This is a genomic window from Acinetobacter sp. YH12227 (assembly GCF_013417785.1).
Classification (GTDB): Bacteria; Pseudomonadota; Gammaproteobacteria; order Pseudomonadales; family Moraxellaceae; genus Acinetobacter; species Acinetobacter gandensis.
In genome coordinates this window covers 1-44,928 of record NZ_VPDH01000031.1, presented here as the reverse complement: position 1 = coordinate 44,928, position 44,928 = coordinate 1, and the positions used below count along the sequence as shown (strand labels likewise).

The 44,928-nt window shown below is 41.3% G+C and carries 46 protein-coding genes and 1 pseudogene; 22 read left to right on the top strand and 25 right to left on the bottom strand.

Going from position 1 to position 44,928, the window contains the following annotated elements; translation table 11 throughout:
* Positions 1 to 157: 157 nt before the first annotated feature.
* Together FTV09_RS08680 and gshA are read right to left on the bottom strand one after the other, a co-directional pair.
* Entirely contained in the window at positions 158 to 685 is a 528-nt protein-coding gene (locus FTV09_RS08680) for a disulfide bond formation protein B (RefSeq protein ID WP_180058001.1), read from the bottom strand.
* A gap of 18 nt (positions 686 to 703) precedes the next feature.
* Positions 704 to 2,281 carry a glutamate--cysteine ligase gene (gene gshA / locus FTV09_RS08675; RefSeq protein ID WP_067761686.1) on the bottom strand — a complete coding sequence of 526 codons (1,578 nt, stop codon included), beginning with the start codon at positions 2,279 to 2,281 and terminating at the stop codon, positions 704 to 706.
* A gap of 210 nt (positions 2,282 to 2,491) precedes the next feature.
* Here gshA and FTV09_RS08670 point away from each other — a divergent pair, with 210 nt between their 5' ends.
* From FTV09_RS08670 to FTV09_RS08655, 4 genes are all read left to right on the top strand, one after another.
* On the top strand, positions 2,492 to 3,031 hold the full coding sequence (locus FTV09_RS08670) for a DUF924 family protein (RefSeq protein WP_180057999.1): 540 nt from the start codon (positions 2,492 to 2,494) through the stop codon (positions 3,029 to 3,031).
* A gap of 58 nt (positions 3,032 to 3,089) precedes the next feature.
* Positions 3,090 to 3,647, top strand: a complete 558-nt coding sequence (locus FTV09_RS08665) for a hypothetical protein (RefSeq protein ID WP_067761690.1) — start codon at positions 3,090 to 3,092, stop codon at positions 3,645 to 3,647.
* A 25-nt stretch (positions 3,648 to 3,672) separates the two neighbouring features.
* Positions 3,673 to 4,989 (top strand): DUF445 domain-containing protein, encoded by a 1,317-nt coding sequence (locus FTV09_RS08660; RefSeq protein ID WP_180057998.1) that lies wholly within the window; start codon positions 3,673 to 3,675, stop codon positions 4,987 to 4,989.
* A 99-nt stretch (positions 4,990 to 5,088) separates the two neighbouring features.
* Positions 5,089 to 5,682, top strand: coding sequence for a hypothetical protein (locus FTV09_RS08655; RefSeq protein ID WP_180057996.1), 594 nt, complete (start codon positions 5,089 to 5,091; stop codon positions 5,680 to 5,682).
* Positions 5,683 to 5,776: 94 nt separating this feature from the next.
* Here the strand turns inward: FTV09_RS08655 and FTV09_RS08650 are convergent, their stop codons facing one another.
* Entirely contained in the window at positions 5,777 to 6,064 is a 288-nt protein-coding gene (locus FTV09_RS08650) for a DUF2798 domain-containing protein (RefSeq protein ID WP_067761696.1), read from the bottom strand.
* Positions 6,065 to 6,242: 178 nt separating this feature from the next.
* Here FTV09_RS08650 and argS point away from each other — a divergent pair, with 178 nt between their 5' ends.
* Together argS and FTV09_RS08640 are read left to right on the top strand one after the other, a co-directional pair.
* Positions 6,243 to 8,033: an arginine--tRNA ligase gene (gene argS, locus FTV09_RS08645; protein ID WP_067761698.1), complete on the top strand. Its 1,791-nt coding sequence runs from the start codon at positions 6,243 to 6,245 to the stop codon at positions 8,031 to 8,033.
* Between the two features lie 302 nt (positions 8,034 to 8,335).
* A complete protein-coding gene (locus tag FTV09_RS08640; RefSeq protein WP_067761700.1) occupies positions 8,336 to 8,935 on the top strand; it encodes an SPOR domain-containing protein in 600 nt (199 codons plus the stop codon).
* A gap of 143 nt (positions 8,936 to 9,078) precedes the next feature.
* On the opposite strand, the gene asd is transcribed toward FTV09_RS08640, so the two are convergent.
* From asd to FTV09_RS08615, 5 genes are all read right to left on the bottom strand, one after another.
* Positions 9,079 to 9,930 (bottom strand): archaetidylserine decarboxylase, encoded by an 852-nt coding sequence (gene asd / locus FTV09_RS08635; RefSeq protein WP_067761702.1) that lies wholly within the window; start codon positions 9,928 to 9,930, stop codon positions 9,079 to 9,081.
* The gene (locus FTV09_RS08630; protein ID WP_067761834.1) at positions 9,927 to 10,775 is read right to left on the bottom strand and encodes a sulfurtransferase; all 849 of its coding nucleotides are present in this window, start codon (positions 10,773 to 10,775) and stop codon (positions 9,927 to 9,929) included. Before FTV09_RS08630 ends, asd begins: the two co-directional genes overlap by 4 nt.
* A 152-nt stretch (positions 10,776 to 10,927) precedes the next feature.
* Positions 10,928 to 12,136, bottom strand: a complete 1,209-nt coding sequence (gene pncB, locus FTV09_RS08625; RefSeq protein ID WP_067761704.1) for a nicotinate phosphoribosyltransferase — start codon at positions 12,134 to 12,136, stop codon at positions 10,928 to 10,930.
* A gap of 146 nt (positions 12,137 to 12,282) precedes the next feature.
* The gene (locus FTV09_RS08620; RefSeq protein WP_180057994.1) at positions 12,283 to 12,783 is read right to left on the bottom strand and encodes an ankyrin repeat domain-containing protein; all 501 of its coding nucleotides are present in this window, start codon (positions 12,781 to 12,783) and stop codon (positions 12,283 to 12,285) included.
* Between the two features lie 176 nt (positions 12,784 to 12,959).
* Positions 12,960 to 14,477: a catalase gene (locus FTV09_RS08615; protein ID WP_180057992.1), complete on the bottom strand. Its 1,518-nt coding sequence runs from the start codon at positions 14,475 to 14,477 to the stop codon at positions 12,960 to 12,962.
* Between the two features lie 229 nt (positions 14,478 to 14,706).
* Here FTV09_RS08615 and dtd point away from each other — a divergent pair, with 229 nt between their 5' ends.
* A complete protein-coding gene (gene dtd / locus FTV09_RS08610; protein WP_067761711.1) occupies positions 14,707 to 15,147 on the top strand; it encodes a D-aminoacyl-tRNA deacylase in 441 nt (146 codons plus the stop codon).
* Positions 15,148 to 15,211: 64 nt separating this feature from the next.
* On the opposite strand, the gene FTV09_RS08605 is transcribed toward dtd, so the two are convergent.
* From FTV09_RS08605 to serB, 4 genes are all read right to left on the bottom strand, one after another.
* Entirely contained in the window at positions 15,212 to 15,721 is a 510-nt protein-coding gene (locus FTV09_RS08605; protein WP_180057990.1) for a hypothetical protein, read from the bottom strand.
* 67 nt (positions 15,722 to 15,788) lie between these two features.
* Positions 15,789 to 16,268 (bottom strand): SCP2 sterol-binding domain-containing protein, encoded by a 480-nt coding sequence (locus FTV09_RS08600; protein WP_067761713.1) that lies wholly within the window; start codon positions 16,266 to 16,268, stop codon positions 15,789 to 15,791.
* A gap of 151 nt (positions 16,269 to 16,419) precedes the next feature.
* Positions 16,420 to 16,752: a ciprofloxacin tolerance protein AciT gene (gene aciT / locus FTV09_RS08595; protein ID WP_067761836.1), complete on the bottom strand. Its 333-nt coding sequence runs from the start codon at positions 16,750 to 16,752 to the stop codon at positions 16,420 to 16,422.
* A 415-nt stretch (positions 16,753 to 17,167) separates the two neighbouring features.
* Complete coding sequence (gene serB, locus FTV09_RS08590) at positions 17,168 to 18,388, bottom strand: phosphoserine phosphatase SerB (RefSeq protein WP_180057988.1); 1,221 nt, start codon at positions 18,386 to 18,388, stop codon at positions 17,168 to 17,170.
* 77 nt (positions 18,389 to 18,465) lie between these two features.
* Here serB and FTV09_RS08585 point away from each other — a divergent pair, with 77 nt between their 5' ends.
* Complete coding sequence (locus tag FTV09_RS08585; protein ID WP_067761718.1) at positions 18,466 to 19,719, top strand: hypothetical protein; 1,254 nt, start codon at positions 18,466 to 18,468, stop codon at positions 19,717 to 19,719.
* Positions 19,720 to 19,772: 53 nt separating this feature from the next.
* Here the strand turns inward: FTV09_RS08585 and ppk1 are convergent, their stop codons facing one another.
* The 5 genes from ppk1 to mhpT form a co-directional block, all read right to left on the bottom strand.
* Entirely contained in the window at positions 19,773 to 21,836 is a 2,064-nt protein-coding gene (gene ppk1, locus FTV09_RS08580; RefSeq protein WP_180057986.1) for a polyphosphate kinase 1, read from the bottom strand.
* Between the two features lie 192 nt (positions 21,837 to 22,028).
* On the bottom strand, positions 22,029 to 22,997 hold the full coding sequence (locus tag FTV09_RS08575; protein WP_067761723.1) for a bile acid:sodium symporter family protein: 969 nt from the start codon (positions 22,995 to 22,997) through the stop codon (positions 22,029 to 22,031).
* A 75-nt stretch (positions 22,998 to 23,072) separates the two neighbouring features.
* Positions 23,073 to 23,723: a bifunctional nicotinamidase/pyrazinamidase gene (gene pncA / locus FTV09_RS08570; RefSeq protein WP_180057984.1), complete on the bottom strand. Its 651-nt coding sequence runs from the start codon at positions 23,721 to 23,723 to the stop codon at positions 23,073 to 23,075.
* Positions 23,724 to 23,795: 72 nt separating this feature from the next.
* Positions 23,796 to 24,185 (bottom strand): hypothetical protein, encoded by a 390-nt coding sequence (locus FTV09_RS08565; protein WP_180057982.1) that lies wholly within the window; start codon positions 24,183 to 24,185, stop codon positions 23,796 to 23,798.
* Positions 24,186 to 24,351: 166 nt separating this feature from the next.
* Complete coding sequence (mhpT, locus tag FTV09_RS08560) at positions 24,352 to 25,557, bottom strand: 3-(3-hydroxy-phenyl)propionate transporter MhpT (RefSeq protein WP_067761729.1); 1,206 nt, start codon at positions 25,555 to 25,557, stop codon at positions 24,352 to 24,354.
* 722 nt (positions 25,558 to 26,279) lie between these two features.
* Here mhpT and dapA point away from each other — a divergent pair.
* Genes dapA through purC form a run of 3 tightly spaced genes read left to right on the top strand, consistent with a single transcriptional unit; the run spans position 26,280 to position 28,557 of the window.
* The gene (gene dapA / locus FTV09_RS08555; RefSeq protein WP_067761731.1) at positions 26,280 to 27,179 is read left to right on the top strand and encodes a 4-hydroxy-tetrahydrodipicolinate synthase; all 900 of its coding nucleotides are present in this window, start codon (positions 26,280 to 26,282) and stop codon (positions 27,177 to 27,179) included.
* Positions 27,180 to 27,195: 16 nt separating this feature from the next.
* Entirely contained in the window at positions 27,196 to 27,801 is a 606-nt protein-coding gene (locus FTV09_RS08550; RefSeq protein ID WP_180058002.1) for a lipoprotein-34 precursor (NlpB), read from the top strand.
* A 36-nt stretch (positions 27,802 to 27,837) separates the two neighbouring features.
* Positions 27,838 to 28,557 (top strand): phosphoribosylaminoimidazolesuccinocarboxamide synthase, encoded by a 720-nt coding sequence (gene purC / locus FTV09_RS08545; RefSeq protein ID WP_067761735.1) that lies wholly within the window; start codon positions 27,838 to 27,840, stop codon positions 28,555 to 28,557.
* 327 nt (positions 28,558 to 28,884) lie between these two features.
* Here the strand turns inward: purC and FTV09_RS08540 are convergent, their stop codons facing one another.
* Positions 28,885 to 30,159, bottom strand: coding sequence for a replication-associated recombination protein A (locus tag FTV09_RS08540; protein WP_067761737.1), 1,275 nt, complete (start codon positions 30,157 to 30,159; stop codon positions 28,885 to 28,887).
* Positions 30,160 to 30,424: 265 nt separating this feature from the next.
* Between FTV09_RS08540 and FTV09_RS08535 the strand changes: the two genes are divergently transcribed.
* Positions 30,425 to 32,557, top strand: a complete 2,133-nt coding sequence (locus FTV09_RS08535; protein WP_180057980.1) for an EAL domain-containing protein — start codon at positions 30,425 to 30,427, stop codon at positions 32,555 to 32,557.
* A 20-nt stretch (positions 32,558 to 32,577) separates the two neighbouring features.
* Entirely contained in the window at positions 32,578 to 33,054 is a 477-nt protein-coding gene (locus FTV09_RS08530; protein ID WP_180057978.1) for a DUF523 domain-containing protein, read from the top strand.
* A 20-nt stretch (positions 33,055 to 33,074) separates the two neighbouring features.
* On the opposite strand, the gene FTV09_RS08525 is transcribed toward FTV09_RS08530, so the two are convergent.
* Positions 33,075 to 33,527 carry a YcgN family cysteine cluster protein gene (locus tag FTV09_RS08525; protein ID WP_180057976.1) on the bottom strand — a complete coding sequence of 151 codons (453 nt, stop codon included), beginning with the start codon at positions 33,525 to 33,527 and terminating at the stop codon, positions 33,075 to 33,077.
* Positions 33,528 to 33,694: 167 nt separating this feature from the next.
* On the opposite strand from FTV09_RS08525, the gene FTV09_RS08520 reads away from it, so the two are divergent.
* Entirely contained in the window at positions 33,695 to 33,853 is a 159-nt protein-coding gene (locus tag FTV09_RS08520) for a DUF1328 domain-containing protein (protein WP_005006601.1), read from the top strand.
* A gap of 200 nt (positions 33,854 to 34,053) precedes the next feature.
* On the opposite strand, the gene murJ is transcribed toward FTV09_RS08520, so the two are convergent.
* Positions 34,054 to 35,595 (bottom strand): murein biosynthesis integral membrane protein MurJ, encoded by a 1,542-nt coding sequence (murJ, locus tag FTV09_RS08515; RefSeq protein ID WP_067761743.1) that lies wholly within the window; start codon positions 35,593 to 35,595, stop codon positions 34,054 to 34,056.
* 86 nt (positions 35,596 to 35,681) lie between these two features.
* Positions 35,682 to 36,254: a 1,6-anhydro-N-acetylmuramyl-L-alanine amidase AmpD gene (gene ampD, locus FTV09_RS08510; protein WP_067761745.1), complete on the bottom strand. Its 573-nt coding sequence runs from the start codon at positions 36,252 to 36,254 to the stop codon at positions 35,682 to 35,684.
* 185 nt (positions 36,255 to 36,439) lie between these two features.
* Between ampD and nadC the strand changes: the two genes are divergently transcribed.
* Positions 36,440 to 37,285, top strand: coding sequence for a carboxylating nicotinate-nucleotide diphosphorylase (gene nadC / locus FTV09_RS08505; protein WP_180057975.1), 846 nt, complete (start codon positions 36,440 to 36,442; stop codon positions 37,283 to 37,285).
* A 67-nt stretch (positions 37,286 to 37,352) separates the two neighbouring features.
* Here nadC and FTV09_RS08500 read toward each other — a convergent pair whose 3' ends face one another.
* Both FTV09_RS08500 and rph read right to left on the bottom strand, forming a co-directional pair.
* The gene (locus FTV09_RS08500) at positions 37,353 to 37,568 is read right to left on the bottom strand and encodes a hypothetical protein (protein ID WP_067761747.1); all 216 of its coding nucleotides are present in this window, start codon (positions 37,566 to 37,568) and stop codon (positions 37,353 to 37,355) included.
* A gap of 158 nt (positions 37,569 to 37,726) precedes the next feature.
* The gene (gene rph / locus FTV09_RS08495; protein ID WP_067761749.1) at positions 37,727 to 38,443 is read right to left on the bottom strand and encodes a ribonuclease PH; all 717 of its coding nucleotides are present in this window, start codon (positions 38,441 to 38,443) and stop codon (positions 37,727 to 37,729) included.
* A gap of 191 nt (positions 38,444 to 38,634) precedes the next feature.
* Here rph and FTV09_RS08490 point away from each other — a divergent pair, with 191 nt between their 5' ends.
* Complete coding sequence (locus FTV09_RS08490) at positions 38,635 to 39,300, top strand: TetR family transcriptional regulator (protein ID WP_180057973.1); 666 nt, start codon at positions 38,635 to 38,637, stop codon at positions 39,298 to 39,300.
* An 87-nt stretch (positions 39,301 to 39,387) separates the two neighbouring features.
* On the opposite strand, the gene FTV09_RS08485 is transcribed toward FTV09_RS08490, so the two are convergent.
* Positions 39,388 to 40,005, bottom strand: a complete 618-nt coding sequence (locus tag FTV09_RS08485) for a thiol:disulfide interchange protein DsbA/DsbL (protein ID WP_180057971.1) — start codon at positions 40,003 to 40,005, stop codon at positions 39,388 to 39,390.
* Between the two features lie 183 nt (positions 40,006 to 40,188).
* Here FTV09_RS08485 and ubiG point away from each other — a divergent pair, with 183 nt between their 5' ends.
* The 6 genes from ubiG (at position 40,189) to FTV09_RS08455 (ending at position 44,102) form a co-directional block, all read left to right on the top strand.
* Entirely contained in the window at positions 40,189 to 40,902 is a 714-nt protein-coding gene (gene ubiG, locus FTV09_RS08480; protein ID WP_067761757.1) for a bifunctional 2-polyprenyl-6-hydroxyphenol methylase/3-demethylubiquinol 3-O-methyltransferase UbiG, read from the top strand.
* Complete coding sequence (locus tag FTV09_RS08475; protein WP_180057969.1) at positions 40,902 to 41,600, top strand: HAD family hydrolase; 699 nt, start codon at positions 40,902 to 40,904, stop codon at positions 41,598 to 41,600. Before ubiG ends, FTV09_RS08475 begins: the two co-directional genes overlap by 1 nt.
* Before the next feature lie 37 nt (positions 41,601 to 41,637).
* A complete protein-coding gene (locus FTV09_RS08470) occupies positions 41,638 to 42,384 on the top strand; it encodes a YciK family oxidoreductase (protein WP_067761760.1) in 747 nt (248 codons plus the stop codon).
* Positions 42,385 to 42,578: 194 nt separating this feature from the next.
* Positions 42,579 to 42,998 (top strand): hypothetical protein, encoded by a 420-nt coding sequence (locus FTV09_RS08465; protein ID WP_180057967.1) that lies wholly within the window; start codon positions 42,579 to 42,581, stop codon positions 42,996 to 42,998.
* 222 nt (positions 42,999 to 43,220) lie between these two features.
* Positions 43,221 to 43,376, top strand: coding sequence for a hypothetical protein (locus FTV09_RS08460; RefSeq protein ID WP_167348713.1), 156 nt, complete (start codon positions 43,221 to 43,223; stop codon positions 43,374 to 43,376).
* A gap of 315 nt (positions 43,377 to 43,691) precedes the next feature.
* Complete coding sequence (locus tag FTV09_RS08455; protein WP_067761763.1) at positions 43,692 to 44,102, top strand: RcnB family protein; 411 nt, start codon at positions 43,692 to 43,694, stop codon at positions 44,100 to 44,102.
* Between the two features lie 66 nt (positions 44,103 to 44,168).
* Here the strand turns inward: FTV09_RS08455 and FTV09_RS08450 are convergent.
* Positions 44,169 to 44,928, bottom strand: a pseudogene (locus FTV09_RS08450) (RNA-guided endonuclease InsQ/TnpB family protein); the annotation flags it as partial.

Below are 44,928 nucleotides of genomic sequence, written 5' to 3'. Positions count from 1 at the left end.
ATTTGAACAATCTAAAATATTTGTATTACCTGAAAAAAGGCAAAGGCAATGTCCGCGAGTAGTGAAAATTAAAGCACAAAAATATCCAAGAAAATGCCAGTCAATTTCTTAACTGACTGGCATTACTCAGATGAGGGCTTTTTTATGCAGCGAAAAATTAGTATTTATCGCGTAGACGTTTCACAGGTGCCGTTTGATATTTACGCAATAACTGCCACAAACTGATTAAGGCCAACACAGCAAAGAATACAAATGACCATACTGGTAGTGACTGCCCCAAGAAGGTCCAATCCACTTTGGCACATTCACCTGAACCGGTCAGCACTTGTTCGAACACAGCCTTCATCGGCAAGGTTTCAACCCAATAGTCCAATCCCGGCCCACAGCTTGGTACTTTATCCGGTGGTAAGTTTTGCAGCCAAATATGACGGGCTGCAACACCAGCTGACCATAAAATAGAGAGGCTTCCCAATAACGCATAAATACGCTTGCCAAAGTTTGACGCTGGGTTATGTAAGAAAGCAATCAAAGAAATGATCCCTAACCCAATCAGTCCCACACGTTGAAAAACACAAAGCGGACAAGGTTCTAAGCCTTGCACATGCTCCAAGAACAGTGCAAATGACATCCCAATAACGCTAGCAACAAACAACAAACCACTGACGAAGCGAAAACTCCATTTCATGGTACATCCTCTTCATTATTATCTAAAGTTTTTCAAATATTCTTCAAAGCTGATGCTGCTGTCTTGCTCAAGCTGCGCTTGTTTTTGCAAAGACTGTTCAGCTGCTTCAGCAAAATATGCGGCTGTTTCAGCACTTAATTGATGTTGTTCATACACATCTGCATGTTGCTGCGCCATAAAGCTACCAAAGCTCCATGTGCCCCCATGTTCTAAGGTATCTTCAATCATACGAGCGGACAAGGTTTCATCAACTTCATCGATGCGTGATTGCATCACATGCATGGCCTTGCTGTAAATATCTGTATTGTATGAATCATCAAGCAATTGAGCCAATGGCTGTAACTGGCTCAAATACTGTTGGCACCATTCTTCAATCGCAATTGATTGACCATTTTGCAAAATTGCAGCATTCGGCGCACGACCACGGTTCACCACTTCAGCTTGATTGAGTTCAATTTCGTTTTGTTCAGCATCCAATAAAGCAGGGCTGTCTTGCAATAAACAATATAAAGCAACCACTTCTAGCAAGCCTGCAGTATGTTCATCAATACCAATTGGGCTGTACGGGTTCACATCGACCGCACGCAATTCAACATAGCCCACACCACGATTTTGCAGCGCTTCTGATGGCGTTTCACCCGCTTCAGGCACTTGTTTAGGACGGACTAAACTGTAGTACTCATTTTCTATTTGTAGCACATGGTCATTAATCTGAATCGGTTCGCCTTGCTCATCATTTAGACCTAAATGACTAAAGGCCGCATACGGGGTATGTACCGCTTTTTGTAGACCTTCTAAATAACCTTGAATATCGTTGTAGTGGATACCGAGTTGCTTTTGAGCAGAATTTTGATAGCCGAAATTGCCCATACGTAGAGCAGTGGAATATGGTAAAAATAACGTGCCTTTCATCAAAGGCAGCAATTGGTGGTCACGCCCTGTCATAAAGCATTTACACACAGATGGACTCGCCCCCACCAAGAACATAACCAATGGCGTTAGACGAATAAAGTTACGAATCAAAGCAAAATAACGATGGCTACGATAATCCTGCAAACTTAGTGCTTTTAAGTTGTCATCCGTTTCATGCTTTTGCAAAGCTTCGAAGAAATGATCAGGGAATGAAAGATTGTAATGAACCCCTGAAATGGTTTGCATGCGGCGGCCATAGCGCACCCCTAAGCCACGGCGATACAGGGTTTTAAAACGCCCAATATTGGATGTACCATATTGTGCCAAACGAATGCTGTCTTCTTCTTTATCCAGCATACATGGCATAGAAAGTGGCCATAACTTTTCGCCATTTTCCAAATGCGCATGGGTGACGGCATGAATATCTTTCAGATAGTTTAACGCTTCTGAAATTGTTTCTTTTGGCGGAGTAATAAACTCCATTAAGGCTTCAGAATAGTCTGTCGTAATATGCGGATGCGTCAATGCCGAACCCAAGGCTTTCGGGTGATCTGCTTGCGACAAAAACCCATTGCTTTGCATGCGCAGGCTTTCACGTTCAATGCCGCGCAACATCCCTTTAATCAGCGAAGAATCCACCCAAGTCGGTAAAATATCTTGAGAGGTCGATTCGGGTTGACTCATTGCTATCTCGCTTAATGGAAGAAACTACTAAAATAAAATCATCAGTTTATATCAGTATAACGCGATTTGTAGACAGCTTCTGACGCGCTGTATAGTTAAAGTACAAACCTAGATTTTATTTTTGGCAATTTTTTATCACAAACTAACTCTATATGACATTTTAAATTTGTGATTTTATGAACAAATAAATACAAACTATGTGTAAAACTTATGAATTATCAAGATATTCTCGATTTTTGGTTTGCAGCGGAGAACCACCCGAACTGGTTCGCCAAAAGCAATAATTTTGATGTTTTAATCGAAAAAAAGTTTAAAGCACTGCATCAACAAGCTGCTCAAGCAGAGCTTTGGTCATGGCGTAACAATGCTGAAGGACGTTTGGCTGAAATTATCGTTCTCGACCAATTTTCTCGAAATTTATACCGTGATTCTCCGCTTGCTTTTGCCCAAGATGCATTGGCTTTAGCACTGGCACAGGAAACAATTAGTTTAGGACTAGATGAACATTTAACACCGGAGCAGCGCTCATTTTTATATATGCCTTTTATGCACAGTGAATCCGCAAAAATTCACCAAAGCGCGTTAGAATTATTTGAGAAGCTAGGCAATCCAATTAATTTAGATTTTGAAAAAAAACATAAAGTGATTATTGATCGTTTTGGACGTTACCCTCATCGCAATGCCGTGTTGGGGCGTAACTCAACCACCGAAGAATTGGAATTTTTAACCCAACCCAATTCAAGTTTTTAACGCTCGGCTTTTCGCCTTAGTTTCTCCCTTTGCGATGAACCGATATCAGGAGATGAACATGAATAAAATGATCATTGCCGCAGCCTTAACCACAGCACTCGGTTTGACTGGCTGTGCCACAACCCCATCAAAACCTTTGACCTTTGAACAACTCGGTCAATATTCTGCGACACCATTAAATGCGCAAAGCTACCGTATTAGCTTTCAAGCTCGCCCCAATATGAGCTATGGCACAGCAGAAGAAATTACTTTGGTCAAAGCTGCGCAAACCACACTACAAAATGGTTTCCAATATTTTAAAGTGATGGATGACCCAAGTAACCGTAGTCAAAAACCGCCAAGACAAGCGGTAATTTATCCTGACCCGATGCCTTATCCTTATGGTTATTACCGTCGCCACCCCGGATTTTGGCCAACACCGTTCTATGATGTACCACAAGTGGTGACGTTAGACCCAACCCAAGTGTCCTACAGTATCACCTGCTATAAAGATCGCGCCAAAGCACCACAAGATGCTTTTGATGCCCGTTTGATTTTGCAATCGCTCGGTGCTAAATATGGTCTAGACAGCCAAGGACATCCTTTGCCTGTTACAACTACGCCAACACAAAAATAATCAGACTGAAGAGACTTAAATATTGATGACGCCAACAGACCAGCCAAACGTTTCGCCGAGTCTACAACGCAGTAAACGCTTCGCTACGATTGCATTAGTGGTCGCAGTGCTCGCGTGGATTGCGTTGATGATCGCAGCCAAGCTTTTACCTGACTATGTTTGGCTGATTCATATTTTAATGCTTTCAGCTGAGGCTGGTGTGGTCGGTGGTTTAGCGGACTGGTATGCCATTACGGTACTGTTTCGTAATCCATTTGGTCGGATTCCAATTCCTAAATTTTTACGTGATCACACCGAAATTATTCCACGTAACAAAGCCCGAATTGCTGAATCGATGGGACGTTTCGTTCAAGAAAACTTTCTATCTCCTCAAGTGGTTCAAAAAAGTTTAAGTGAAACAGATCTATCTTTAGCTGTCGGGAAATGGCTGGCCAACCCGCACAACAATGCTCAAGTGACCCAAGTCATTCAGCAAACTGTACCGAAAATTTTTGAATTTGTCGGTCAAGAGCAAATTGGTCGTTTTATTCAAAACAACAGTGTGCAATGGGTACGAAATACTCAGGTCAATCATTTGGCCAGTGAGATGTTACGTGCTGTTTTAGAAAATGATTTCCATCAAGATGTGTTACAGCGTGGGCTCGATTTAGCCCATGATTGGGTCACACAGCATCCAGAACAAACCCGTGACCTTTCACGCCAATTGTTTAAAGAACTTGGGGTATGGAAGTTAGCTAAAGGGGCGAGTTGGATTGGCATTGATGTACAACAACGCACCATTGATTCATTGGTGAGCCGTGTCGAATCTATGTTGGCCGATCCAGAACATCCTTGGCGTCGAAAAATTGAAGAAATGGCACAGCAACTCATGCATGAGTTGGCAGACAATAAAAGTGTGGCCAGCCAACGCTTGAATAGCACCAAGGACGCTTTATTAGACAGCCCACAAATGCTTAACTTTTTAAGCGGCGCTGTTGTGATTTTATGTGATGCGATTAAATCTGATCTGCAAAAGCCGGACTCAGGTATTGCACAAAATTTAAGAGTCGCGATTCAACAAGTCGGGGAAAATATCATTTCCAATGTGGCGGTACGTCAGTTATTGAATGAAAAAATGAGCGATATTGCGGTCAATTTATCAGATCAATACAGCGAAAAAGTCATCCGTTTTATCAGTGAACGCATCCACGAATGGGATTCACGTGAAATGATTGATAAAATTGAAAATGAAGTTGGTGGTGACTTGCACATGATCCGTGTCAACGGTGTTGTGGTGGGTGGCTTCATCGGTTTAGCACTAGGGATTATTCGTGCCTGTGTGGAATGGTTACCTCTCGGATAAAACACACCTACAAGGTAAACGTGGTTCTCCGTCAATTTGAGCTTTCTACTGAGAACCGCTAGAATTAAGCTTCCAACATGTATTAGAACAATAAAAGCTATGTCCCTTCGTCCCCTTTCAGCCCTCACTTGTATTGTAATTTGCAGCAGCTTGATTGGTTGCCAAACCATTTCTAAAACCAGTAATCAAGTCAGTGACAAAGTCATGGGCATTTTTGGTAAAGAAAAAATGCCTGAAATCGACAAAAAAGGTACGGTGGATATCAGTAAAACTACGCAACAACAGCTGGAAACTTTGCTCAACACGATGACCAAAAATCAGTGGGTACTGATTGAAAATGATCAACAAGGCACCTCAACACTTAAGAATAAATCGACTGATCAATTTACGTTAAGTCTTAAACTCAACTGTAATGTAGCCAATCAACGTCCAACCTTCAACCTCACCAACGCAGAGGGACAAGTAATTTTAAAAGCCCATGACAGCAACAGCGGACAAATTCAATTCTTACTCGACAATAAAAATTACGGCAATCCTTTCGACATCAGCAATAGTACTAAATTTCAGAGCTTTAAAACTGCCATCGGACAAGCCAAAGTCATCAAGATATTTAATGCTTCTAAGCTTTATACTTTTCAAAATAATAAAGCTGAATTACTCACCAAAGCCGTTAGCTGTCGTGACACGCTTTAATCCGCAAAAAAGTCTTAATACCACAGTCCTTCAATGCAACTCGGCTAAGCCTCGCATATGTACTTCAGGCTTAGCCATTCAATCAATTGGGTTGCTATTTCTTAGGGGGAATTTGCCCTGACATATCTACCCAAAGACCCGTAAATTTACGCACAAATGGCAGGAGGGTCACCACAATAGGAAAAGCGATGGCCCAAGAAATCATCCAATTGTGAAACCATAAGGCCAAAAAGCCCTCAAACCACCCCAAATTGCGCAGCATATTAATAAATGAAATAATGCCGCTCATCAGACAAGAAAGAATAAAAGGCACAATAATCAATGCCCAACGCGCTGAGAGCTTGGGAACATTACCAAATATTTTAGGGGTTTCGTGTTGCATGCCCTCTCACCTCACATGGAAGCTTTATGCTTGAAATTCACTTATATCGGTATTTTTCGATATAAGCAATCCCCGACTTTTATCGAATATTTTTTCTTCACATAAAATGCATTCACCTAAAGGGTGTGAAATTTGCTATATTTAACGTTTTTCTGCGACGTTTATTTTTCGACTGATTATGAATACGGCAATACAAGCAGCGCTCGATCATGCAGTGCAATCCCTTCAAGCTGAAGGTGTACTCCCATCTGACTGGAACAACTCAAGCAATTTGACTCGAACTAAAGACCGAAGCCATGGTGACTTTGCGTCGAACATTGCTATGATTGCCTCTAAAGCTGCGGGTATGAAGCCACGCGATTTAGCCGAAAAAATTCTCGCAAATCTTCCTGAAGTCGCAGATATCAGCAAAGCAGAAATTGCAGGTCCTGGCTTTATCAATTTCTTTTTAAATGCAGACCAACGCTTTGCTGTGTTAGACCAAATTCAGGCTCAGAAAGATCAATTCGGTCGTACCCAAGCCAATGCTGAAAAACGCGTTCAAGTTGAATTCGTTTCTGCAAACCCAACTTCTAGCCTACACGTGGGTCATGGTCGTGGCGCAGCATACGGTATGACGGTTGCTAATCTACTTGAAGCAACGGGTGCTAAAGTTGACCGTGAATATTATGTAAACGATGCTGGCCGTCAAATGGATATTTTGGCGACTTCAACCTATTTACGTTATTTAGAATTAACAGGTCAGGAATTGGTATTCCCTAAAAATGCATACCAAGGCGACTACGTTAAAGAAATCGCGCAAAGTATTATTGATCAAGACGGCGATGCACATGTACGTCCAGTTGCGGACATCTATAAAGATGTACCAGAAGACGTTCAATATGCAGCTGAGCTTGATGCCGAAGGCAACAAAGTGGTGCTTTCTGGCGACAAAGAAAAGCATATTGATGGTTTGATTCATAATTCTCAAAACCATTTGGCTGCAGGCTACCGTGTATTCCATCAAGCTGCGCTGAAAGCCATTCTTGATGATATTAAAGATGACCTTGGTGAGTTTGGTGTGACCTTCAACCAATGGTTCAGCGAAGCAACTTTGACTGAAAAAATCGATGAAGCATTACAAATGCTGGATCAACGTGGCTTCCTTTATGAAAAAGATGGCAACATTTGGTTTAAATCGACTGAATTTGGCGATGAAAAAGACCGTGTTGTTAAACGTCGTAACGGTCAAACCACTTATTTTGCCTCAGACATCGCATATCACCTGAATAAATTACAACGTGGCTATACAGACATCATCGATATTTGGGGTTCTGACCACCACGGTTATATCGCACGTGTAAAAGCAGCCATTGATGCTCTAGGTTATGACTCTAAAAAATTAACTGTACTATTAGTTCAGTTCGTGAGCTTGTGGCGTGGCGGCGAGATGGTACAAATGTCATCTCGTTCAGGTCAGTTCGTAACTTTACGCGACCTTCGTAAAGAAGTCGGTAACGATGCTGCTCGTTTCTACTACGTGATGCGTAAATCAGAACAACACATTGACTTCGACTTAGACCTAGCTGTGTCACAAAGTAAAGACAATGCGGTGTACTACATTCAATATGCGCATGCACGTATCTGCCGTATGTTAGAAAAAGCAGTGGCAACCAATGTTCAATTCTCTGCTGAAAATGCTCGCCAGTTCGCTGCAAAACTTGAGCTTGAAGCTGAAACAGAAGTATTGGCTAAACTTGCTGCTTATCCTGAAATTGTCGTTCGTGCTGCAAACAGCTATGAACCACACCAAGTGGGTAACTACTTAAAAGAACTTGCTGCGCTGTTCCACGGTTGGTACAACGAAAATAAAGTATTGGGTGATGATGCTGAATTAACACAAGCGCGCCTATTACTTTCTGTTAACGTGCAACAAGTACTGCGCAACGGTCTTGAATTACTTGGTGTGAGTGCTCCTGAAAGCATGTAAGCAACCATTTATGTTGCGAGCACAATAGAAATTCATCGGGATCGCCCATGCACAAACACAGCGCATGGGTTTAAGCGGCATCAATTTGTATTGCGCTAAAAGAATCCTTTTTAATACAGGCTCGAAATGAGCCTGTATTTCGTTTATATTCAGCAATATGTCAGTGTCATCTTGGCTGTGCTGAAATTGTGAAAATTAAACAAATTCCTGATGACACTCATGTAATATATAACAATCAAGAATTGCTACTTTGGGCTGCCCCAAAGTGGTTCGTGACAATTAAAATTAAATGAGGTTTCCACGTGTTTGGAAAAACGCAGCGCGGTGTATCTGATCGGCCAAATAAGCCTAAAAAACCATTGATTCCAGCATGGCTAGGTACACTTGTCATCATTTTAATCGTGTTGAGTTTCTTAGTTGCGCTCATGCTTTGGAAACCTTGGGAGCCTGTGAAACCAAAAGGTCAAATTACGTCTGAACATTATCAGGAAGAAACCAATAAAGACTATCGTTTCTACGACCTGTTGCCTCAGCAACAAGTGACGCCAATTCCTGAACAAGCTGTTCCAGAAACTGAAAATAAAGAAACGGTGGTGATTGTTGATGCACCAGAACAAAAGCCAGTTGAAACCACAGAGCCTGGAATAGAAGCCACAGAAACTGCACCTGTTGCTGCAAGTTATATTCTGCAAGTGCGCAGTTATGATGATCCTGATCAAGCCGATGCACGACGTGCCGAAATTATTTTGAATGGTTTATCTGCCGATGTGATTCAAAGTAATGAAAACGGTAAAATTTGGTACCGTGTCGTGTCTGGCCCTTATGATTCACAAGAAGCCGCTGTGATTGCACAACAGACTTTACGTCATAGCAGCATCGACTCCATTGTCGTAAAACGCTAAGTGACTGAATTAAAAAAGCGCCAAATGGCGCTTTTTTTATCTCTTGTGTTTCCTACCTATTCGGAGAGGGGGCACTGCTTTTCAATGGAAAGGTCTCGAATACCTTCGTCCTAACCCTCTCAAAAGAAATAGAAATATTTATCTTACAAAGTATGCCCTAAAGCCTCACCCATCACCACCGTTGAATTGGCTTTGAAAGCCGCATCCCACTGCATTTTATTTTCTTCAAATAAAACCACAGCAGTTGAACCCAAGTAGAAACGACCAAGTTCGGCACCTTTTTCCAAGAATAAATCGTGTTGATTTAACTCTAAGCGACCTGTTGGCTTTACCTTCCCTGTTGCAACAGTTTCAATCCCTGCAACGATCATCGCGCCCACGAGTACCACAGCCATACGACCGACTTCAGTATCAAATAAGCAAACCATACGCTCATTGCGCGCAAATAAACCCTGAATGTTTTCCGCAGTGGTTTGGTTCACTGAGAACAACTCACCTGGCACATATAGAGTTTCAGTTAAGGTCCCTGCAAATGGCATATGTACGCGGTGATAATCTTTTGGTGATAGATACACAGTTGCAAATTGACCATTTTTAAAGGGTTCAGCCAATTGTGGATCTGCAATCAAATTTTCAACCGTAAATTTCTGACCTTTGGCCTGAAACACATCACCATTTTCAATTTTACCCAGTTGAGAAATTGCACCATCTGCGGGTGAAACAACACTATTGGCATTGCTGTCAATTTCACGTACACCCTCTTTTAAAGAGCGCGTGAAAAACTCATTGAATGACTTAAATTTTAAGGCATTGCTTTGTTCAGCAATCGACATATCGATGCCATACTGCGCTTTAAATGCAGTAATTACGGCATTTTTCACTACAGGATTTTCACTTGCTGCAAGCTTACCGACAATACGTGATAATTTATGCTGCGGAACAACACGCTGTGCTTGAATAAAAATTTGTTTTTTTAACTGAGATGTAAGGCTCAAGACGGCAACTCTCCGGTGATCACAGGACTATCGAGTCGGTTGCCCCACTCGCTCCACGCACCATCATAAGCTTGAATGTTCCAACCGAGTAAACGTCCCAATATATAAGCCAAGCCTGAACGATGATGAGACTGACAGTACACCACGACAGGTTCGTTTAAATTGAATCCCAATTGTTCTAAGCGTTGTTGTGTGCGTTCTAAAGGATGCAATTTTAAATGATTTTGTCGGTTTAGGGCAGTACTCCATTCGAAATGACGTGCACCTGGAATGTGACCGCCGCGTCGCGCGGCTAAACGTAGTCCGGTATATTCATCTTCGGTACGGCAATCCCATACTTGTACCTGTTGCTGCTGTACCTGTTCCAGCAGCGTCTCGTAAGTCGTTTGGTACTGTTCACGTGCTTGCACATCGACAGTCACCAATGGAGATACTGGTGCAAACTGCTCAACGTCTGATGAGGTTGGCAAGCCCGCACCTAACCACGCATGAATACCACCGTTCAGTAAACTGGTATTTTCAAAACCGAGGCAATGTAAGTTCCAAATTAAACGCCCTGCCCATGCCCCCCCTTCATCGTCATACACCACCACATGATGTTCTGGTGTGATATTCAGGTAAGCAATCAGCTGTTCTAAACCGGCCTGATCAGGCAATAGCCCCATCGCTTGTTCATCTTGGCGTACCAATAGTTTAGGTTGTACATGTAAGGCATGCGGGATATGTAATTGGTCATACACCGAACGACGACTGAGGTCAATAATCCGTAGTTTTTCGTTGCCCAAATGAGGCACTAAATCTTCTGCTTCAATCAGCAGACCAAAATTAAATGTAGATGCAGTCATCGTTTTCGTGTTGTACTTTGCCCGATTGAATTTGATCTTAGCATAAGTCATTTTCACTATTATTCTGAATTTTTGCATTCCTTTAGCAATATTTTAGATATAAAAAAGCCGAATCATTGATTCGGCTTTTTAAGTTTTATCTAAAACTGTGCTTAAGCGCTCACTTCAGAGATGTCAAAAACCTGACGTAAATAAGCCAAGAAGGTGTCGTTATCCGTCATGGTTTTACCCGGACTGTCGGAAATTTTTGCCACAGATTGACCATTACATTCAACCAACTTCAACACGATATTCAGTGCAGTTTGCCCCATATCATTGGTCAAGTTGGTGCCAATACCAAAACTCACTTGGAAACGGTCTTTAAAGTAATTGTGTAAATCCCAAGCTTTTTCAATGTTCAAGCCATCACTGAAAGTCAGCATTTTGGTTTTACTGTCAATTTTAAGCTTTTTATAGTGTGCATATGCTTTGTCACCCCATTCATATGGGTCACCACTATCATGGCGTAAACCATCAAACAATTTGGCAAAGTACAGGTCGAAATCACGTAAGAATGCATCCATTCCAACCACATCGGTCAAGGCAATACCTAAATCACCGCGGTATTCCTGTACCCATGTTTCTAGCGCAGACTTTTGGAAGTTACGTAGACGAACATCAAGCGCTTGGAACGCTTGTAGGAACTCATGCGCCATGGTACCAATTGGAGTAATGTTCAAGTCTTTGGCAATCAGAACATTACTGGTACCACGGAAAATATACGGCGAAGCCTGATTAAATTCTTCAATTACATGCTTTTGCCATGCATAACTATAACGACGACGCGTACCAAAATCAGACACCAAGAATGGTGGATCGTTTGGATTTTGCTGTGCTTCATACTGTTTCAGTAAGGCAATTTTATGCTGTAAACGGCGCTCACCTTCGGCTAAAACTTCAGGTGTACGAATACGTTGGAAATATAGTTCATTGACGATGGCTAAAACAAAGATTTCGAACATCATCGCTTGAACCATTGGGCCTTCTACCCAAATATCGAGGCGACCTTCATCATCAATACCCGCTTTAATAAAACGGCGTTTTAATTGGAATAATTCGAGATAATCAACAAAGTCACTTTTAATAAAACGTAAGCTACGTAAATAAGTCAGTTCATCTTCTTTGAATTTTAACTGGCAAAGCATGTCGAGTTGGCTGTTCAAATCATCCAAAATCTCAACCAGCGGATAAACTGTGTCGTCCAAATTACGGCAACGGAAATGATAAACGCTGTGGGTTTGAGGAAATTTGTGCAACACCACCTGAAGCATGGTGAATTTATATAGATCTGTGTCTAATAAAGAGTGAATGATTGGAGACATAAAGACTTTCAGTTTTTATCAACTCATTGCATTAAAGCATACTTTATTTGAAAAAAGCCGATTGATTTGGTTGAATTCAGTATTAATTCACTCAAATCATCGGCTTTTTCAGTATTTTTCAGCAGGATGAAAAACTTATTTTGCGGTTATTTTTTCAATAATTGCTGATATTTCTCTTCCTGACCAAACTCACGTGCAAACTGCTCTGCTGTTTTCTGCCCAGTTTGTTGCGCATTCATATCACAGTCAACTTGGCGCAATTGTTTGGCAATCGCCCACTCCAGTTTAAACATTGCACCCATCAGCGCAGTGTTGCCTTTATTGTCACGTGCGCAGCGATCTGCTCCATAGGCTAACAATGTCGTCACAATAGGTTGGTGACCATAGTAAGTCGCCATCATCAAGGGTGTGAAGCCTGAGCCATTACGTACATCCACAGGAAAGCCATTTTTTAAGAACTCATCTATCACTTCTTGATTGCCTATTTTCGCAGCCGCAAAGAATAAATTGATTAGTTCTTGTTGTGAGGCCACCTGATGACTTTCAGACGCCTGAGTCGGGGAGATATCTGCAGCAACTGTAGCCGTTGCGAATGCCGTACTCGCTGCAAAAAGACTCATAAATATTGCGTGCTTCAAAGCTTTCATGATGAACTCCAACAAGAATCAAAATTACAAAGGTGTAAAACAACGGTTTTGAAAAAACATTCAGAAAAGAGTGCCTGTAAAACTCCCCTAGGGTTGCAGGAAAGGATTTGAGTTTTACAGGACTTCTCGGTGGTGACTCCTATACCCTAGTCACCGATTTGATTGACGAATCGAAATTAGTCTTTCAATTGAGCTGCTTTCGCTTTAACAGTCGCGATATTACCGTTTACAGCCTTCGTCATACGTGTACCGTAGTCAGCATCTGCTTTGTAGAAGTAAGACAACATGATGTGTTTCGTTTCTGAATCTTTAACGTTGCCTAAGTCAGCTGCTAAATTCATGATTAAGTTGTCTTTTTCTTTAGCAGTGTATGAACGGTAAAGTTCACCCGCTTGCTTGAAGTTTTGCTCTTTCACAGCACGTTGTTGAACTGTGCCAGAAAGTGGAGTTTCTACCGCACGTGCTTTAGCAGTCGCAGGTTTTGGCTCAATACGGCTTGGTTCGTAGTTCACGTTAGATGAAGTACCGCCAACGTTCATGTAGCCATCTTGGTTGTTGTTGTTCACATTAACCACTGGACGGTTTACAGGAATTTGTTGGTGGTTCGCACCCAAACGGTACATTTGAGTATCTGAGTAAGAGAAGATACGACCTTGTAATAGACGGTCTTCTGATGGCTCGATACCTGGTACTAAGTTACCTGGAGCCAATGCCACTTGTTCCGTTTCTTGGAAGAAGTTTTTCGGCATACGGTTAAGTGTCAACGTACCCACTTTAGTTTCTGGAACTAGGTTAGTTGGCCAGATTTTAGTTGGATCTAGTGGATCGAAGTCAAACTTACCAAGGTCTTTAGGATCCATAACTTGGATGTAAAGATCCCATTTAGGGAAGTTACCCGCGTTGATGTTTTTGTACAAATCGTTAGTCAAGTGGTTGAAGTCTTTACCTTGTAACTCACCCGCTTCTTTAACGTTCAGACCTTTCACGCCTTGTTTAGAGCGGAAGTTGAACTTCACGTATTTGTATTCGCCTTTATCGTTGTACAGTTTGAATGCGTGTACACCGAAGCCGTCTTGTTCACGGTAGCTAGTTGGAACACCTAGGTTACCATACACATAAGTCAACATGTTGGTTGCCCATGGTTGGCTAGACAAAAAGTCAAATACGCGGTTCGCGTCTTGAACGTTGTCAATTGGGCTTGGCTTCATTGCGTGAATGAAGTCAGGGAATTTGATTGCATCACGGATGAAGAATACTGGAGTTTGGTTACCCACTAAATCCCAGTTACCTTCTTGAGTGTAGAACTTGATCGCGAAACCGTGCGGGTCACGTAGAGTTTCTGGCGAATGTTTACCGTGAATTACTGTAGAGAAACGTAGGAATACAGGAGTTTTAGTCCCTGCTTTGAACAATGAAGCTACTGTTAGATCAGATAAATCTTTAGTTGCTACGAACTCACCGTAAGCACCTGTACCACGTGCGTGTACAACACGCTCAGGAATACGCTCACGACCAAAACGCTGTAATTTTTGTACTAATTGCACATCTTGAAGCAATACAGAACCGTTAGGACCTGCTGTAATTGAGTTTTGGTTGTCACCTACAGGTGCACCGTTGTCTTTAGTTAACGCCGCAGCTTGAGTCGCAGCTGTAGCTGTTGCAAGCATTGCAACCAGCAAAGAACGCTTAAACATGGTCTATCTCTCTAAATTAAATACCTTTCCTGCACCGCTAAAGATACGGATATTCTTTATAGAGATAAAACAGATAATATTCATTATTTCAATCGCATATTCAGATTATTAAATATTAACCATTTATTTTTCAATTAATTAAGATCAAAAAAACATCAGTTCTGATTAAACAAAAGCTGAGCTTTGCTACAATCATTGTCCTCTTTATCTGAACTATTTGGACCTATATATGCGTGCCTTGTTACAACGAGTTCTTGAAGCCAAAGTCGTGGTCGATGGTCAAGTGACCGGTGAAATCAATCACGGTATTTTGGTTTTTTTGGGACTTGGTAAAGATGATAATTTTGAGAAAGGCAAAAAGCTGATTGATAAGATTTTGAAATATCGTTTTTTTGATGATGAACAAGGCAAAATGGGATGGAATGTGAGCCAAGCAGATGGTGGCTTGTTATTGGTTTCTCAATTTACGCTCATGGCACAGACGCAAAAAGGTTTACGTCCTGATTTTGGCCCAGCTATGCCGCCAAGCGAAGCAAAAGCCCTCTATGAACAATTGGTCGACTATGCAAAATCACAATTTAAAAATGTACAGACAGGCATTTTTGCAGCGGATATGAAAGTACATTTAGTTAATGATGGGCCGGTCACTTTTAATTTAGAAATTGAATAAAAACGAAGTAATAAAAAAGCCCTCAGTTGAGGGCTTTTTTATTACTTAAATTAAATCTCAGCTTTTACAGCGTTGTAATTAATTTTGCGCGTTGCATCATATCTACTGGAATATCTTTCACAAGCATAACTGTTAATGATTGCTCATTTTTCTGTGCAGCAGTTGTTTGATTCGCATCTAATACCGCATTTACATCAGACGGATTCAATGTATACATTGCACCCGTTGCTGGATCAACAATTAACAAACCAATAAGTCCGCCAAAAATAATATTAGCGACATACCAACCATTTACCGTTCCTGTTACCTGTACAGTCTTTGTTTGATAGCCATCTTTTTTAAATGTCACCTCATAAGCTGCAGGTTTAAAGTATCCAGTGCCACGTTTTAAAGTAACAGTTGCAGGTGTGATGCCAGTATGTACTTTTTCTCCAGCTTTATTTGTAATCGAAATCGATGCTTCATCTGGCACTGACTTAAACGTTAAAGTTTGAGTTGACCCCGAAATAATGCTTGCACAACCTGTCATTGTTAATGATGCGGCAATTAAACCCGATGTAATTAATTTTTTCATAAAAATACCCCCTAAAAAGCGGAGGTATTCTTACCAAAAAAGCTTTAAATTTCAATGAAAATTAAATTTATTTACCGGTTTTCTCTTTAATAAATGCACGTGCCAGTTTGATTTTTTCTTTCACTGGTTTTGGCAGCTTAGGTGGAATCAATTTGGCAACTTGGTTAAACCAAACCAATAGGCCAAAATCACCTTCCATTTTAATACTGCCATTTTGCATACCTGTCATAAATGCAGTTGGATCGCCTTTCATTAGCGTTTTCACACCCTGCTCACTGTCTGCAAACTGTAAAACGAAATCAGCCTTTTCCGCATCACCAGCAACCGTGTCAATCTGACCATTATTTACAATAATTTGACGTGCTAGCCCCAAGTCCGTACCAATTTGTATACGGAACTGACGTTCATGCACCAATTCAATAAATTTTGGGCTAGTACGTGCTAACTGTTTCATACGAAGAGCCAGACCTGCCACGAGTAAGTCTAATGGATCTGTACTGACATCAACCAAAGGAAGTTTTACGACAGGAATGGATGATAGTTTCATGACTTGAAGCCTATTGTAATTGTTGGAAAATTGACTGGCTTCATCCTACCATAACTTCGGTTTTCAGAAGTAAGCCTTTGTATCTCTATACTCACTGATGAGTTCATAAAAAATGCGCCCTTGGGCGCATTTTGTTTTGTTATTTTTTAAATTAACGACTAGAGCACTGCTGTTCTTCATCATAGACCGGTGTATGTTCAATACATTGGCGTTTTGCTAATGCGCGTTCAGCACGACGATCTTCACGTAATAACACCAAAGTGAAGACCACCATAGCTGCCATTAGCGCTGTTAAATAACTATAGGTCACAGGCAATTCGAACATGGTTTGTGTGCCATAACGAATCACTTCAATCAGCCCCCACACCAGCATCCCCGCTAGCATAAAACCCAACCAGCGACGATAAGGCGAGAAGAAAACAGCAATCACAGCAGCCGATACCAAGCTCAGGCCAACGATGGTTGCTAAATTCGCTGTTAACATAAAAACCTCCGTCATGTGACAGGTGACATCTCTTGTTGTGACAGGATGCTGACCTGTCTCACTACTGTGTATTCAGTAAATAGATTTGGTCGATCTCAATCTCTTGCAAGCATTATGCTGAGTTTTTTGCATAAAAAAAGTCTGTATTTTTGTCCTTGCGACACACCTTGTCGCAACATTATTTTGTCATTACATTTTTTCTTTTTAGATAATTTCTGGAACAATGATGACATCTCGTCTCGCGTGTCATTACAAAAAAAATCATGCTTTTTTGCCTAAATAAATTAATTTTTCGAATGCTGTTAATCGTTGTTTTTATCAACAATTTTTATTTACCACTCATCGGACAGCGACTTGAATTGGCATAAAAAAACGCAGCAAGAATGCTGCGTTTAAAATATCAAACCAAACTTATTTAAGCACGGTTTAAATCTTTATCATGTACACCCAATAGGTAAAGCACCCCATCTAAGCCAACACTTGAAATGGCTTGATTGGCATTTTGGCGTACCAATGGCTTAGCACGGAACGCCACGCCAAGACCTGCCAATGACAACATTGGTAAGTCATTGGCACCATCACCCACAGCAATGGCTTGCTCCAGTGAAATTCCCATTTCTTCAGCAATTTGAGTCAATAAAAATGCTTTACGTGCACCATCCACAATGTGGCCTTTTACTTCACCTGTCACCACACCATCTTGCACATCAAGCACATTGGCGTGCACTTCATCAATGCCGAGTTTAGCTTGAAGATATTCAGCAAAATATTGGAAGCCACCCGACAAAATGGCGGTGCGGTAACCCAATGCTTTCAAAGTTGAAATTAAGCGTTCAGCACCTTCGGTCACGGTTAGACGTTCAGCAATTTTTGGCAGTACAGATGCATCCATACCTTTAAGTAACGCCACACGTGCACGGAAGCTGGCTTGGAAGTCCAATTCACCTTGCATTGCACGCTCAGTGATTTCAGCCACTTGCGCACCCACGCCTGCTTCAATGGCAAGTTCATCAATGACTTCTTGCTCAATTAAGGTAGAGTCCATGTCGAAACAAACCAAACGGCGGTTACGACGGTAAGCATTGTCTTCCTGAACTGCTACGTCTACGCCCAATTCAGTAGACAGACGTAAGCAAGCAGCACGCATTGCGGTTGCATCTAACATTTGCCCTTTCAGACCAAACTGAACACAGGCACGTTTCGGCCCCTCAACAGCTCCCTCTAACTCAGGACGACCCGATAAACGGGTCACAGTTTCAATATTGAAGCCTTGGCTCGACACAATATTTGTAACTGCCTGTAAATGAGAAGCCTGCAATTCTGGCGCAAGTGCCGTCACAATATAGCGTGTACGGCCTCCCTCATTTACCCATTGTTGATATTCTGTTGTAGAGATTGGTTTAAAGCGCACTGTTAAGCCAATATCATGTGCTAAAATCAACATTTCCTTCATGGCTAATGCTGTCGCAGTCTGATCTTCCGACGAAACAACAATACCTAAAGTCAGCTGATTATGGATGACTGCTTGTCCAACATCTAAAATCTGTAAGGAATGAGCGGACAGAACCTGCATTAATCGTGTAAATTGATTAGGTTGGTCAGGTCCTAAAAATGATATAAGAATGATTTCTCGCATGAATTGACTCGGGTCTGAGCTACAACTATTGTAAGAATCATAATCGAAATTGAATAGAATTGCCTTGGAAGTTTACGTTGAATGCGCCTAGACAAGGGCTATTTGCTAGCCTATTAGTAGTTTGTTTCGCTTTACATACCTTTTTATTGGTATTGGCAACAACCCACCAACTGAACGAAAACCGTGCCAGTCAGGGACAGCTCATGACCACTCAATTGGTCACAGACAGTTTATCTGAGTTGGAACCTGCCAATACTGTGTCTTTAGCATTATTGGCTGATCGCTATGCGACAAATCCGAGTGTTGCATCTATTCGGATCTTAAATGCCAACAATCAAGTATTAGCAACCGGTGGTTTGACCAAAACCCGTGATGGCGAAATATTTGTTCGTGATGCTCTACAAAATGAGAAAAAAGTCGGCACCGTTGAAATTACCCTGATTAAACCAAGCATTGGTGAGATTCTACGTACCCAATGGGCAGCGATTCTATTTTCATTGTTCTTACACGGTTTATTATGGTTAGCCTATCGTGCTATTGCCCGTCCAAGCCGTACAGAATATTTGGCGCGCATTAACAACGTATCTCGTTTGAAACATGAAATTCAAACATTGACCCAAGCATTAGAGCAAGAAAAGCATAATGCTGCCGTTGCGATTGCGCAGGCGCAGCAAAATGCGCAAGCCAAGGCCAAACATAAAGAAATTAAACCTGTGGTACTCGATAGCAATAGCTTGGCATTGAATATTCAATTTTATGATCCGAAACAATTGCTCGATACGGTCAATAAAACTGTTTCTGTGCCATATTTTAATTTGTGTCAAATTTTCTTAAATAAAGCCACCGAACTGTGTTTGCAACACTACAAACTTAACAGTTCAGACATTAGCACCGTGCACAAATTTGATGAGCATGGCGCAACCATCAGCATGACCGCTGATACACCTGATGCGTTACGTTGCTTGACGATGATCAGTGCTGTGTTCCAATTATTGTCTGATGTTTTATATAAGCGCTACCGTGAAGAAAAGCGTTTCGTACTGCAAACTCGCAGTGCAATTTCAAGCTCAGTGGAGGCGATGCAGCTTTCTTCTGTTCAAGCGGCCGAGCGTTTGGTACAACAATTATCTGCTAAAGAAAGTGCGATGCATGTGCCAACCACATTATTAAAAGACATTGCCGATCACTTCCAGTTGGTCAGCTTGCCAAATCCAACTAATGTACTCACTCGACACGCCTTTATTATCAATGGTATGGACAGTGATGCAGCCGAATTGGCACAAAGTTTCCGTACTGAAATTTTAAAGTCGAAGCAATCGAAAGCTTCTTAATTCTACTGAATAAAAAAATCCCGCCTAAGGCGGGATTTTTTTATTCAACGGGCTTAAACCGTTGAAGCTTTTTGTTCTATCAAATAACGCTGCGCACTGTGCACCGCTTCATTTTCAACACCATTTACTTTGAACCACTGCCCGTCCGATTGTAATTCCCAAGCATTTTGATTGTCTTGTAAATAATTCAACAAACCATCTTTAATAATGCGTTTTTTCAAACGACCGTCCACAATTGGAAAACACGTTTCTACCCGAGAAAATAGGTTACGCCCCATCCAGTCCGCACTAGCACAGTACAAACGCTTTTCTCCACCCTGCTCAAAATAATACACCCGCGTATGTTCTAAGAAACGCCCTACCACTGAACGAACATGAATATTTTCAGATAAATCCTTAACCTGTGGGATCAAGCAACAAATTGAACGTACGATTAAATCGACCTGCACACCTGCTTGAGAAGCACGATATAAAGCAGCGATCAATTGTGGCTCAGTCAAAGCATTGACCTTAATGATAATTCGCGCAGATTGACCCACTTTGGCACAGTCAATTTCCTGTTCAATTAACTTGAGCAATTCGATGTGTAAAGTAAAAGGTGCGTGTAACAAGGCTTTTAATTTGGCCATTTTGCCCATGCCCGTCAGCTCTTGGAACATTCGGTGTACGTCTTCACAAATATCTGGCTGCGTGGTCATCAAGCCATAATCCGTGTACATGCGAGCATTGCCAGCATGATAGTTTCCAGTGCCTAAATGGACATAGCGTAGTAGCTGATTATTTTCTCGGCGAACGATTAAAATCATTTTGGCGTGGGTCTTATATCCCACTATGCCATATACCACGACAGCACCAGCTTCTTGCAGAATATTCGCCACGGTAATATTTGATTCTTCATCGAAACGCGCACGCAGTTCAATGACAGCCGTTACTTCCTTACCATTACGAGCCGCTTCGGCAAGCACTTGTACAATTTCAGAATCAGGGCCACTGCGGTATAAAGTTTGTTTAATCGCCAAAACTTTTGGATCTTTCGCCGCTTCACGCAATAAATTAATCACAGGCTGAAATGAATCAAAAGGATGATGCAAAAGCACATCTTGCGACTTGAGCACATCAAACATACCAGTTTGCTTACGTAAAACTTTGGGTATCACTGGCGTATAGATTGGATATTTTAGCTCTGGGCGTTTAAAACTAGTGCTTAAACGCGATAAATTAATTGGACCATCAATGCGATAAAGTTCGTTGGGGGTCAAATCAAATTCATTCAGCAAATAATCAATAATAGTTTGTGGGCAATCATCTTCAATTTCGAGGCGCACAGCGCGACCAAAGCGTCGTGACGATAATTCATCTTTCAATGCCACGGCTAAATCATCGACATCTTCAGCCAAAACCAAATCGGCATTCCGCGTCACACGAAAGGCATAACAGCCTTTGGCTTTCATACCCGGAAATAGTTCATTGATATGCTGTTGAATAATTGCAGTCAAAAAGATTTGCGTATCGGTATTTCCCGCAACATCAGCCGGCATGTGAATGAGTCGGGGCAAGGAACGCGGTGCTGGCACAATCGCCATCTCAATTGCACGGCCAAAGGCATCTTTGCCTTCAAGACTGACAATAAAATTTAAGCTTTTATTAACTAACCGAGGAAATGGATGCGATGGATCTAAGCTGATTGGCGTCAGGACAGGCTGCACTTCTTTACTAAAATACTGACTAATCCATGGCTTATGCTTTTCTAATATATCTTGGAACTGAATAAAGCGAATGCCTTGTGCTTGCAGAGCTGGAAGAATCGCATGATTTAGCACATTGTATTGCTGCTGTACTGTTTGATGGATGATCTCAGACAATTCATCCAAAATCACTTCAGTTGGGATTGCATCTGGTGTACGCGCTATGGCATTCAAATCACGTTGTTTCATCAATCCTGCAATACGAATTTCAAAAAATTCATCCAAATTTCGTGAAAAAATAATGAGAAAATTCAACCGTTCTAATAAAGGTAATTGATCATCTAATGCTTGTGCCAAAACCCGACGATGAAAGGCCAAAAGCGATAATTCACGATTAAAATAGGTTTCAGATGAATGCTGAAAATGTTCCATACCCTCTCAATGCTGCTTAAAACAGTCTATATAAAGTGTTTAGCCGGCATGTTAGGCAGCAGTTATGACATTTATGTTACAAAGCTTAGGATTAGGCTAAAAACCTTTAGATTGATTGTTTTACTCCATTCATCTTCATATAAAAAAATAAAAAAGGAGAGCGATGCTCTCCTTTTCATTTTGAAATACGTTTTAACGTGAATCTGTCGGTTGAGAGGTTTTAGATGGCTCTTCGCTACGACTGGCCCAATAGGTTGCCAAAGCAGGCCCTGAAATATTATGCCATAGGCTGAAAATCGCACTTGGAACTGCGGTCAAAGGTGATGCAGCAAAATGGGTCGCAGCCAAAGCCACACCCAAACCTGAGTTTTGCATACCGACTTCAATCGATACGGCTTTACAGTCAGCATAAGGCAATTTAAACAAGCGGCTGGCCCAAAAGCCCAATAAATAACCCAAACCGTTATGCAAAGCCACCACAGCTAAAATCAATAGACCAGACTCTAAAATCTGCACCCGACTGCCAGCAATAATCGCAGCCACAATCGCAACGATCGCCACCACTGAAATTAAAGGCATGACCTGAATATAGGCTTCAACTTTGCTTTTAAAAATGGTGCGAATAATTAAACCAACAATGATCGGGAACAACACCACTTGTAAAATTGATACCAACATCGACATGGCATTAATTTCAATCCACTGACTCGCCAACAGGTAAAAAATAGCAGGGGTCAAAATCGGAGCAAGTAATGTTGAAACTGACGTACATGCCACCGAAAGCGCCGTATTGCCCTTCGCCATATAAGTGATGACATTAGAAGCCGTTCCCCCAGGGCAACATCCCACCAAAATCACCCCAATCGCAATCTCCGTCGGTAATTGCAATAATTTACACAGTGCAAAAGCTAAACCTGGCATCACGATGAATTGTGCTAATACCCCTATCACCACTGCTTTCGGGCTTTGTAATACACTTTTAAAATCACCTAGCGTCATGGTCATGCCCATACCAAGCATGATGATACCTAACATCCATGGAATATAGGCTTTTAGCCATACAAATAAGTCTGGTAGCAACATGGCTATGCCAGCAAACAACAAGACCCACAGCGCAAAAGTCTTTTGAATAAATTGTGTGAATTTTAAGAAAGCCGACATTGTCATCTTCCATTGGTAGGGGAAATTAAAAAAGGCACCTCATTGTGCCTTTTCTTAGAATATTACTGGAACACCTTAGGTCAAAGATACGGCCTGAGCATGTTGCTGCGCAATATCTTTCAGGTAAATACGTTTTACCCCTTTGGCTAACATCTCCTGCCAAGCGTGTTGTAATGAACCTTGCAAATCAATACCTTTGGTTAAGTCAGCAATGACATAAGTTTCAAAACCTAATTTACATGCATCCATCGCCGTCCACGCTACACAAAAGTCTGTTGCAATACCGACTACAAAAACTGTGTCGATACCGCGCTCACGTAAATATCCGGCCAGTCCTGTTGAGGTCTGTTGATCAGCTTCCATAAATGCAGAATAGCTATCAATGTGTTGATGAAAACCTTTTCGAATGACCAATTGTGCACTCGGTAAATTTAAATCTGGATGTAGCTCTGCATCTTTTGTGCCTTGTACACAATGTGCTGGCCAAAGCACCTGTGTGCCATAGCTCAGCTCAATACTGTCATAAGGTGCATGACCCTGATGATTTTCAGCAAAGGAAATATGATCGGCTGGATGCCAGTCCTGCGTTAATACAATATTCTTGAAATACTGCCCGAGCTGATTAATCCCCGGAATAATTTGGTCTGCATGTGCAACCGCCAAATTCCCCCCGGGGGTAAAACCATTTTGTACATCGACAACAATCAGTGCGGTATTTTTCTGCATAATTTCAATCCATTCCAATGCATAAAATGCGTAAAGCCAAGCTGGCTGTATTCAAAATTTAAGTTGTAGTATTTAGTCTAACGCATAAAAATAAAATGACTGCCCATCCTGACAATAACGATACTTCGGCAAATGTTGTATTAATTGCCGCGCAAATCGTGGGTAAATTCGGGCTTTACGTGCAGTCGAAGCATGAAAATAAAAATAGCGAGGTTGCTGACGCTGAATATAATTGACTAAATGCTCGCGTGTCTGCTGCATCACCGCAAAAGCATTTATATTTTCCGACACATCTTCATAAGTTGGCTCATCAGCAAAGGCGAGCCATGCGTTACGCTGTGGTTGTTGCGTACTGCGCTTAAATACTTGTTTGAGTTCGAGTGTAAATTCATATTGATATAGCTTTAAACTAAATTCACGTTGATCCACTTTAAATTGTGCAACCAATTTCTTTTCAAACATAGCACCTCAATTTTATTTATTCGTCTTCTTTTTTCGACTTATTATTTCATTTTTTAAAACTGTTTTATCAATGAGTTTGCTTTATCAGGTCTTAAATTGTCGCAATAAAAAAACCCGCTTAGTAGCGGGTTCTTTATGGACTTATCGGTTTAACCGAAAGTTGATCTTATGCTGGAATTCGACGTACCAATACCAACATGAAGATTGCAGAGATAATAATACAAGGAATTGCTGCTGAAATTACACCCGCTGCGCCAAAGCCTGCTGCTAGTAATTGACCTGCAATCGCTGGGCCCATCATTGCGCCAACACGACCAACAGCTGAAGCAACACCTACACCTGTACCACGTAATTGTGTTGGGTAAACAATACCACCAAACGCATACAGTACACCTTGACAGCCAATTACGAATGCACCAACCAATGCTGCGGCCATGTACATTTGCGTTAATGAACCCGCACCATTTAAAGCAAATAGACCACCTAAAATACCGCCGTACATCAACAAAATAACATAGGCTTTTTTCCAACGGTCAGTCAGCATACCCAGAATCACTGTACCCACTGTCGCGCTCATCATGAAGTAGAACTGCGCAGTCGCACCATCTTTACGTGTGAAACCAAGCTCAGTAAACAATGATGGTAACCAGCTCAACATGATGTAAACCACCATCAATGTAAAGAAGTAACTTGTCCATAAGCACAGCGTGCGTAAACGGTTTTCAGCATCAAATAGGTTCTTAAATGCGCCTTGTTGTACTGGTGTTTCAGCTTGTTGTGCTTGATCTTTAGCTTTCAAGAATTCACGTGATTCAGGCAAGAAGAAAATCATTAACGGAATAACGATAATTGGTAATAAACCGCCTAAATAGAAAATATTTTTCCAGTTCGCACCAAACTCAGTCATCGCAACCAGTGACAAAATTGCTGCACCGACAGGCATACCGCAATACATCAAACCTACGGCACGACCACGATTTTGTGGACTTACAGCTTCTGATGCCAAAGTAATTAGAATTGGCATAGCTGCACCTAAACCTGCACCTGCAAGGAAACGCACAGCTAAAAGGCTATGGAAACTATTTACCCATACAGTACATAGGGTAAAAATAGCAAACATTGCCGTTGACCAAATCAGTACTTTTTTACGACCAATACGATCGGCAATTCGGCCACCCACGAGTGCCCCTGGCAATAGACCTAAAATACCCGCACTAAAGAAGACACCGAGCTGCGAGCTATCCAGCCCGAAATATTCACGAATCCCTGCAGCTGCAATTCCGGCAGCTTGAATATCTAGACCTTCGATTACGGCAATGAGGAAACAGATCGCTACCGTGACAATCGCGTGCTTGTTATCTGACTTTTCCATTGGAGAATCCTTGTTGTCATCAGCTTAAATAAAGGCGCATCATGGCTGAGCGCTATAGATGACATAACTACCAATAAGTTGAAGCTTTTTGTCGGAATTCCAATTACGTGCAAGTTCTAATAGTTTTGTACTTTAATTTACAAAGTCGTAAAAACAATTACAGCGCGGTAAAAAATATGCAGAGTTGATATTTTCAATAGTTATAACAAGAAAAGATTTCAACCATTTAGAAAAGAACGCATATTTCTATTAGATAAAAAAAAGATTATTACCCAAGTTTTTAACAATGATTTCAGATAACTCAATACACCATAAATATAGCTTTTAAATCTTTAGTCATTGTTTTTTAATCTTAAATCTTGAGCAAAAAACACGGATTAGTCGCAAATACAGGCTTTGCACAAAAATAAATCAAACTAAGTGTTCAAAAAATCGTGTCATACCAAGCAAATTAATGCACATCAGATAATGCTCGACTGAAAGCTTAGTTCGCTGCAAAAAAACCCAAATTTTACACTTGATTGTTTTAAGTTTGATTTGTATAAAGAATTTTATGCCTTTGACCAAAGCATATTGTTCTTATGCGTTTGATCAGTCATAATTTGCGTAAGCATTATTCAATTTGGACCAATCCAGTTGAATAAGCTACAAATCAAAAATACGAAACCATCCAGAAACCCAAATTCGTCTCTTCGGATGGACAAATAGGATAGCTTTTCAAAATGACTCAGCAAGCTCAGACCATTCAAGGTTCAATTGTCGCAATCGTCACCCCAATGTTTGAAGATGGCAGCGTAGATTGGAAGAGCCTCGAAAAGCTGGTTGAGTGGCATATAAAACAGGGCACCAACAGTATCGTCGCTGTTGGTACAACTGGCGAAGCATCTACCCTAAGCATGGCTGAACACACGCAAGTGATCAAAGAAATCATTCGTGTTGCCAACAAACGCATTCCAATTATTGCGGGTACAGGTGCAAACTCTACCCATGAAGCAATCCAACTGACCAAAGAAGCAAAAGAACTTGGTGCAGATGCTGCTTTACTAGTAACACCTTACTACAACAAACCAACACAAGAAGGTTTATACCAACATTACAAAGCAATTGCTGAAGCAGTTGACCTTCCACAAATCTTGTACAACGTACCAGGCCGTACTGGTGTGGACATGCACAATGATACAGTGATTCGCCTTGCTGATATTCCACAAATTGTCGGCATTAAAGACGCAACTGGTGATGTGCCACGTGGTCAAGAATTAATTGAAGGCCTAAAAGGCAAAGAAATGGTGGTTTACTCAGGTGATGACGCGACTGCTTATCAATTGATGGGACATGGCGCTCAAGGTAACATTTCAGTAACTGCAAACGTTGCACCGAAAGAAATGAGTGAGATTTGCGCCACTGCGTTAGCAGGTGATGCTGAAAAAGCAGAACAGCAAAACAATGCTGTTGCAAATCTACACCAAATTTTATTTTGCGAATCAAACCCAATTCCTGTGAAATGGGCACTTCATGAAATGAACCTCATTGAAACTGGTATTCGCTTACCATTAACACCCCTTGCAGAACAATATCGCACTCCGCTTCGTGAAGCACTAATCACTGCGGGCGTTATCAAATAAAGAAGAGCAAAACATGATGCAATTACGTTTAGGACTAAGCCTGGCACTTTCAGTATTTACATTAGCCGGTTGTAGTTCACTTGCCTTTAATAATGGCACGCTGGACTATAAAAAAACCACCGATGTTGAAACACTGAAATACCCTGAGGGGTCAATGGTTCGTCCAGCAACGCCGTTGTATCCTGCGCCATCGGTTGACCCGCTTGCAATTGAGCATGCACCAAATCTTGAAAACAAGCGCGGCAACCGCTTCGCCCTTCCTCGTCCAAATGAGGAAAAAAATGATTCAGTTACAGAAACTTCAGCTGACAGTACAAATATTGCTCGACCTCAATTATTGGTCGATGGAAATCAAAATCCGCTGCTCAAAGTTGAAGGAAATTCTGCTACAATTTGGCAATACACACTTGCTACCCTCAGCAGCCTTAACCATACCATTGTTGGTCAAAGCAAAAACCGTTACGAAGTAACTGTCAAGGTCGATCAACAGACCTATGTTTTAAGACTTTCTTCTGTAGGTTCAAGCAATAACATCGCTGTGTTCAATGCCGATAATAGTTTTGCAGACAAAGAAAAAGCTGCAGATCTGTTAGCTCAGATTTACCAAAATTGGCCAGCCTAGTCGTACTAGGCATTTTTTCTCGAAAAAGGTTCCCTCATGTTAAAACAAACCTTGCTCTATACTGGTAAAGCGAAATCTGTTTATGAAACAGATAGTTCAGACCACCTCATCCTAGTTTTCCGTGACGATGCTTCTGCATTCAACGGCGAAAAAATCGAACAGCTGGATCGTAAAGGTAAGGTGAACAACCGTTTTAACGCCTTCATCATGGAAAAATTGGCTGCGGCTGGCATCGAAACTCACTTCGAAAAACTTCTTTCTCCAACTGAAGTTTTAGTGAAAAAATTAACTATGGTTCCTGTAGAGTGCGTAATCCGTAACTATGCAGCGGGTTCACTATGCCGTCGTTTAGGTGTAGAAGAAGGTAAAGAGCTAACTCCACCAACTTTCGAATTGTTCTTTAAAGACGATGCGTTAGGCGACCCAATGGTAAACGAGTCACAAGCGATTGCTTTAGGCTGGGCAACTGCTGACCAACTTGCTCAAATGAAAGAATTAACTTACAAAGTAAACGAAGTACTTAAAGGTTTATTCGATGCTGGCAACATGCTTCTTGTTGACTTCAAACTTGAATTTGGTGTGTTCCATGACCGCATCGTATTGGGTGATGAATTCTCTCCAGATGGCTGCCGTCTATGGGACAAAGATACCAAGAAAAAACTCGACAAAGACCGTTTCCGTCAAGGTTTAGGCGGTGTTGTTGAAGCGTATGAAGAAGTTGCTGCACGTTTAGGTATCGATCTTTCTGATATCTAATTCGCACAATGAATAAAAAAAACCGGGCGATTTCGCTCGGTTTTTTTTATTCCTATTTAGTTGATTATTCAATAATCGAAAAAACAGATGTTAACCATAAAAATCATCTGTTTCACATTATTTAATCCGCACATTAATATACATCCATACCATGCAGCACAGAAGATGTTGATTCTTTGTGTATGCCGACCAGTTTCGTTCTACCCTCTAGGATGTATCTCCCCAAAGACATCCTAATTTTTCAGCCCAACTCGCCCTGAGTTGGGCTTTTTTTTGCTGATGACATAAATAAGAAGGCGCCGAAGCACCTTTGAAATTTAACTAAGCTTACTGCTGCTGTTGTTCCTGCATCCAACGGCGTTGTTGTAAGCGCTCACCTTCTACTTCGCGTTTATTACGTGCCGATTCATACAGTTTTGTGCCTTTTAATTCAGGCGGTAAATAATCCTGCAAGACAAAATGCTCTGGGTAATGATGTGGATATAAATAATCTACGCCATAACCCTGTTCTTTCATCATTTTGGTTGGTGCATTACGTAAATGTAATGGTACAGGTAAATTCGAGGTTTTCTCTGCCAAATCTAACGCTTTATTAATCGCTAAATAAGTACTGTTACTCTTGGCGCTGGTCGCCAAATACACGGCACATTGTCCCAAAATAATCCGACATTCAGGCATGCCTACCGCTTGAACCGAACGGAAACATTCCCCTGCCAGCAATAATGCATTTGGGTTGGAATTACCAATATCTTCTGAAGCAGCAATCAACATACGACGTGCAATAAAGACGGGGTCTTCACCACCTTTGAGCATACGTGCCATCCAATACAAGGCCGCATCTGGGTCACTACCACGAATGGATTTAATAAAAGCAGATACCAAATCGTAATGCTGCTCACCTGATTTATCATATCGGGCTATATTTTGCTGTGCGACTTTCACAACCACGGCATTGCTAATGATATTTTCTACATCTGGCTCAAAGGTACTGGCAATTAAGTCGAGTAAATTAAGTGCCTTACGTGCATCGCCAGCTGCAAATTGTAATAAAGCCTCATATTCTTCAATTTGAATATAACGCTCTTTTAAAAAAGCATCCTGCTCCAGTGCATGTTTTAATAAGGCTTGAATGGACTCATCACTTAATGCATTGAGGGTATAAACTTGGCAACGCGACAACAGGGCATTATTGACTTCAAAAGAAGGATTTTCTGTGGTTGCCCCAATTAAAGTAATTTTGCCTTTTTCTACCGCATTTAACAGTGCATCTTGTTGTGACTTATTAAAACGGTGTATTTCATCAATAAATACCACAGGGGTCAGTAAATCTCCCCCATCAGCAATAATTTCACGTAGTTCCTTCACACCAGTATTCAGTGCAGACAAACTGATAAATGGACGATCTACAGCCTGTGCCAACAACAATGCAATTGTGGTCTTACCGACCCCAGGTGGCCCCCAAAAAATGATCGAAGGTAAATGTCCTTGATCAATCATTTGACGTAAAGGAGCATCTTCACCCAACAGGTGATCTTGCCCAATAATCTGTGATAAATCATAGGGGCGAAGGCGTTCAGGAAGCGGAATATGACTGTCTGACATCTTATTATTTCATTTCAGGCTAAATGGAGTTCTGAACTTATTCTAACACTGCCTTTAAATAATCTCTTGGCTTAATTTTAGCCGCTTTTGACTACGATATTTTTGTCGAAAATGCATGTCTTTTGCTTTGCATTATGCTGTAAATATGCTTATGTTAATGTTAACTATAATGTAACAAGACTCCTTATCCCTGTTGATTCAATTTACAGTATTATCGGCAGCAGATTTATTTTCCGACTTGCCTGACCTAGATTGGACAGATTGTATGAAGCAATCACTAAAGCACAAGCAGATACCCTCAGTTCAGCATAGCTCGGATATCCCTTCTGATTTATATAATCCACTATCCGAAACATCGTGTAGTGAACAATTACAACGACAACAATTTTCCGCTCAATTTCAGCAACCTGTTTGGTTCAGTACTAAAGACAATAAATATTTTGCCAATCCAGCGTTAACACAATTACTGCCCTCAGCTATGGATCATCCAAGTGATCGGGACTGGTTAAGTTTAATTCATGACACTGACTTACATAATTTTGAAACACAGTGGCGTCGCTCTCAACAAGTGCAAGAATCCTTTCAACAAAAAGTCTTATTTAAACAACCTAACCAAAGTTACCACAACACCCTCATCCAAGTGTCATATCGCACAAATGCGCATGATAACTACCATTGCATGGTCGAATTCACCGACCTTGAACCAGTCAATGTGTTAATTGAGCAATTACAACAGCAGGTAGAAAGCAGAAATCATATGCTGGATGCCAGTGTCGATTGCATCAAACTATTAAGTGTTGATGGTCGGGTTCGGCATATGAATAGGGCTGGCTGCTTAGCACTGGGGGTGCCGACCGATGAAAAAAACTTTGGCATGACATGGCTCAATTTACTGCCTGAGGCGGTACGAGACAAAGGAACCATCGCTTTAGCAGAAGCTGCAAAAGGTAAAACCTCGCGCTTTATGGGGATGAGCCAGCTCGAAAATGAACCTGCGGCTTATTGGGACAATATGTTGACTCCAGTATTGGATCAATTTGGTCAAGTGAAAGAAATTCTCTGTGTCTCTCGAGACGTAACATTACAACGCCAAGCTGAAAGCAAGCTGCAACAAATCATCGAACAAGATGATCTAACTGGTTTACTGAACCGACATGCATTTAGCCGTGTTTTTAAAAATAATTTGAAACTTGCACGTGATAAGCATCAGCAGCTTGGATTATTGTTAATTGATTTAGACTATTTCAAACATGTAAACGATACCTTAGGGCATATTGCTGGCGATCATTTGCTGCATACCTTAGGTCTGCGCTTTCAAAAATGTTTTAATTCTGAGATTGTAGTGTCACGTTTAGGCGGTGATGAATTTGCCATTCTGATTCCGAACCTACATACACAAGAGCAACTGCTAGAGATAGCGCGAATCGCTTGTGCCCAAATGGAAATCCCCATTAGTTATATGGGGCAATTTATCAATAGTGGCATGAGTATAGGCTGTTCACTCTATCCTCGTGATGCCCAGAGCACTTCGAACCTTTTAAAATGTGCAGATATTGCATTAAATGATTTAAAAATCAGTGGTCGTGGTGGTGTGCGTATGTTTACCCAGACCATGTTTAAAGCACTCGAAGAAACCACACGTCAGCTTACATTGGCCCGAAGTATTATCAAATCTGATCAAATCGTACCGTATTACCAACCTAAAGTTCGGCTTTCAAACAGTAAAGTGGTCGGTTTCGAAGCTTTACTGCGTTGGTATGATGAAAATCAAGAATTACAACTTCCCTCGCACATATTCGCAGCATTTCAAGATTATGAATTGGCGTCACGTATCAGCGAAATCATGCAGGTTAAAATATTCAAAGACATGCAACAGTGGATGAAGGAAGGACTGGAACCTTTACCTGTTTCGATTAATGCTGCGCCTGTCGAATTTTTACGTGATGACTATGCAGAAAAATTGTTAAAACGCCTTAAGCAGTATGGCATCTCTCCTCGAGTAGTCGAATTGGAAATTACCGAACAAAGCTTATCTGAGCGTGGTGCCAATTATGTGATTCGTGCTTTACACCTGCTCAAAGAAAATGGCATTCATATTTCTTTGGATGATTTTGGTACGGGACATTCATCACTGACCCGACTGAGTAATTATCCGGTCGATTGCATTAAAATTGACCGCAGCTTTGTAGAACGTATGCATACGGATCGCTCTGCCCTCGCAATTGTCAAAGCAATCACTCAAATTGGCGCCAGTGTTTCACTCGATATCTTGGTAGAAGGTATCGAAAACCCTGAACAGGTCACGACCTTAAAGGACTGTGATTGTCATATTGGTCAAGGCTTCTATTTTTATCGTCCACTTAGTTTCGACAAAACCACCCAACTGTTGCGTCGCTAAGTTCATTAGGACACACAATCATGCCGCTCAAATATTTAATCAGCGCTTGTCTCGCTGGTCATGCTGTTCGTTATGATGCCAAATCAATCCCGCTTAGGGGTTTGCAACGTTTAATGCAAACCCATGAAGTTATTACTGCTTGTCCTGAAATGTTAGGCGGTCTGAGTTGTCCACGTTTACCTGCTGAAATTCAAAATGGATCCGCACTCGATGTGTTAAATGGTCATGCTCAAGTTAGAGATGTTTTAGGTACAGACGTTAGCAAAGCCTTTATTGAAGGCGCATACCAAACGCTCAAACTGGCTCAACAACATGACGTTGACATTGTGGTACTCAAAGAATTTAGCCCTTCATGCGGCACTCACGCGATTTATGATGGCAGTTTTAGTCGTACCAAAATTGAAGGTCAAGGTATTACAGCAACCTTACTGATGCAACACGGTTTTCAAGTCATGTCAGAACACGAATTTCTCGCCATGATTGAAGAACAATTTTAATCAACTGATGCTATAGGTCATTAACGGACCCAACGCACAATGTAGTCTTCAATCTCTTCAGGATCGACGTCTTCTTCACTGATACAACGGCCTGCTGCGGACTTACGTGCCGCTAAAATACTGTCACGACTTCCTGTAACCAGATGATGCCAACGTGGCAATGTTTTGCCTTCCGATATACGACGATAGGCGCAGCTTGGCGGTAACCAATGAAACTGATCAATCTGTTCTGGCGTTAAACGAATGCAATCAGGTACAAATTCTTTACGATTTGGATAATCTGAACAACTGGCCGTCTGACAATCTAAAAGTTTGCATGCCACTTTGGTATAAGCAACTTCGTGAGTATCTTCATCTTCAAGCTTAATCAAACAACATAAACCACAACCATCGCATAAGGCTTCCCACTCGTCATGCGTAAGCTCCGTCAATGCAAAGTTTTTCCAAAAATGTGGGCGCAGTGTGTCAGTCATAATCTAGCTCAAAACTAATATGGCACGCATATTAGCTGAGCGCGCCAAAAAATCTCAGTCTACGTTACCGAATATTGAACATTTAATAAACAAAAGAATAACATTGAGCATTGTTCAGTCTCTCTATACTGAATACACAGAATAAAAAATCACATGGAGAAAAAACTATGTTCCGCTGGGCTATTATTTTCGCTGTCATCGCACTGATTGCAAGTCTGCTTGGTTTTGGTGGTGTTGCAGGATTATCAAAAGATTTTGCTGTAATTCTATTGGTCATTGCAGTGATTCTTGCAATCGTCGGTTTCCTTTCGAGAGGAAAAGTTTAGTTTCATTTACACTTTCACACGAAAGTGACTGTAGAAAATGTATATGACATTATTTGCAGACGTTATTTACAAAAGAAACTAAATCGACATAGCTACTTAGCTACACTCAATTGTAAAGAACATGATTCTAAAGCATAAAAAAATAAGAGCCTTAATGGCTCTTATTTTTTTATCAGATCACGTGTTCATCCACTTTGAATTTAAGGCTTCAAATGACGTGGTCTAAAACCCGTAATAATCAAAGCAAATCCATAAGCTGCGACACCTACCACACATAGACCAATCACTTCAGCAACACGCATCCAAGTCGATACATCGCCGTTGTACCACGTTAAGGCATACCATAAAGCAGCAATCATTGCCGCATTGGCCAATGCAAACTGTAAGATCAGTTTTTTCCAATGTGTGCCAAAACGGAAAATATTGCGTTTGTGTAAGTAGAAATACAGCATACCCGCGTTGACTAAAGCAGAACCTGATGAGGCTAATGCCAAGGCCATATGCTCTGCATGCCAATCAATCAGTTTAAAGAAACCAATGAATACCACGTTTAAAATGGCATTGGCTGCAACCGCCATTAGACCCACACGTACTGGCGTTTTAGTGTCTTGCTGCGCATAAAAACCGGGGGCGAAGACTTTAATTAACATAAAGGAAATCACGCCGGCACTCATACATTGCAGTGCCATCGCAGTCATTTGTGTATCTTCAAAGGTAAATTGACCACGTTCAAATAAAGCCTGAATAATTGGGGTAGATAACATAAACAGCGCAATACTGGCAGGTAATCCCACCAATACAATCACTTTCGCCGCCCAGTCAATCATCTTACGGAATTTTTCTTGATCTTGTTCAGCATGACGCGCAGACAACGAAGGTAAAATTACAGTACCTATCGCGACACCAATTAAGCCCAATGGCAATTCGGTCATCCGTTCGGCACTGTATAACCATGACACCGAACCATCTTGCATGAATGATGCCCAAATGGTGTTCAGCAATAGATTAATCTGGGTAACAGAAACACCAAACAATGCAGGCAGCATCAACTTCATGATGCGATCGACACCTTCGTGTTTGAAGTCTACTTTGGGTGGAATAAGTAATTTCTTACGCCACAATTCAGGAATCTGAATCGCCAATTGTAAGAAACCGGCTGCAACCACTGACCAACCGAGTGCCATAATCGGTTCGGCCATGTACGGCGTTAACCACAACGCACCCGCAATCATTGCCACATTCAGCAACACGGGAGCAAAGGCCGGCGTACTGAAAGAGCCATAACTGTTCAAAATACTGCTGGCAAAGGCCGTCAGCGACATGAACAGTAAATATGGTATGGTCAAGCGGAACATATCAGTTGCCAAAGCAAACTTGTCTGCATCACCATGGAAGCCAGGTGCATACAGATAAATAATGGCAGGTGCTGCCACCATTGCGACGAAGGTCAAACTGGTCATCACTAGACCTAAACAACCAAAGACGCGGCTGATGAGAATCTGAACTTCAGCATGGGTTCGACTGGTTTTATATTCGGTTAAAACAGGAATAAAAGCTTGAGAAAATGCCCCTTCTGCAAATAGCCGCCTGAAAAAGTTTGGAATACGAAATGCCACTACGAAAGTATCGAAGTCTTTGCCTGCACCAAATACATTTAACAGGACAATATCCCGTACCAGTCCCAATACTCGGGACAGCATTGTCATTGCACTGACAATGACAGTCGAACGCCAAAGCGCCATCGCTTTTACTCGCTTTTTAAAGTGCGCCTATTGTAATGAAACTCGTCAAGGAATTTCATTGGTTTATTAAACGCAGTATGTATTGTTTATTTGTTTTTAAAATGATGCAGCTGTTGACGAAAAGCGTTCCACTCAAAAAATGGACCTGGATCAGTTTTACGTCCCGGTGCAATATCTGAGTGTCCGGCGATATGTTGTTGAATTTTTGGATAAACCTGCTGCAAACATGCCACCACTTGAGTCAATACATCATATTGCACAGGTTCGAAAGGCAAGTCATCACTGCCCTCCAGCTCAATCCCAATCGAATAATCATTACATTCTTTTTGTGCTAAATAAGTAGAACGCCCTGCATGCCAAGCACGATCGTTAAAATTCACAAATTGCAGTACTTCACCTGTACGCAAGATCAATAAATGGGTAGAAACCTCCATACCTTCAATGGTTTGAAAATACGGATGCACCGACCAATCTAATTGATTTTGAAAAAACTGCTCAATATAGCCACCCCCAAATTGGGAAGGTGGCAAGCTAATATTGTGAATCACCACAAGTTGAATTTCAGTATCTGCGGGACGCTGATTAAAGTTCGGTGATGGAACTTGCCGTGCACCGATAAGTTGCCCATCCTGAACCTGAAATGTAGTTGCCTGTGACATAAAGTGATCCTGAGTCTGCATTGCTCGTGAATTTTAGATCAGAGCCTAAAGGCATTCATGCTAAAACTTTCACTGATATTTCTCAATTCATGTTTGTGATTGCTGTTAAAAATCGCTCATTTTTCATGAACAATGCTAATATAGCGCGCACATTTTCTCGGGTTAAAAAAGATACGGAATTTCTTATGAGCATATCGCAATCTTTGCTTGAACAATCTATCCAAATCAATATTCAACAAGCACTACAAGAAGATATTGGTTCGGGTGATATCACTGCCCTTTTAACTCCAGAAGATGAACAAGCGACCGCAACAATTATTAGTCGTGAAGATATGGTGCTAGCAGGGCAACCGTGGGTCAATGCCCTCATTCAAACTTTTGATGCAAGTGTACAAGTCACATGGTTAAAAAATGATGGGGAACGTGTCGCAGCAGGTGAGGCTTTCTTAAAATTAGCAGGTTCTGCACGTAGCCTATTAACCGTTGAACGCCCTGCACTAAATTTTGTGCAAACCTTATCGGCTGTAGCCACTAAAACAGCTGAATATGTTAAACAACTGGAAGGTTTAAATACTCGCTTATTAGATACGCGTAAAACGCTGCCAGGCTTACGTATTGCTCAGAAATATGCTGTCGCTGTTGGTGGAGGTCAAAACCATCGCTTAGGTTTATTTGATGCCTTTTTGATTAAAGAAAACCACATCATGGCTGCTGGTGGCATTCGCCAAGCTATTGCTAAAGCGCATACGATTGCACCGGGTAAACCCGTTGAAGTGGAAGTGGAAACTTGGGATGAACTTAATCAGGCTTTAGACGCTGGTGCGGATATTGTGATGCTAGATAACTTTACTCAGCAACAAATGATTGATGCCGTAAAGCATGTTGCAGGACGTTGTAAATTAGAAGCCTCTGGCAACATTACTATTGCGAATTTACGTGAAGTGGCGACAACGGGTGTTGACTATATTTCGATGGGTGTTTTAACCAAAGATGTGAAAGCAATTGACCTATCTATGCGCTTTAATGCTTAAACGTTACCAAAATTAAATCCATTTAAAAAAAGGGTGCTCATCAGCACCCTTTTTAAGATGATTCCTTTTAATCATCATCTTTGTCTTTTGAATTCTCTTCTCGCTCTTCATCCTGATCTTGATCAGCTTTAGCATCACGATCATCATCATTTTGCTCATTGTCATGATCACGATCTGATGACAAAACAGAGCGCTCTTTATCCTCATCTTTTGAATTGGAAACATCACAAGCACTCAGTCCTAAAAGTCCCAACAATGAAAAACCGATCAATAACGCTTTCATTATTTTCTCCTTGTTATTCTATTCTTCATACTGTGCTGAAACTTTGCTGCCAACAATAGCGCTTTTCGGTTTTAATTTGTCAGTTGATATTACTCACCCAACTTAAAAACAAAAAAAGCACCCGAAGGTGCTTTTATCAACTTAAGCTTGAGTAAATCTTACCAACCCAAAGCTTCTTGTTGTTTCTTAATCAACTCTTGAATACCTTTTTCAGCCAGTTCAAGCATTTCATTACACTGTGCACGCGTAAATGGTTTGTCTTCAGCTGTGCCTTGAAGTTCAATAAACTCACCTGCTTGTGTCATGACCACATTTAAGTCAGTTTGGCAGTTTGAGTCTTCTTCATAGCAAAGATCAAGTAATGCTTCATCTTGATACATACCTACAGAAACCGCTGCAACTAAGCCTTTAAGCGGATCTTGTTTGATTTTTTTATTTTCAAGCAAGAAATTCATGGCATCAATTAATGCCACTGCAGCACCCGTAATTGATGCAGTACGTGTACCGCCATCGGCTTGAATCACGTCACAGTCGATGCTAATAGTATTCTCGCCTAGTTTTTTCAAATCAACCATGGCACGTAAGCTACGACCGATCAAACGTTGGATTTCTTGTGTACGACCACTTTGTTTACCACGTGCTGCTTCACGGTCACTACGGGTATGCGTAGAACGTGGAAGCATGCCGTATTCCGCAGTTACCCAGCCTTGACCTTTACCTTTTAAAAAACGTGGCACTGAGTTATCGACACTTGCAGTACAAAGAACTTTTGTATGACCAAATTCAACCAATACTGAACCTTCCGCATAACGTGTGTAGTTACGGGTAATTTTAACTTCACGTAATTGATCTAATGCTCGTTGGTCGATACGCATAATGATTCCTTGAATCTGACTGAAATTTGTTGCGACACATTATAACAGAAGCCATCCCAAGATTCGGAATCGCAGGCACTGCATTTACAAAATCCATTCATCTGCCATGCTACGTTAGCAAAATATTCTGCTTCGTGTGCTCAAATGAAATTTGTTAGACTTAAGTTTCGCAAAAATTCAGGAAGAATTGCATGTCGATACGGGAAGAACGTAAGCAACAAAGTCGTAAAGCGATCCTTGATGCGGCTCTTGCATTAAGCACATCAGGCCGTGCATTTAGTAGTCTCAGCTTACGTGAAATTTCCCGCCATGTGGGTTTAGTTCCCGCAGCATTCTATCGACATTTTAAAGACATGGATCAACTTGGTTTAGAGTTGGTCGATCATATGGCATTACATTTAAAAAGTATGTTAACGCATATGCGTCAACAGTATTTTCAACAGGCCAATGCACAAACTCGGCAAAGCTTGGACTACTTATTTGAGTCTGTGGATGAGTTCCCCGAAGCATGGATGTTTCTCATTGCCGAACGTTGGGGTGGCTCAAATGCATTAAGGCAAGCAATTGCCCGCGAATTTGATTTTCTTGGTACAGACCTCGCCCAAGCCCTTTCACAAGTTGAAGCCACCCAACATATTCAGTCTGAACAAGATCTTAATGTATTGGCAAAGATTTTATTTGAATTAGCACTCGGATGGGCAATGCAGTGGATCGACGTACATCGTCAATCAGACCTCGATCTACGGGAACAGGCATTGCAACAATGCCGTCGCCAAGCGCAAACCCAAGTGCAACTGCTGTTTCGCGGTATCTTAAATTGGGACAGATCAGTTACGACGTCTTCAACAAATGGTTAGCACGCTGTTCAGACTACATTTAAAAATCATAGCCCTGTACACATAAAAAAAGCCGCATGATTGCGGCCTTTCTATTCAGCAAAAGAATTATTTTGCTTTACGTTCTTTATCTACAAGATATTTCACGATTTCAACGGTACGTGCATCTTCACCTTGTACGATATATTTACCATTCACAGTAATGGCTGGAACACCACTCAATTGATACTGTGCCGCTAAACTTTTTGCTTGCGCAATTTTAGATGACACACCAAATGATTTGAAAGTACTGTTAAATTTCGCTTCAGGTACACCATAACGCGTATAGAACTTCGCAAAGGCACCTTGTTCTAAAATATTTTTCTGACCTGCATGAATGTCATGGAACAATTGTAAATGCGCTTGTTGACGTACGCCCAATGCTTCAGATGCATAGTAAGCGCGTGCGCCTTGTTCCCAAAGCGGATTCATTGCTGCTGGTGTACGCACAAAACGAACGTCTTTCGGTAATTGCTTTAACCAAGTTTGCATATGTGGTTCTAATGTGAAGCAATGTGGGCAGCCATACCAAAAGAATTCACGGACTTCAATTTTACCCGGACGTTCTACTTTTATAGGTTTTGGAATAACGGTGTAATCTGTCCCCGCAACAAATTGAGCTGCCATGGCACTGCCAGAAAATGCAAGAACTGCTGTAGCGATACTGCCTAAAAGGAATTTTTTCATTGAACTTATCGTCCTCAAAATCATTATGATTAGTTTATGACGACACTATAAATCAAATCTGTCGATTTCGTTTTCATTCTGTGAACTTTTTTACTGCTTTTATCGCTTTTTTTACAAGACACGCTACACTAACTCACATTAAACTTTTTTCTAAATTATAAAGACTTGATTGAGGTGACACCGATGTCGCAATTGAATGTTGATCCACAAGAAATTGCTAAATTTGAAGCGTTCGCTGCTATATGGTGGGATCAGCATTCTGAGTTCCGTCCTCTGCATATGATCAATCCACTACGTTTAAACTGGATTGATGAACATTCAGGTGGTATCACAGGCAAAAAAGTTTTAGACGTTGGTTGTGGTGGCGGTATCTTGGCCGAAAGTATGGCACGTCGTGGTGCTCAAGTCCTTGGCATTGATATGGGGGCAGCACCATTAAATGTGGCACGTCTCCATGCTGAACAAGAAAATGTACAAAATATTGAATATCGCCAAGTACCTGTAGAGCAACTGGCTGAAGAACAAGCCGGACAATACGACGTAGTGACTTGCATGGAAATGCTCGAACACGTACCTGACCCTGCATCGATTATTTTGGCATGTCAAAAATTGGTTAAGCCTGGTGGTCATGTATTCTTTTCGACCATTAACCGTAATCCAAAATCTTATTTATTTGCGATTATTGGTGCTGAATATATTTTACGCATGTTGGCTAAAGGCACACACGATTATTCAAAATTCATTAAGCCGTCTGAATTGGCTCACGATATTCGCGGTGCAGAATTACAGCTCAAAGATATGACTGGCCTACATTACAACCCGATCACTAAACGCTACTGGTTAGCGCCAAATGTCGATGTGAACTACATGGTACATACCACAAAAGCAGGTGTGTAATGAAAGCTGTACTGTTTGACCTTGATGGCACACTGATTGATACCGCTGCGGATTTTATACGTATTATTCAAGACATGTGCCGTGAAAAAGGCTGTGCGGTGGTGGCTGCCGATGATATCCGTGTGCAAGTGTCAGAAGGTGCACGTGCCATGGTCAAATTGGTCTATCCAGAACTAGATGTTGAAGATCCTGTCTTTCTGGCACATCGTCAACGCTTTCTAGATCTGTATGGTGCTGATATTGCAGTTGATACCGACCTGTTTGAAGGCATGTATCCACTACTCGCAGAGTTAGAACAACATCAAATTCCGTGGGGCATTGTCACCAACAAACCACGCTGGCTCAGTGAAGCTTTGCTTAAAGCGCTAAACTTAACAGAACGCTATGCGGTATTGGTGTGTCCTGATGATGTTAGCAAAACCAAACCAGATCCAGAACCGATGTTTCTGGCTGCAAAGCAGATTCAGACCGACGTGCAAGACTGTATTTATGTGGGTGATCATCCACGTGATATTGATGCAGGCCGTAATGCCCACATGTATACCATTTTGGCTGCTTACGGATATTTACCGTTACAGCACAAAGATGACTTAACAGCATGGCAGGCAGATTGTATAGTGAACACTGTATCTGAACTGCATCAGGTTGTGCGTGAATTGGTGATCCCAACCCTCAACCCAGCATCAGCGACTTTATAACGATAGATAAAACAACAGAATAATACGAGGAGGTCATATGAAATATTCAGAGTATCAGCCTCGCCCCGATCTACTCAAAGATCGTATCATCCTGATTACAGGTGCGGGCGATGGTATTGGCCGTGCAGCAGCGCTCAGCTATGCCCTACATGGTGCAACTGTGGTTTTACATGGACGCACCCTGAATAAACTAGAAGTCATTTACGATGAAATTGAAGGCTTAGGTGCGCCGCAGCCAGCAATTTTACCCTTACAACTTTCTAGTGCTTCTCCTCGTGATTATGAATTGTTGGTCGATACCCTTGAAAAGCAGTTCGGCCGTTTAGATGGTATTTTGCATAATGCAGGCATTTTGGGTGAGCGCACTGAACTTGCCAACTACCCTGCCGATGTTTGGGATGATGTGATGGCGGTGAACTTGCGTGCACCATTTCTATTGACCCAAGAACTGATGCCGCTATTGGAAAAATCTGAACATGCTTCGGTAGTCTTTGCCAGTTCGGGTGTAGGTCGTGAAGCACGTGAACGTTGGGGCGCATATTCGGTTTCAAAAATTGCCATTGAAGCGGTCAGCACTTTATTCGCAAAAGAAAATGTACATCCGAATATTCGCTTCAACTGCATTAACCCAGGGGCAACACGTACCGCGATGCGTGCCAAAGCCTATCCAGATGAAGATCCAAAAACTTTACCAACGCCTGAAAGCATCATGCCCGCATATTTATATTTAATGGGCGATGACAGCTTACATCTAAATGGTGAAAGCATCGACGCACAGGATTAACATCACTGCGATGAACAAAAAAAGGAAGCCATGGCTTCCTTTTTTTTAATAAACAAACTTTTAATTTGCGTTGGTAAAATTCAAAAAATATGCGGGTTAACTACCTTTAGGGTCATACCTGACATAAAGTCGGCTTGAGTTTTTATAAAATTTGCTGATACTTGTCAGCAATCTCAAAAACCATGGAATCTCTCATGTCTGATTTTAGCAATATTACGGTAAGCCCTACAGAAGATGGCATGATCAACTTACTGGTAGATGGTCAGCCCATTTCAGCAAAATATGGCATGAAGTTTGACCCAAGTGTTGTGGATGACCTACAAGCATTAGAAGATGGTCAAAATGCCAAACTCTTTGAACAGTTCATTTTTTCGCATACCGACCTCAATTTTGAACATGGTTATTTCTATGTAACTTGCATTCAAAAACTGGAATCGACCTATCAAGTGGTGACGAACTTTGTTTATCGCATTACGGCTGCTGAACAAGCCCCATTTGAACATGTGATTACCAAGCAAGGGGCAGCTATGACCCCAGAAGATGTTAATGAGTTCATTCAAGCACACATTCAAAAATCATTGAATGATTATACAGACCTCAAATACGCCTATTAATCTGCACGAAACCTACTGCAGCAGGGCCATTAGCGACCCGCAAAAAAAGCCATTAAGGGCATTTCACATGCCCTTTTTTTGTGTATTCAAATGAATTAAAAAATTAAAACCAAGATTAATCGTATTTTTAAATCATTTTTATAATTATATTCGGTTTTTCATATTAATTAAAAACGCTTAATATGCTCCGCAAACCAAAACGTTATACAAGGAGCTGAACACATGGCAGATCAAATTCGTAAAACCGAAACCATTCGCTCTATTGAGCGTATGCAACTGACTGAAAATTTAATTAATGCGATGGATGATGCAGGCCAAGCAGAAGCTGTTGCTCAAGCCGTTAACTCACTGCAATTACTCAATGACCAGTGGTACTAATGTTCAGATATTTTGCCGCACGCTCTAACCCCTTCCACCTTTTTGCCCATCGACACCTGATGGGCATTTTTTTATCTACGTTTTGATTTTGAGCTTTATCTGATTTTAATCGATCTTGCGTTTTAAATTGCAGGCTTTAATGCAGTGAGGTGCAACCACTTTTGATAAGCGATTGTTCTTGTGCGCTGTTTTATCGCATAATATCCGTATTCTCTTCGTTTTATTTAAATAAATAATCATTTTTCTTCACAGTTTCTCTGCAATTAATGCGTACAGTAGTTGTATTGAAGATCAATAACTTTATGAGGGTTGAACATGAAAAAGATTTTGCCTATTTTGGCTATTTCTTTCAGTGCTTTAATGGCAAGCAGTCTTTCGTCTGCGGCTCCTCACTTCAATAACGATGAACGTGGCTTTGATGGCCCACGCGGTAATGCCTATGGTCATATGAAAAAAGACCGTGATTTCCGTGCTTCTCAGGACGATGACGATATTGAAGATCGACGCCGTATGCGCGAACAGCGCGGAGTCAAACGTCTACAACAACATAAGTGGCAAACTGGTTATGTCATGCCTCAACATTATCGAGGCAATGGTTATAAAGTTGAATACAAAGACCATAACCTACCAAAACCATCACGGAATCAACAATGGTACAAAATTAACAACGACTATATTTTGGTGAATTCCGACAGTAACAGCATTATCAAAATATTAGGTCTTTAAAGTTGATTTCAATCGACTAAAAGACAGCTTACATTTTCTAAATCGCGATTTGACATCCTCACCCCCTTAAAAAAGGGTGATTCCTACAGCTAGACGCTTATGCCCAAGCGCAAGAATGTTTAGAGCTGAGTTTATATCTCGATCATGAGCTGTACCACAGCTCATGCACTCCCATTCTCTTATTCCAAGATCTGTCCTACTTTTGGACTACTTGAGGTGATCTCACCGCAGCACGAACAGATTTGGGTGGTATAGGCTTCTTGGACTTCTTCAAACAATACGCCTGCGTTTTCGCATTTATACTTGAGCATTGTTTTTAGTGCAGAAAATCCTGTATCCAAAACAGATTTTGCCATTTTGGTTTTTACTAATTTTTTAGCACTCAAGTCACCTACAATAATCAATGCATTTTCATTCACAAGCTTGGTGCTTGCTTTATGCAAATGATCTTTTCGACTATTTGCAATCTTGGCGTGTAATGCACGAACACGCTTCTTATTCCTGGCTCTCTGAGCAATACCTAATTTCTGCTCATATTTTCGATAGAATTTTGGATTTGAAATTACAGTGCCATCAGAACAGGTGGCAATATCTTTTAAGCCTAGATCAATACCAATCGCTTTGGTTGCTGTCGATTTATCTTGCTTAGGCGATTCAACAACAAGACATACATACCAACGCCCACGGCTATCCTCTACAAATGAACCTGTTTTTAACGTGTATTTGCTTAAACCGTAGCTATCCCAAAGCTTAAATTGGTGTTTTCCATACTGGACATATCCATTGGCATATTTGATAGCCACCTTTTTAAAGGGAATCCATCCCA

Excerpts from the sequence above, each read along its gene's own strand:
- FTV09_RS08615 (WP_180057992.1), bottom strand. The coding sequence starts at position 14,477 with ATGTTTAAGCGTTCTTTGCTGGTTGCAATGCTTGCAACAGCTACAGCT.
- serB (WP_180057988.1), bottom strand. The coding sequence starts at position 18,388 with ATGCGAGAAATCATTCTTATATCATTTTTAGGACCTGACCAACCTAAT.
- FTV09_RS08655 (WP_180057996.1), top strand. The coding sequence starts at position 5,089 with ATGTCCCTTCGTCCCCTTTCAGCCCTCACTTGTATTGTAATTTGCAGC.
- FTV09_RS08470 (WP_067761760.1), top strand. The coding sequence starts at position 41,638 with ATGAAATATTCAGAGTATCAGCCTCGCCCCGATCTACTCAAAGATCGT.
- FTV09_RS08525 (WP_180057976.1), bottom strand. The coding sequence starts at position 33,527 with ATGACTGACACACTGCGCCCACATTTTTGGAAAAACTTTGCATTGACG.
- FTV09_RS08605 (WP_180057990.1), bottom strand. The coding sequence starts at position 15,721 with ATGAAAAAATTAATTACATCGGGTTTAATTGCCGCATCATTAACAATG.
- aciT (WP_067761836.1), bottom strand. The coding sequence starts at position 16,752 with ATGTTAACAGCGAATTTAGCAACCATCGTTGGCCTGAGCTTGGTATCG.
- FTV09_RS08535 (WP_180057980.1), top strand. The coding sequence starts at position 30,425 with ATGAAGCAATCACTAAAGCACAAGCAGATACCCTCAGTTCAGCATAGC.
- FTV09_RS08530 (WP_180057978.1), top strand. The coding sequence starts at position 32,578 with ATGCCGCTCAAATATTTAATCAGCGCTTGTCTCGCTGGTCATGCTGTT.
- FTV09_RS08620 (WP_180057994.1), bottom strand. The coding sequence starts at position 12,783 with ATGAAAGCTTTGAAGCACGCAATATTTATGAGTCTTTTTGCAGCGAGT.
- gshA (WP_067761686.1), bottom strand. The coding sequence starts at position 2,281 with ATGAGTCAACCCGAATCGACCTCTCAAGATATTTTACCGACTTGGGTG.
- ppk1 (WP_180057986.1), bottom strand. The coding sequence starts at position 21,836 with ATGGAACATTTTCAGCATTCATCTGAAACCTATTTTAATCGTGAATTA.
- purC (WP_067761735.1), top strand. The coding sequence starts at position 27,838 with ATGTTAAAACAAACCTTGCTCTATACTGGTAAAGCGAAATCTGTTTAT.
- FTV09_RS08500 (WP_067761747.1), bottom strand. The coding sequence starts at position 37,568 with ATGAAAGCGTTATTGATCGGTTTTTCATTGTTGGGACTTTTAGGACTG.
- nadC (WP_180057975.1), top strand. The coding sequence starts at position 36,440 with ATGAGCATATCGCAATCTTTGCTTGAACAATCTATCCAAATCAATATT.
- rph (WP_067761749.1), bottom strand. The coding sequence starts at position 38,443 with ATGCGTATCGACCAACGAGCATTAGATCAATTACGTGAAGTTAAAATT.
- mhpT (WP_067761729.1), bottom strand. The coding sequence starts at position 25,557 with ATGGAAAAGTCAGATAACAAGCACGCGATTGTCACGGTAGCGATCTGT.
- FTV09_RS08465 (WP_180057967.1), top strand. The coding sequence starts at position 42,579 with ATGTCTGATTTTAGCAATATTACGGTAAGCCCTACAGAAGATGGCATG.
- FTV09_RS08520 (WP_005006601.1), top strand. The coding sequence starts at position 33,695 with ATGTTCCGCTGGGCTATTATTTTCGCTGTCATCGCACTGATTGCAAGT.
- argS (WP_067761698.1), top strand. The coding sequence starts at position 6,243 with ATGAATACGGCAATACAAGCAGCGCTCGATCATGCAGTGCAATCCCTT.
- FTV09_RS08460 (WP_167348713.1), top strand. The coding sequence starts at position 43,221 with ATGGCAGATCAAATTCGTAAAACCGAAACCATTCGCTCTATTGAGCGT.
- FTV09_RS08660 (WP_180057998.1), top strand. The coding sequence starts at position 3,673 with ATGACGCCAACAGACCAGCCAAACGTTTCGCCGAGTCTACAACGCAGT.
- FTV09_RS08485 (WP_180057971.1), bottom strand. The coding sequence starts at position 40,005 with ATGAAAAAATTCCTTTTAGGCAGTATCGCTACAGCAGTTCTTGCATTT.
- FTV09_RS08565 (WP_180057982.1), bottom strand. The coding sequence starts at position 24,185 with ATGTTTGAAAAGAAATTGGTTGCACAATTTAAAGTGGATCAACGTGAA.
- murJ (WP_067761743.1), bottom strand. The coding sequence starts at position 35,595 with ATGGCGCTTTGGCGTTCGACTGTCATTGTCAGTGCAATGACAATGCTG.
- FTV09_RS08475 (WP_180057969.1), top strand. The coding sequence starts at position 40,902 with ATGAAAGCTGTACTGTTTGACCTTGATGGCACACTGATTGATACCGCT.
- pncA (WP_180057984.1), bottom strand. The coding sequence starts at position 23,723 with ATGCAGAAAAATACCGCACTGATTGTTGTCGATGTACAAAATGGTTTT.
- FTV09_RS08550 (WP_180058002.1), top strand. The coding sequence starts at position 27,196 with ATGCAATTACGTTTAGGACTAAGCCTGGCACTTTCAGTATTTACATTA.
- FTV09_RS08650 (WP_067761696.1), bottom strand. The coding sequence starts at position 6,064 with ATGCAACACGAAACCCCTAAAATATTTGGTAATGTTCCCAAGCTCTCA.
- FTV09_RS08575 (WP_067761723.1), bottom strand. The coding sequence starts at position 22,997 with ATGTCGGCTTTCTTAAAATTCACACAATTTATTCAAAAGACTTTTGCG.
- dapA (WP_067761731.1), top strand. The coding sequence starts at position 26,280 with ATGACTCAGCAAGCTCAGACCATTCAAGGTTCAATTGTCGCAATCGTC.
- FTV09_RS08630 (WP_067761834.1), bottom strand. The coding sequence starts at position 10,775 with ATGACTGCATCTACATTTAATTTTGGTCTGCTGATTGAAGCAGAAGAT.
- FTV09_RS08665 (WP_067761690.1), top strand. The coding sequence starts at position 3,090 with ATGAATAAAATGATCATTGCCGCAGCCTTAACCACAGCACTCGGTTTG.
- ubiG (WP_067761757.1), top strand. The coding sequence starts at position 40,189 with ATGTCGCAATTGAATGTTGATCCACAAGAAATTGCTAAATTTGAAGCG.
- FTV09_RS08600 (WP_067761713.1), bottom strand. The coding sequence starts at position 16,268 with ATGAAACTATCATCCATTCCTGTCGTAAAACTTCCTTTGGTTGATGTC.
- FTV09_RS08455 (WP_067761763.1), top strand. The coding sequence starts at position 43,692 with ATGAAAAAGATTTTGCCTATTTTGGCTATTTCTTTCAGTGCTTTAATG.
- FTV09_RS08680 (WP_180058001.1), bottom strand. The coding sequence starts at position 685 with ATGAAATGGAGTTTTCGCTTCGTCAGTGGTTTGTTGTTTGTTGCTAGC.
- ampD (WP_067761745.1), bottom strand. The coding sequence starts at position 36,254 with ATGTCACAGGCAACTACATTTCAGGTTCAGGATGGGCAACTTATCGGT.
- pncB (WP_067761704.1), bottom strand. The coding sequence starts at position 12,136 with ATGTCTCCAATCATTCACTCTTTATTAGACACAGATCTATATAAATTC.
- FTV09_RS08540 (WP_067761737.1), bottom strand. The coding sequence starts at position 30,159 with ATGTCAGACAGTCATATTCCGCTTCCTGAACGCCTTCGCCCCTATGAT.
- FTV09_RS08490 (WP_180057973.1), top strand. The coding sequence starts at position 38,635 with ATGTCGATACGGGAAGAACGTAAGCAACAAAGTCGTAAAGCGATCCTT.
- dtd (WP_067761711.1), top strand. The coding sequence starts at position 14,707 with ATGCGTGCCTTGTTACAACGAGTTCTTGAAGCCAAAGTCGTGGTCGAT.
- FTV09_RS08670 (WP_180057999.1), top strand. The coding sequence starts at position 2,492 with ATGAATTATCAAGATATTCTCGATTTTTGGTTTGCAGCGGAGAACCAC.